This window comes from Peribacillus sp. B65 (assembly GCF_058513295.1).
Genome location: NZ_CP195840.1, coordinates 4,436,469 through 4,494,139, shown reverse-complemented (window position 1 = coordinate 4,494,139; position 57,671 = coordinate 4,436,469). Strand labels below are relative to the sequence as shown.

58 protein-coding genes (2 of these 58 cut by a window edge) are annotated in these 57,671 nt (G+C 37.8%); 43 read left to right on the top strand and 15 right to left on the bottom strand.

Annotated elements, in window-relative coordinates; genetic code table 11:
- The 8 genes from ACSR9O_RS21895 to ACSR9O_RS21860 form a co-directional block, all read left to right on the top strand.
- A protein-coding gene (locus ACSR9O_RS21895) for a RidA family protein (RefSeq protein ID WP_230178290.1) crosses the window boundary here: on the top strand, positions 1–150 show its end. It extends 282 nt beyond the left edge of the window; the window shows 150 of its 432 coding nt (coding positions 283–432); its start codon lies beyond the left edge, outside the window; its stop codon occupies positions 148–150.
- A gap of 91 nt (positions 151–241) precedes the next feature.
- Positions 242–931, top strand: coding sequence for a DUF1028 domain-containing protein (locus ACSR9O_RS21890; protein WP_230178293.1), 690 nt, complete (start codon positions 242–244; stop codon positions 929–931).
- Positions 932–967: 36 nt separating this feature from the next.
- Positions 968–2,209 (top strand): M20 family metallo-hydrolase, encoded by a 1,242-nt coding sequence (locus ACSR9O_RS21885; RefSeq protein ID WP_491725095.1) that lies wholly within the window; start codon positions 968–970, stop codon positions 2,207–2,209.
- A gap of 206 nt (positions 2,210–2,415) precedes the next feature.
- Positions 2,416–3,840 (top strand): aspartate ammonia-lyase, encoded by a 1,425-nt coding sequence (aspA, locus tag ACSR9O_RS21880; protein ID WP_491725094.1) that lies wholly within the window; start codon positions 2,416–2,418, stop codon positions 3,838–3,840.
- Between the two features lie 404 nt (positions 3,841–4,244).
- The gene (nhaC, locus tag ACSR9O_RS21875; protein WP_491725093.1) at positions 4,245–5,705 is read left to right on the top strand and encodes a Na+/H+ antiporter NhaC; all 1,461 of its coding nucleotides are present in this window, start codon (positions 4,245–4,247) and stop codon (positions 5,703–5,705) included.
- Positions 5,706–5,876: 171 nt separating this feature from the next.
- Positions 5,877–7,256, top strand: coding sequence for an aminotransferase family protein (locus ACSR9O_RS21870; RefSeq protein ID WP_491725092.1), 1,380 nt, complete (start codon positions 5,877–5,879; stop codon positions 7,254–7,256).
- A gap of 84 nt (positions 7,257–7,340) precedes the next feature.
- Positions 7,341–8,822 (top strand): aldehyde dehydrogenase family protein, encoded by a 1,482-nt coding sequence (locus ACSR9O_RS21865; protein ID WP_491725091.1) that lies wholly within the window; start codon positions 7,341–7,343, stop codon positions 8,820–8,822.
- A gap of 9 nt (positions 8,823–8,831) precedes the next feature.
- On the top strand, positions 8,832–9,137 hold the full coding sequence (locus tag ACSR9O_RS21860) for a hypothetical protein (RefSeq protein WP_230178299.1): 306 nt from the start codon (positions 8,832–8,834) through the stop codon (positions 9,135–9,137).
- A 3-nt stretch (positions 9,138–9,140) separates the two neighbouring features.
- On the opposite strand, the gene ACSR9O_RS21855 is transcribed toward ACSR9O_RS21860, so the two are convergent.
- From ACSR9O_RS21855 to hppD, 4 genes are all read right to left on the bottom strand, one after another.
- Positions 9,141–10,298: a homogentisate 1,2-dioxygenase gene (locus tag ACSR9O_RS21855; protein WP_230178300.1), complete on the bottom strand. Its 1,158-nt coding sequence runs from the start codon at positions 10,296–10,298 to the stop codon at positions 9,141–9,143.
- Positions 10,299–10,348: 50 nt separating this feature from the next.
- The gene (gene fahA / locus ACSR9O_RS21850) at positions 10,349–11,644 is read right to left on the bottom strand and encodes a fumarylacetoacetase (protein WP_491725090.1); all 1,296 of its coding nucleotides are present in this window, start codon (positions 11,642–11,644) and stop codon (positions 10,349–10,351) included.
- Positions 11,641–12,585 carry a hypothetical protein gene (locus ACSR9O_RS21845; RefSeq protein ID WP_101221513.1) on the bottom strand — a complete coding sequence of 315 codons (945 nt, stop codon included), beginning with the start codon at positions 12,583–12,585 and terminating at the stop codon, positions 11,641–11,643. Before ACSR9O_RS21845 ends, fahA begins: the two co-directional genes overlap by 4 nt.
- 61 nt (positions 12,586–12,646) lie before the next feature.
- The gene (gene hppD / locus ACSR9O_RS21840; RefSeq protein WP_427573127.1) at positions 12,647–13,768 is read right to left on the bottom strand and encodes a 4-hydroxyphenylpyruvate dioxygenase; all 1,122 of its coding nucleotides are present in this window, start codon (positions 13,766–13,768) and stop codon (positions 12,647–12,649) included.
- Between the two features lie 240 nt (positions 13,769–14,008).
- Here hppD and ACSR9O_RS21835 point away from each other — a divergent pair, with 240 nt between their 5' ends.
- The 11 genes from ACSR9O_RS21835 (at position 14,009) to ACSR9O_RS21785 (ending at position 23,883) form a co-directional block, all read left to right on the top strand.
- Entirely contained in the window at positions 14,009–14,254 is a 246-nt protein-coding gene (locus ACSR9O_RS21835) for a DUF1450 domain-containing protein (RefSeq protein WP_157830942.1), read from the top strand.
- A gap of 176 nt (positions 14,255–14,430) precedes the next feature.
- Entirely contained in the window at positions 14,431–15,072 is a 642-nt protein-coding gene (locus ACSR9O_RS21830; RefSeq protein ID WP_157830943.1) for an Ntn hydrolase family protein, read from the top strand.
- Positions 15,073–15,430: 358 nt separating this feature from the next.
- The gene (locus tag ACSR9O_RS21825; RefSeq protein ID WP_101221517.1) at positions 15,431–16,105 is read left to right on the top strand and encodes a GntR family transcriptional regulator; all 675 of its coding nucleotides are present in this window, start codon (positions 15,431–15,433) and stop codon (positions 16,103–16,105) included.
- Between the two features lie 19 nt (positions 16,106–16,124).
- Entirely contained in the window at positions 16,125–17,009 is an 885-nt protein-coding gene (locus ACSR9O_RS21820; protein ID WP_491725089.1) for a hydroxymethylglutaryl-CoA lyase, read from the top strand.
- A 123-nt stretch (positions 17,010–17,132) separates the two neighbouring features.
- On the top strand, positions 17,133–18,296 hold the full coding sequence (locus ACSR9O_RS21815) for a CaiB/BaiF CoA transferase family protein (RefSeq protein WP_491725088.1): 1,164 nt from the start codon (positions 17,133–17,135) through the stop codon (positions 18,294–18,296).
- Between the two features lie 206 nt (positions 18,297–18,502).
- Positions 18,503–19,834, top strand: a complete 1,332-nt coding sequence (locus tag ACSR9O_RS21810) for a CitMHS family transporter (protein WP_101221519.1) — start codon at positions 18,503–18,505, stop codon at positions 19,832–19,834.
- Positions 19,835–20,053: 219 nt separating this feature from the next.
- Entirely contained in the window at positions 20,054–20,200 is a 147-nt protein-coding gene (locus ACSR9O_RS21805; RefSeq protein WP_491725087.1) for a hypothetical protein, read from the top strand.
- A gap of 44 nt (positions 20,201–20,244) precedes the next feature.
- Positions 20,245–20,589 carry a gamma carbonic anhydrase family protein gene (locus tag ACSR9O_RS21800; protein ID WP_491725086.1) on the top strand — a complete coding sequence of 115 codons (345 nt, stop codon included), beginning with the start codon at positions 20,245–20,247 and terminating at the stop codon, positions 20,587–20,589.
- 283 nt (positions 20,590–20,872) lie between these two features.
- A complete protein-coding gene (locus tag ACSR9O_RS21795; RefSeq protein ID WP_491725085.1) occupies positions 20,873–21,178 on the top strand; it encodes a YerC/YecD family TrpR-related protein in 306 nt (101 codons plus the stop codon).
- Positions 21,179–21,836: 658 nt separating this feature from the next.
- Positions 21,837–23,246, top strand: a complete 1,410-nt coding sequence (locus ACSR9O_RS21790) for a processed acidic surface protein (RefSeq protein ID WP_491725084.1) — start codon at positions 21,837–21,839, stop codon at positions 23,244–23,246.
- A gap of 1 nt (position 23,247) precedes the next feature.
- A complete protein-coding gene (locus ACSR9O_RS21785; RefSeq protein WP_230178309.1) occupies positions 23,248–23,883 on the top strand; it encodes a class D sortase, LPxTATN-specific in 636 nt (211 codons plus the stop codon).
- A 145-nt stretch (positions 23,884–24,028) separates the two neighbouring features.
- On the opposite strand, the gene ACSR9O_RS21780 is transcribed toward ACSR9O_RS21785, so the two are convergent.
- The 3 genes from ACSR9O_RS21780 to ACSR9O_RS21770 form a co-directional block, all read right to left on the bottom strand.
- Entirely contained in the window at positions 24,029–24,427 is a 399-nt protein-coding gene (locus ACSR9O_RS21780; protein WP_101221524.1) for a DoxX family protein, read from the bottom strand.
- A 571-nt stretch (positions 24,428–24,998) separates the two neighbouring features.
- The gene (locus tag ACSR9O_RS21775) at positions 24,999–25,580 is read right to left on the bottom strand and encodes a YitT family protein (RefSeq protein WP_230178310.1); all 582 of its coding nucleotides are present in this window, start codon (positions 25,578–25,580) and stop codon (positions 24,999–25,001) included.
- Between the two features lie 318 nt (positions 25,581–25,898).
- Entirely contained in the window at positions 25,899–27,389 is a 1,491-nt protein-coding gene (locus tag ACSR9O_RS21770) for a DHA2 family efflux MFS transporter permease subunit (protein WP_230178311.1), read from the bottom strand.
- Positions 27,390–27,911: 522 nt separating this feature from the next.
- Here ACSR9O_RS21770 and ACSR9O_RS21765 point away from each other — a divergent pair.
- From ACSR9O_RS21765 to ACSR9O_RS21745, 5 genes are all read left to right on the top strand, one after another.
- Positions 27,912–28,730, top strand: a complete 819-nt coding sequence (locus ACSR9O_RS21765) for a TIM barrel protein (RefSeq protein WP_491725083.1) — start codon at positions 27,912–27,914, stop codon at positions 28,728–28,730.
- Positions 28,731–28,754: 24 nt separating this feature from the next.
- Positions 28,755–30,098: an amino acid permease gene (locus tag ACSR9O_RS21760; protein ID WP_260357176.1), complete on the top strand. Its 1,344-nt coding sequence runs from the start codon at positions 28,755–28,757 to the stop codon at positions 30,096–30,098.
- Between the two features lie 134 nt (positions 30,099–30,232).
- Complete coding sequence (locus tag ACSR9O_RS21755) at positions 30,233–31,246, top strand: SIS domain-containing protein (RefSeq protein WP_491725082.1); 1,014 nt, start codon at positions 30,233–30,235, stop codon at positions 31,244–31,246.
- A gap of 57 nt (positions 31,247–31,303) precedes the next feature.
- The gene (frlD, locus tag ACSR9O_RS21750; protein WP_260357177.1) at positions 31,304–32,086 is read left to right on the top strand and encodes a fructoselysine 6-kinase; all 783 of its coding nucleotides are present in this window, start codon (positions 31,304–31,306) and stop codon (positions 32,084–32,086) included.
- A 67-nt stretch (positions 32,087–32,153) separates the two neighbouring features.
- The gene (locus tag ACSR9O_RS21745) at positions 32,154–32,882 is read left to right on the top strand and encodes a GntR family transcriptional regulator (RefSeq protein WP_434169179.1); all 729 of its coding nucleotides are present in this window, start codon (positions 32,154–32,156) and stop codon (positions 32,880–32,882) included.
- Between the two features lie 36 nt (positions 32,883–32,918).
- Here the strand turns inward: ACSR9O_RS21745 and ACSR9O_RS21740 are convergent, their stop codons facing one another.
- The gene (locus ACSR9O_RS21740; RefSeq protein WP_434169180.1) at positions 32,919–33,089 is read right to left on the bottom strand and encodes a hypothetical protein; all 171 of its coding nucleotides are present in this window, start codon (positions 33,087–33,089) and stop codon (positions 32,919–32,921) included.
- A gap of 42 nt (positions 33,090–33,131) precedes the next feature.
- Positions 33,132–33,632: a DinB family protein gene (locus ACSR9O_RS21735; protein ID WP_491725081.1), complete on the bottom strand. Its 501-nt coding sequence runs from the start codon at positions 33,630–33,632 to the stop codon at positions 33,132–33,134.
- A 308-nt stretch (positions 33,633–33,940) separates the two neighbouring features.
- On the opposite strand from ACSR9O_RS21735, the gene ACSR9O_RS21730 reads away from it, so the two are divergent.
- The 11 genes from ACSR9O_RS21730 (at position 33,941) to ACSR9O_RS21680 (ending at position 43,703) form a co-directional block, all read left to right on the top strand.
- Positions 33,941–34,147 carry a hypothetical protein gene (locus tag ACSR9O_RS21730; RefSeq protein ID WP_101221533.1) on the top strand — a complete coding sequence of 69 codons (207 nt, stop codon included), beginning with the start codon at positions 33,941–33,943 and terminating at the stop codon, positions 34,145–34,147.
- 1,020 nt (positions 34,148–35,167) lie between these two features.
- Positions 35,168–36,280 (top strand): ABC transporter substrate-binding protein, encoded by a 1,113-nt coding sequence (locus ACSR9O_RS21725; RefSeq protein WP_491725080.1) that lies wholly within the window; start codon positions 35,168–35,170, stop codon positions 36,278–36,280.
- On the top strand, positions 36,270–37,103 hold the full coding sequence (locus ACSR9O_RS21720; RefSeq protein WP_491725079.1) for an alkaline phosphatase family protein: 834 nt from the start codon (positions 36,270–36,272) through the stop codon (positions 37,101–37,103). Before ACSR9O_RS21725 ends, ACSR9O_RS21720 begins: the two co-directional genes overlap by 11 nt.
- 38 nt (positions 37,104–37,141) lie before the next feature.
- Positions 37,142–37,996, top strand: a complete 855-nt coding sequence (locus tag ACSR9O_RS21715) for an ABC transporter permease (protein ID WP_098936008.1) — start codon at positions 37,142–37,144, stop codon at positions 37,994–37,996.
- Positions 37,993–38,796: an ABC transporter permease gene (locus ACSR9O_RS21710; RefSeq protein WP_034313149.1), complete on the top strand. Its 804-nt coding sequence runs from the start codon at positions 37,993–37,995 to the stop codon at positions 38,794–38,796. The genes ACSR9O_RS21715 and ACSR9O_RS21710 overlap by 4 nt, the downstream gene beginning before the upstream one ends.
- A 68-nt stretch (positions 38,797–38,864) precedes the next feature.
- Positions 38,865–39,878: an ABC transporter ATP-binding protein gene (locus ACSR9O_RS21705; protein WP_491725078.1), complete on the top strand. Its 1,014-nt coding sequence runs from the start codon at positions 38,865–38,867 to the stop codon at positions 39,876–39,878.
- A gap of 26 nt (positions 39,879–39,904) precedes the next feature.
- Positions 39,905–40,687 carry a DeoR/GlpR family DNA-binding transcription regulator gene (locus ACSR9O_RS21700; RefSeq protein WP_230178321.1) on the top strand — a complete coding sequence of 261 codons (783 nt, stop codon included), beginning with the start codon at positions 39,905–39,907 and terminating at the stop codon, positions 40,685–40,687.
- Between the two features lie 124 nt (positions 40,688–40,811).
- Complete coding sequence (locus ACSR9O_RS21695; protein ID WP_230178322.1) at positions 40,812–41,684, top strand: Cof-type HAD-IIB family hydrolase; 873 nt, start codon at positions 40,812–40,814, stop codon at positions 41,682–41,684.
- Positions 41,685–41,713: 29 nt separating this feature from the next.
- Positions 41,714–42,043, top strand: coding sequence for a DMT family transporter (locus tag ACSR9O_RS21690; RefSeq protein WP_101221540.1), 330 nt, complete (start codon positions 41,714–41,716; stop codon positions 42,041–42,043).
- A 30-nt stretch (positions 42,044–42,073) separates the two neighbouring features.
- On the top strand, positions 42,074–42,388 hold the full coding sequence (locus ACSR9O_RS21685) for a DMT family transporter (protein ID WP_101221541.1): 315 nt from the start codon (positions 42,074–42,076) through the stop codon (positions 42,386–42,388).
- Between the two features lie 364 nt (positions 42,389–42,752).
- Positions 42,753–43,703, top strand: coding sequence for a sugar phosphate isomerase/epimerase family protein (locus ACSR9O_RS21680; protein WP_230178323.1), 951 nt, complete (start codon positions 42,753–42,755; stop codon positions 43,701–43,703).
- 303 nt (positions 43,704–44,006) lie between these two features.
- Here ACSR9O_RS21680 and mscL read toward each other — a convergent pair whose 3' ends face one another.
- Positions 44,007–44,405, bottom strand: coding sequence for a large conductance mechanosensitive channel protein MscL (mscL, locus tag ACSR9O_RS21675; RefSeq protein WP_491725077.1), 399 nt, complete (start codon positions 44,403–44,405; stop codon positions 44,007–44,009).
- Positions 44,406–44,909: 504 nt separating this feature from the next.
- Positions 44,910–45,302, bottom strand: coding sequence for a DUF2306 domain-containing protein (locus tag ACSR9O_RS21670; RefSeq protein ID WP_491725076.1), 393 nt, complete (start codon positions 45,300–45,302; stop codon positions 44,910–44,912).
- Between the two features lie 417 nt (positions 45,303–45,719).
- On the opposite strand from ACSR9O_RS21670, the gene ACSR9O_RS21665 reads away from it, so the two are divergent.
- On the top strand, positions 45,720–46,064 hold the full coding sequence (locus tag ACSR9O_RS21665; RefSeq protein WP_260357187.1) for a hypothetical protein: 345 nt from the start codon (positions 45,720–45,722) through the stop codon (positions 46,062–46,064).
- A 102-nt stretch (positions 46,065–46,166) separates the two neighbouring features.
- Here the strand turns inward: ACSR9O_RS21665 and ACSR9O_RS21660 are convergent, their stop codons facing one another.
- Together ACSR9O_RS21660 and abc-f are read right to left on the bottom strand one after the other, a co-directional pair.
- A complete protein-coding gene (locus ACSR9O_RS21660) occupies positions 46,167–46,988 on the bottom strand; it encodes a DUF2935 domain-containing protein (protein WP_101221560.1) in 822 nt (273 codons plus the stop codon).
- A 268-nt stretch (positions 46,989–47,256) separates the two neighbouring features.
- Positions 47,257–48,897 carry a ribosomal protection-like ABC-F family protein gene (abc-f, locus tag ACSR9O_RS21655; RefSeq protein WP_491725075.1) on the bottom strand — a complete coding sequence of 547 codons (1,641 nt, stop codon included), beginning with the start codon at positions 48,895–48,897 and terminating at the stop codon, positions 47,257–47,259.
- A 414-nt stretch (positions 48,898–49,311) separates the two neighbouring features.
- Here abc-f and ACSR9O_RS21650 point away from each other — a divergent pair, with 414 nt between their 5' ends.
- Positions 49,312–50,082 (top strand): GH25 family lysozyme, encoded by a 771-nt coding sequence (locus ACSR9O_RS21650; protein ID WP_230178345.1) that lies wholly within the window; start codon positions 49,312–49,314, stop codon positions 50,080–50,082.
- A 47-nt stretch (positions 50,083–50,129) separates the two neighbouring features.
- On the opposite strand, the gene ACSR9O_RS21645 is transcribed toward ACSR9O_RS21650, so the two are convergent.
- Positions 50,130–50,309, bottom strand: coding sequence for an H-type small acid-soluble spore protein (locus ACSR9O_RS21645; RefSeq protein ID WP_034313120.1), 180 nt, complete (start codon positions 50,307–50,309; stop codon positions 50,130–50,132).
- A 227-nt stretch (positions 50,310–50,536) separates the two neighbouring features.
- Here ACSR9O_RS21645 and blaOXA point away from each other — a divergent pair, with 227 nt between their 5' ends.
- The 6 genes from blaOXA to ACSR9O_RS21615 all read left to right on the top strand — a co-directional run bounded on the left by blaOXA (position 50,537) and on the right by ACSR9O_RS21615 (position 56,936).
- Positions 50,537–51,349 (top strand): class D beta-lactamase, encoded by an 813-nt coding sequence (blaOXA, locus tag ACSR9O_RS21640; RefSeq protein WP_397314557.1) that lies wholly within the window; start codon positions 50,537–50,539, stop codon positions 51,347–51,349.
- A 247-nt stretch (positions 51,350–51,596) separates the two neighbouring features.
- Complete coding sequence (locus tag ACSR9O_RS21635; protein ID WP_101221564.1) at positions 51,597–52,346, top strand: TerC family protein; 750 nt, start codon at positions 51,597–51,599, stop codon at positions 52,344–52,346.
- A 141-nt stretch (positions 52,347–52,487) separates the two neighbouring features.
- A complete protein-coding gene (locus ACSR9O_RS21630; protein ID WP_491725498.1) occupies positions 52,488–52,916 on the top strand; it encodes a BCCT family transporter in 429 nt (142 codons plus the stop codon).
- Positions 52,917–53,210: 294 nt separating this feature from the next.
- Positions 53,211–54,314: an endospore germination permease gene (locus tag ACSR9O_RS21625; RefSeq protein ID WP_491725074.1), complete on the top strand. Its 1,104-nt coding sequence runs from the start codon at positions 53,211–53,213 to the stop codon at positions 54,312–54,314.
- The gene (locus ACSR9O_RS21620; RefSeq protein WP_491725073.1) at positions 54,286–55,797 is read left to right on the top strand and encodes a spore germination protein; all 1,512 of its coding nucleotides are present in this window, start codon (positions 54,286–54,288) and stop codon (positions 55,795–55,797) included. Before ACSR9O_RS21625 ends, ACSR9O_RS21620 begins: the two co-directional genes overlap by 29 nt.
- Complete coding sequence (locus ACSR9O_RS21615) at positions 55,797–56,936, top strand: Ger(x)C family spore germination protein (RefSeq protein WP_491725072.1); 1,140 nt, start codon at positions 55,797–55,799, stop codon at positions 56,934–56,936. The genes ACSR9O_RS21620 and ACSR9O_RS21615 overlap by 1 nt, the downstream gene beginning before the upstream one ends.
- A gap of 158 nt (positions 56,937–57,094) precedes the next feature.
- On the opposite strand, the gene ACSR9O_RS21610 is transcribed toward ACSR9O_RS21615, so the two are convergent.
- Positions 57,095–57,671, bottom strand: the 3' portion of a protein-coding gene (locus tag ACSR9O_RS21610; protein WP_260357194.1) for a LuxR C-terminal-related transcriptional regulator. 563 nt of this gene lie beyond the right edge of the window; 577 of the gene's 1,140 nt are visible here — the last part of the coding sequence; its start codon lies off the right edge, out of view; it ends in the stop codon at positions 57,095–57,097.

Genomic DNA, 57,671 nt, shown 5'->3' with positions numbered 1-57,671 from the left:
CGTTCTTTTCGAAAAGAAGCCTACGCTGTTATTGCTAAGCATTTTAAAGGCGTATACCCAGTTAGTACAGGACTTGTCGTCAATGGGCTGGCACTTCCTGAAATGCTCGTGGAAATAGACGTCGAAGCAATAATTAGCGGTAAGGAATAAAGGGATTCAATAAATATCATTTAAATGTATGGAGCAGCAACGATTGGAAAAATCATGTTGGTTGCTCCTTATTTTCAAGGGAGGAATAAAAATGAACATAACAAGTACGTTTTCTGTGGCAGGACGCTGCTCTTCAACAGGAGCCTTAGGAGCTATTGTCACTTCCAGCAGCCCCGCTGTTGGCGCAAGATGTCCCTGGGTCAAATCGAATATAGGTGTCATCCTGACACAAAATGTCACAGATCCTAGACTAGCAGACATAGGACTTTCAGCTTTGGAAACAGGTTACGGTGCCGAGGCATCGATTCGGACAATGGTGGCTGCCTCGGACTTCCCTGATTTTAGACAGCTGGCTGTTGTCGATGCTAACGGGGGATCAGGCGTGTTTACAGGTGAAAAAGCGCTTGGAGTATACGGGGACTATTATGCCACTGATGTTGCCAGCATCGGTAACCTATTAAGCAATCCAGAAATCCCAAAAGCGATGGGCCAACATTTTCTTGAACAGAAGGAACTCTCTTTACCCGAGCGGTTAATTTCAGCTCTTGAACTCGGTTTTAACATGGGAGGGGAGCTTGATCAAGAACATTCGATTGCACTTTTGGTCTATCATCCGGATACGCCGTTCGCTTATGTAGATCTGCGTGTTGATTATAGCGATGATCCACTAAATGATTTGAAAAAACTATGGGAGATTTATAGTCCGCAAGCAGAAAATTATAAATCCAGGGCAATTGAGCCGGAACTCGCACCTTCCTATGGGGTAAAAGGTGACGAATAAAGAAGTTGCTAGGAGAAAGTGAGGGAGTGAGCAGCTATGAAAATCAATATTAACCGATTACTGTCGGACATCAAGGAGTATGCTGAATACGGAAAAGATGATCAAGGAGGAGTGACAAGACCCAGTTTTTCACAAGCTGATCATGAAGTGCGAGCACGGTTTATTAAGGAATTAGAGAATATGGATTTAAAGGTCACTATTGACGGGGCCGCTAATATTTGGGGAAGGCACAAGGGGAATGGAAACAAACAAGGCAGTATCGTTATTGGTTCTCACCTTGATTCAGTTCCGAATGGAGGCAAATATGATGGCCCGTTAGGTGTACTTATGGCGAAAGAAATTATAAAAACACTAATTGAAAATAACGTGATTCTTGACCATGACTTGGAAATCGTTTCATTTACGGCTGAAGAATCGAATGATTTTAACTTATCGACGTTTGGAAGCCGTTCTTTCGTCGGCAAATTAAAAATCGAAATGCTGCAAGATGTCTTTGATTCAACTGGTGCCCGTCTTAGTGATGAACTCATTAAAGCCGGGGGAGGCCTTGATAAATTCCCGATGATGACGGAAATGGGAAAGAACAAAAAGGTTTTTATTGAACTGCACATTGAGCAGGGACAGCGATTGGAAAGTGAAAATATAGCTATGGCTTTCATCAACAGAGTTGTCGGAACTTATCGAAGTAAAGTAAGGGTTATCGGGCAGTCCAATCACTCCGGTACGACATTGATGGAACATAGAAAGGATGCATTGACTGCTGTAGCTGAAATGATTCTTGAAGTGGAACGTCATTGCCAAGGAAGTGGCAGCAGTGTAGTTGGAACGGTCGGCAAATTGACTGTCTTTCCGAATGCGGCAAATATTATTCCAGGACAAATTGATTTTATCTATGAAGTCAGAGGAGAAACAGAAGAGAAGATTCAACATAAGGTTAACGTTATACAGAGTGCTTGGGAAGAAATCGTGAGAAAAAGAAAGGTGGACGTTCAGCAACAGATTTTTCTTGATCAAAAACCAGTTGTTTTAGATGAGGATATTGTTCAAATATTACAAAGCACAGCTAAGGAGATGGAAGAGCCTTTTATGACGTTCCCCAGTATGGCAATACATGATGCCGCTCATATGGCAATGATTACAAAATCAGCTATGGTCTTCGTGAAAAGCATTGATGGGAAAAGTCATTGTCCTGAAGAATACAGTCTGCCTAAGGATATTGAAAAAGCCGGAAACTTAATTCTGCAGGGAATTATGAACATTGATCGGGAATTGACGTAGAAATCCACCGTTTATTAGTTCAAGTTTTCATATAGTAAAGCAGCTTTACATGATGGCACCGACTATTTTTATGAGGGATCTTTGCATTTTTAAGCAAATAAGCTCCTTGCTATTGTGGCCCCTAAAAGAAATATTGCTCCGTTCCTTTACGGAAAATGATAGAGTTATGACCTCTATTATTTAATAAGAGACAAGGTGGAATCAGCATGCTTAAGGATAATGGACGTATTGAAAAAGACTTTCTAGGTGAAAGAGAGGTGCCGATGCAGGCGTATTACGGGATTCAAACAATACGTGCAATTCAGAACTTCCCTATTTCTGGCTATCGCATTCATGAGGAATTAATAAAAGCGTTTGCCATGGTAAAGAAAGCGGCAGCTATGTCCAATATGAAGACTAAGCGATTATTCGATGGTCTTGGTAAAGTGATCGTTCAGGTAACAGATGAAATAATGGAAGGTAAATGGAACGACCAGTTTATCGTTGACCCCATTCAAGGGGGAGCAGGGACATCCATGAATATGAATGTAAATGAAGTGATCACCAACCGTGCACTTGAATTACTCGGTCATGAAAAGGGATCCTACAGCCATTTAAGTCCCAATAGCCATGTGAATATGTCGCAATCAACTAATGATGTATTTCCAACAGCGATTCATATTGCAACGCTTAGTCTATTAGAAAAGTTACTAGAAACATTGCAGTACATGTATCTGGAATTCAAGAAAAAGGCGCAACAGTTTGATCATGTCATTAAAATGGGACGTACACACCTTCAAGATGCCGTTCCGATTCGCCTTGGGCAAGAGTTTGAGGCCTATAGCCGGGTACTGGAGCGGGATATTTACCGTATAAAGAAATCACGTCTTCATTTATATGAAGTGAATATAGGAGCAACGGCAGTGGGGACGGGCTTAAATGCAGATTCGCGTTATATTGAGTATGTGGTAAAGTACCTGACGGAAATTAGCGGGTTTCCATTAGTCCATGCAGAGCATCTTGTAGACGCTACTCAGAATACAGATGCTTATACAGAAGTATCCGCTGCATTGAAAGTATGTATGATCAACATGTCAAAAATTGCGAATGACTTACGTTTGATGGCATCTGGGCCACGTGCAGGCTTTTCTGAGATTTCACTTCCAACCCGTCAGCCAGGTTCATCCATTATGCCGGGTAAGGTGAATCCAGTCATGCCAGAACTCATCAATCAAATAGCCTTCCAGGTCATTGGAAATGACCATACCATTTGTCTTGCTTCAGAAGCTGGCCAATTTGAATTAAATGTAATGGAGCCTGTGCTTGTTTTTAATTTACTTCAATCAATCAGTTTAATGAATAATGGGTTCCGTGTATTTACCGGATATTGTCTTTCAGGTATCGAGGCAAATGAAGATCGTCTAAAAGGATATGTAGAAAAAAGCGTAGGCATTATTACCGCAGTTAATCCTCATATCGGATATGAGGTTGCCGCACGCATCGCAAAAGAAGCAATCGAAAATGGAAAATCCGTTCGTGAATTATGCCTGAAATATGATGTCCTAACAGAAGAAGAACTAGATTTGATTTTAAACCCTTACGAAATGACCGAACCGGGTATTGCTGGTGCAGTACTGTTAGATTTAGAGTAAATCTGGATTGACATCCAAGATTTATTACCGAGCAATTGTTAACTCTCAGTTGAAACTATAAATAAATAGATAGTGGCATCAGGATAATATTAAGGTAGCTTTTGAAATGAATATACTTGTAGGTTCATCTTCATAATTCATCGAATTGCAAAAACAATCTGGAGATTTCATAATCGGATAAAAATGTATGGCTTTAGAGAATAATTAGAGTTAAATTCTATTATGGTAGCTTTTTAATTAAATGAAGCTAAATTTTAAAAAAGTCAGGGGGATTGATTAATGGCATTTTTAACTGACAAACGCTCATTTTAACCGTTTAAGATTGTAAGCGCTATCAACTTTTAAGAAAATTCTTAGATAGTAATCGAAACTTGGAGTTAAAAAGTAAACGGGGAGTGAAATGAGTGAAACAGGAAAACAATGTGAATGTGGTAAAAACCCCTTCTATATGGCTTGCTTTAATACCAATCGTGTTTATGGCGTGTGCCCTGGCAATCGGAATTGGTGTTTATGGTGCTGATCCACATGTACCCCTTTTAATAAGTACGGTCGTTGCTGTAATCGTCGCTTTGAAACTAGGTCATAATTGGAATTCAATTGAAGAACACTTAGTAAAAACAATTAGTGTATCAATCAAAGCCTTATTGATTCTGGTGATAATCGGGGCGTTCATTGGAGCGTGGATGGCATCTGGAATTGTGCCCTCGATGGTTTATTATGGATTAGGCGTCGTATCTCCAACGTATTTTCTTGTTACAGCCTGCATCATTTCAGTTCTAGTCAGCATTGCTGGAAATGCCTGGTTCGCTGCCGGTACGATTGGAGTAGCGTTAATGGGGATTGGGCACGGCTTGGGTGTTCCATTACCGATGGTTGCTGGTGCAGTCGTCTCAGGTGTTTATTTTGGTGATAAGATGAGTCCTTTATCGGATGTGACGAATTTCACCTCGGCGGTTGTAGGTGTCGACCTTTTTGAACACATTAGGAACCTAATGAACACTACTGTCCCCACACTCATTATTTCGCTAATGTTGTATACGTTACTCGGGTTCGAATTCCGTGGAGAAGGTGCAGATTTATCACAGGCTGAAAAGATTCAAGGAATTCTTTCAGATCAATTTGTTATCTCACCGTTTTTATTAATTCCGTTACTTTTTATTGCGTTAATTTTCATTTTGAAGATACCGGCAATTCCTGGGTTGACAGTCGGGGTCCTTATTGGTGGGGCTTGTTCCCTAGTTATCCAAAAAACTTCGTTAGGTAATATGATTAACATCATGAATAATGGTTATTCTGCCGAAACCGGTTACAAAGTTACGGATGAATTGTTAAACCAAGGTGGAATTCAAGATATGATGTATACGGTATCTTTAATCCTTATTGCTTTATCATTTGGCGCTATTCTCGAAAAGGCGAAAATATTGGAAACTCTTCTTGGGTCGCTGCTTAGGAAAGTAAAACGGACAGGCAGCTTGATCACAGCGACTGCTGGTACGTGTATCGCTTCAAACGTCGTTGGGTGTGACCAATTCATGTCCGTTATTATCCCTGGACGCATGTATTTGAATGAATATAAAAAACGGGGGCTTCATCCGAAATTGCTTGGACGTACATTGGAAGATTGCGGGACAGTGACAGCAAGTCTTATCCCATGGACCACTTGTGGTATTTTTATGTTTTCCGTTCTGGGTGTTTCTCCGGTTGAATATGCTCCGTATGCATTCTTTTGCTATATCAGTACTTTTGTCGCTATCGCTTATGGATATTTAAATATAAAAATTAACCGTTTAGAAGTTGAAGAACTAGCTGGAAAAAGGAGTGACAAAAAAGGTCAAGATCTCGAATCTTCTTTTCCAATGGAATAAAAACATAAAAAAACCACTAGAATGATTATTCAGATTATTGACAATAATCTAATTATACTATATATTTTTATTTAAGGAATAATTCCTTAATTATTCTCAATATAAACTTTACTAGGTTAATAGTTGAAAGTGTTTGAATTTAAATAGTTATTACATTGGGAGGTATGGAACATGGTTGTTTCTAAAACCGAGTCGAAAATCGAAAAGTTAATTGAATCAGACAAAAAGCATTATCTTCATCCAACGACTGTACCTAAATTGTTTATTGAAAATGGCCCGAAAATAATTTTTCACGAAGGGAATGGGATCCGGGTAACGGACATTAAAGGTGATACATATATTGATGGCGCTTCCATGCTTTGGAATGTAAATTTAGGGCATGGAAACAAGGAACTTGCGCAGGCTTCATATGACCAGATGGCCACTCTTGCTTACAGCTCTTCATTCTATGGCTACTCCAATGAAAAAGCTGTTCGCCTGGCGGAAAAAGTAGTTTCCATTGCACCTGGAGATTTAAGTGCCATATTTTTCACATCCGGTGGGTCGGAATCAAACGATACAGCTTTTAAACTAGCACGTTTTTATTGGAATTTAAAAGGTCGTCCAACTAAGAAAAAAATCTTATCGATAAGCCGTAGCTACCATGGTGCAACGGTTTCTGCTGGAACAGCGACTGGCATAGATGCTTTCCATAGTTTTGCAGGTTCAAGGGATGCCGATATGGTGATGGCAAAATCACATTTGACTAATTGTGAGCTTGGCGATAAAAATGATCCGAATTATGAAGGATGCATTCGTGATGTCATTGAAAAAGAAGGAGCGGAAACCATCGCTGCCCTTATCCTTGAACCAATTCAAGGTGCAGGAGGTGTTCACGTTTCACCTGATGGTTATTTAAAAGCAGTTAAAGCCCTATGTGAAGAAAATGATATCCTGATGATTTCTGATGAAGTCATTTGTGGATTTGGCCGTACCGGTAAAATGTTCGGTGTCGATAACTGGGACGTTGTACCTGATATCATGAGTGTAGCAAAAGGGATTACGAGCGGTTATGCACAGCTTGGCGGCGTGTTGGTTAATAAAGAAATCAGAGATACTATCGTTCAATATGATCAAATATTAGGTCATGGCTTTACTTATAGCGGACATCCAACAGCTTGTGCCGTTGGATTGAAAACGATTGAAATTCTTGAGCGCGACAACATTCTTGATAACGTTAACAACATGGAGAAGGAGCTGAAGAAAGGGTTTGACTACTTAACGGATAAACACCGGTATTTCACGAAATCAAGGGCGGTCGGCTTGCTTGCCGGATTTGAGCTTCAGCAGGACCGTGATTTAGATGCACCATTTGCAGAATCAGTCAAACCAGCTTCGTTTGTCGTTGATCAGTGCTTCAAACGCAAATTGATTTTAAGAGCTGCAGACTTTGAAAAGGGCAAGGATATTGTTGCCATTGCTCCGCCGCTTATCATAAATAAACAAGAAATTTCGGAAATGATCAATATCATCGATACAGCAGTAACTGAATTTAATAAAACTATTAAATAAATCATTCATACAACATGCTAGAGAGCTTGAAGGCTTAGCGGCTCGGTCTCTGGCATGTTTATTTTTAGACTGGAGGAACCAAGAATGGCGAACCAAACACTTGAAATAAGCAATAAGGTGAGTGAGTTTTTAAAAGATACGAAAAAGTTGTACATCGATGGAAAATTTGTGGAATCGTGTTCTTCAAAAACATTTGAAACAATTAATCCAGTTACTGAAGAAATATTGGGAACAGTCTATGAAGCGGAAGAAAAAGATATAGATTTGGCAGTTAAGGCAGCAAGGAAAGCATTTGATGAAGGACCATGGTCAAAAATGGGTGCCGCTGAAAGAACAAAGCTCATCTTAAAATTAGCTGACCTTATTGAAAAACATCAAGAAGAGCTGGCACAGTTAGATACTTTGGACAATGGAAAACCAATAAATGAAACACGGGCCGTCGATGTACCAGGTACGATTGAAACGTTCCGGTATTTTGCTGGTTGGGCGACAAAGAATATGGGGCAAACAATTCCTGTTTCCGGTCCATTCTTAAACTATACTCGTCACGAACCAGTCGGAGTTGTCGGACAAATTATCCCATGGAACTACCCTATTAATATGGTTTCTTGGAAAGTGGCCCCGGCCTTAGCTGCAGGTTGTACGGTTGTTTTGAAGCCCGCTGAACAGACTCCGTTATCGGCTCTTTATTTTGCTGAACTTGTTGAAAAGGCAGGTTTTCCTGCAGGTGTTGTTAACATTGTTCCTGGATTCGGTGCGAAAGCCGGTCATGCAATAGTGAATCACCCAGATGTAAATAAAGTTTCGTTTACAGGCTCGACGCCTATCGGGAAGCAAATAATGAAACACGCTGCAGATTCAATGAAACGGTTGACGCTGGAGCTTGGAGGAAAGTCGCCTAATATCTTACTCCCGGATGCGGACCTTTCAAAAGCGATTCCCGGCGTGTTCAACGGCATTATGTTCAATCAAGGGGAAGTTTGCAGTGCTGGATCGAGAGTATACGTTCATAAGGATCAATTTGATGAAGTCGTTTCCGGTATGGTTTCCCTAGCTGAAAACGTTAAGCTTGGAAATGGATTGGATTCAGATACAACGATGGGGCCACTTGTTTCTAAGAAACAACAAGACCGCGTCTTTGAATTTATTAACATTGGTAAAGAAGAAGGAGCAAAGGCAGTGACAGGCGGGAGAAAATCGGATAAAGGTTTCTTTGTTGAGCCGACTATTTTTATTGATGTAGAAGAGAATATGACGATTGCAAAAGAGGAAATCTTCGGACCAGTCGTCGTTGTCATGCCTTACAATACTGTGAATGAAGTAATTGAACGTGCGAATAACTCTCCATACGGTTTAGGTGCAGGTATCTGGACAGAGAACGTGAAAATGGCACACAAAGTTGCTAATCAATTAAAATCAGGAAATGTATGGATTAATTGCTATGATGTAATAGATCCAGCTTCTCCTTTTGGAGGATATAAACAGTCTGGTTTTGGTAGGGATTTAAGTGCCTATGCTTTGGAAAGTTATACCGAGGTGAAGAGTGTTTGGGTGAATTTGGAGTGAAAATAGTAAATGGTGAAATCTCGTATCAAGCCGAATATCGCTATTGAAAAGAACAAAGATATAAAAGAAAAGCAGTTTACAGATTGGCTTAATGCTTTGGAATCTATATCAGTCTTCGGTTTTTTAGAAAATAAAGAACTAGAGGAAAAAGTCGCAGACTTGCTGAAGAACTATTATGACAACAAAAGCGCCGGAGCTAGGATTCTTGCTCCGGCTTTATTTCATGATGGATATTGTGATGAACTGATCTGCCTAGGGGGAGTAGATCGTTCATGGTTTGTTATCAAAGGTACAAAAATGGTAAAGAAACCTTAGCTATTATTTTGGCAGCCAGCTGCTCATATACGCATCATCTTCTATAGCGTGTGCTTCTTTTACGATATACAGCGGTCGGAATGTATCGACCATGACTGCCAATTCACGCGTTTCTTTTTTACCGATACTCGCTTCAATTTTGCCAGGATGTGGCCCATGTGGTAAACCGCTTGGATGAAGGGTAATCGATCCTGTTTCAATGCCGCGGCGGCTCATAAAGTCACCATCCACATAATATAGGACTTCATCACTTTCCACATTGCTGTGGACATATGGAGCAGGGATGGCTTCTGGATGATAGTCATACATACGTGGTACAAATGAACATACGACATAATTATGTGCTTCAAACGTCTGATGTACTGGCGGTGGCTGATGAACGCGTCCGGTTATTGGTTCAAAATCATGAATGCTGAACGCATAAGGGAAGAGATAACCATCCCATCCAACCGCATCAAGCGGATGAAAATCATACGTATAGGATGTGATCATGCCTTGTGCCCGCACTCTGATTTCATATTCTCCTTTTTCATCTTTAGGCTCCAGTTTTTCTGGTGTCCGGAAATCACGTTCGCAATAAGGTGAGTGCTCAAGAAGTTGTCCAAACTCATTGCGATAGCGCTTTGGCGGTACGATTGATGAATTAGATTCAAGGATGAAAAAGCGAGCTTCTTCTGTTTCCAAGACGACGCGGTACGTTGTGCCAATCGGAATGATGAGGTAGTCACCTGGCCCAAAGCTTAATTCACCGAAAATACTTTCGATTTTGCCTTTTCCTTCATGGACAAACAACATTTCATCACCTTCACCGTTTCGATAAAAGTAATTCATTTGCTGGTTAGGGCGTGCAACGCCAAGTGCTACATCATCGTTTGCCATGAAAATTTTGCGAGATTCAAGAAAATCGCCGCCAACTTCCGTATTCCATGTCCGGAAATGACGATGTTTTAATGCATCTTTTTCTTCATATTCATAACGGACATCGCGGATTTTTTGAGCTTTTTTTACTTGTGTTGGCTGATTGATATGATAAATGAGTGACTGAATACTAGAGAAACCTTTCGTACCCATCAATTGTTCATAATACAGGCTTCCGTCCTCCTGACGAAACTGAGTATGACGTTTATGAGGAATGCGACCCATTTTAACATAATGTGTCATTGCCAAAACTCCTTCCATGTAACTATCTTTTATATTTAGTAGATTAGTTGCTACATCTTCACTTTATGGGTACCTAAAATCTTTGCCTCCGAAAGGGCTGGCAAAACTTGACCGCTTACTTCACCAAATCCAATTCGATACCCATCTCCTTGACACCAGCCACTGATGGTCAACTTGTCCCCATCCTCAATCCAGCTTCGTTCGCCCCCGCCTTTAAGTTGAAGCGGTTCTGTGCCGCGCCATGAAAGTTCAAGGAGGCTGCCTCGTTCTTCACGGCTTGGACCGCTGATAGTTCCAGATCCATGCATGTCACCGGGACGCATATTACAGCCTGTAATGGTGTGGTGAGCCACTTGCTGAGCGATTGACCAATACATATAGCTAAAGTTGGTATTCGTAATCCTAGTTGCTTGTTCTGTATTTTCTGGTGTCAAATGAACTTCAAGGTTAATATTAAATGCCCCATCTTTTTTTTGCTGCAGGTAGGGAAACGGCTCTGGATCCTGTTGCGGTCCAGCAGTACGAAAAGGTTCCAGTGCTTCTAGCGGCACGACCCAAGGCGAAATGGATGTAGCAAAGTTTTTAGAAAGAAATGGACCAAGAGGCTGGTACTCCCATGCTTGTATATCACGTGCACTCCAGTCATTTACTAGAACGAGCCCGAAAACATGATCTTCAGCCTGATTAACTGGAATTGGTTCCCCAAGAGTATTGCTGGGTCCAATAAACCAGCCCATCTCTAGTTCGAAATCAAGCTGTATCGAAGGTCCAAATACTGGATAATCTGCATCCTTTGGTTTGCGCTGTCCCGAAGGACGCCGCACCTGGGTACCACTTGGAACGATGGAACTGGCCCGTCCATGGTAACCAATCGGCAAGTGTGTCCAGTTTGACATGAGGGCATTGTCTTTCCCTCTGAAAATTGTACCCACATTGGTCGCATGCTCTCTTGAGGCATAAAAATCTGTATAGTCTCCAATATTTGCAGGAAGAAGCATCTCTATATCTGCCAATGGGTGAAACGCTTTAAAACGAAGCTCTTCATTATCACGTAGTACAGACGTTTTCGAATCCAAAAGGTATTGAAGTTTGTTACGTACAGCAGTCCAAACCGGACGGCCAAGTGACATAAATTGATTAAGTGAGGAAGAGGAAAAGACATTTTTTCCTTCTGCACCTGTCCCACTTAGCAAGCCAACCTCATCGATTACAGATAAATCAAGAACATAATCACCGATGGCTGTACCGGCACGGGGGCTTTGCCCGTTTTTTTGGAAAATGCCGTATGGTAAGTTTTGAATTGGAAAATGTGATTCTGGTGTTGTCTCAATAAAGGAATGTTTCATCTTACTGCCTCCCCATGAAAAATAGTAAGCTCCCCTAGTTCCTCCCGAGGCTCATTAAAGCTGCAGCTTCCATAGGAAGCTGCAAAGAAACTGCGTGCTTTGATGATTTCGGCCGAACTGACTGTCAAATCGCGCCAGGAAAGCGAGTCTGTTGTAAATGAAAAATTAGTTGGGTCTTCATCATGCAAAATGGCTTGAATGGTTGCTGTATTAACCGAACGGCTATATGCCATAATAGAAGCGGTAAATACGTTAACAAAACCATGCATGCGTGTTTTAACTTCCGTTCGGTACTGGCGTATCGGATGGTGCAGACCAGCTGTGAATTTAAGTGGCAGTTCTCGTTTCTGGCATTCGTGAATAACGAATGCTGCTTGATTGACTGTAGGAAACAAATTAGCCGTGATTCCACCCATGCGCATTTTGATACCTATACGTTTTAGGGATTTTTGGTTAATCGAATGTATAGTATCCAATGTGTTTAGAAATTGATCATTCGTTCCTTTCATTTCGCAATAAATGGGATAACTCCCAGTTTGTTTTTCAAGATTCTCCAAGAATGAATAATTAACCTGTGTTGGAAGCGGAAATTCTATTGCTTGTATGGTTCCAGCTGTTTTATATGTTTCTAAAAAATGACGAATAGCTTCCATTTCGGTTTCGATTTCTTCGAATTTCGTAAAAATAACAGATAACCGAAGTGGATATTTGTCATTAAATAGAGCTTTATATGGTTTAAGTTCACTCAATCTTGAAGCAGGAATAACAAACGGGCCGAGCATCCAGCTGTCCGAATCATGGATGTATGCATGAAAATTTGAAATAGCTTCTGGAAGCGGAAGTGCAGCCGGTGGAAATAGACCTGCATAATCAATGAGTTCGGTCATAAAATGACTGACCGCTTCTTCTCTCCACTTTACATTTACTTTTGTTAACAACAACCTCAACACCTCCTATTAAAGGAGGCCATACCGCGAGAGACAACGGTATGACCGTTCCAAATCAAATATTTCCGCGAAGTTCTTGTTCGCGTTCAATCGATTCAAACAATGCTTTAAAGTTTCCGTCGCCGAATCCAAGTGCACCTTTACGCTGTATGATTTCGATAAACAGTGTTGGACGATCAACAAGTGGTTTAGTAAAGATTTGAAGCAAGTATCCTTCATCATCACGATCGACCAGAATATTAAGTTCTTGAAGTCGTTTCACATCTTCATCAATATCTCCTACACGATTGGCAAGTTCTTTATAATAAGTCTCAGGGGTGTTTAAAAATTCCACACCATTTTCTTTGAGGGCAGCCACCGTGCCGATGATATCGTTTGTCAAAAGGGCTAGATGCTGAACGCCCGGTCCATTATAGTAATCTAGGTATTCTTGAATTTGAGACTTTCGCTTTCCTTCCGCAGGCTCATTAATTGGGAACTTAATGCGTCCTGTTCCATTCATCATGACTTTTGACATTAGAGCAGAGTATTCTGTCGAAATGTCTTCATCATCAAAATGCTTCAGAACAGTAAAACCGAATGCACTTTCATAATAGTTTGTCCATTCTTCCATAACTTCCACATTACCAACGAGGTGGTCAACACCAATTAATCCGGTTGGTTGAGATTCAAGGGTGTTCTCGCGAGCTTCAAACCCTGGCATAAATACGCCTTTATAATCGACTGATTCTACAAGCGTATGAATTGTATCCCCATATGTACCTAATATCGCTTTTTTTACCTTGCCGTTTTCATCTTCTTCCACCCATGGTTCCCGAAGAGCGATGCCACCTCGTTCGATCGCACCCGCATATGTTTTTTCTAGATCCTTTACTAGGAGGGCGATATCTTTTACACCCTCGCCATGAAGTTTTATAAACTCGGCAACGTCTGTATTGTCTGATAGGGTACCTGTTAAAATCAATCGGATAGCGCCCTGTTCCATTACGTAAGATACACGGTCACGGGAACCTGTTTCTAATCCTTTATATGCTACAAGTTTGAAACCGAAAGATTTCGCATAGTAATAAGCAGCCTGCTTTGCGTTTCCTGTATAGATTTCTACGTAATGAACACTCTTTACCGGGAACAATTCTTCTTTCTTAGTTTTAGGTGATGCTACCATTTTTTCAGCCATTTTAACCTCTCCCTTATCATTTTTAACTTTAAGTAACAGAATTTTCGAAATTTAGATTCTGTAATGTTTCACATCTTAATCTATAAAAATTCATCGCGCAAATATGTGTTTTAACGCGTTTAGTATTTATGGCATAAGTCTTTTAAACCGTTAAAGCGAATATGCGTTTGAGTGTACTCTTGCAAACTTTTGGTTAATCCAATTAAAATGTTGGCAACAAAAACCGAAGGGGAGTTAGCCATGAAAATTAACGTAAAGTTCTGTCCATGTAATTTCGAAGACGAGTTGGAAACTATGAAGGGAAAATTAATTGAGCGAACCGATTTGGAGGTTATTGAAGAAAGGTGCTTGTTATACTGCGGCCAATGTTTGATGGAGCCATTCGCACTTATAAATGGTGAAAACATTGTCGCAGACGATCCGGATGAACTTTATAAAAAAATAGATCAATATGTGGCTAACATTAAACTAGGGGAAATCGTGTAAAACCGAAAGAAAATATATTTGATAGATGTTTTGATCGAGAATTATATATTTAGAGTTGTTACTGTCCGGAAACTTGAGACCTTCAGAAGGAATCTATATATGATAAAATATAAGTAAGCCCTACTCCAAAATGCATGATAGTAGGGCCTTATTTTTATTCTGAAGGGAATTTCATTATGACTGCATTAATTGGTAAAAAGTTTGAAAATGGTGTATTTATTATGGCTGATAAAAGAATAACCTATAGAGGAACCGAAAACTTCAGTGATGATGAAAAAAAAGTAATAGCATTAAATCAAAATGTGATTTTTGCATTTGCGGGTGTTAAAAATATCATCGATATATGCATGGAGGAACTAAAAATGTTTTCTCTTGGAACAAATTCAATTGAAGAAATCGAGGCACAATCTCAAAAATTATTTAGAAATTCATTGGAGATGTTCCAAAAATTATATCCTGAACAGGATTATGCAACTGTTTATTTATTGGCGGGGTTCACAGCTGATGGTATACCTCGTGTCACTTACTTCTCATCAGATGATGCTTTTCAAAAAAGCCATCCTCTCGATTTTTTTTATAAAACATTTCCGAATACAGAAATGATGTATCTTCGGAATTATTTAATAAATGAAGTGGATGCCACCAGAACAGATCTAAATTATTTTATCATTCAATTTTCTTCTGCCATCCGACAGATAAACAATGAAAAGGTTAGTAAGACTGCGTATTCTATATTCTTAACCAAAAATGGCTTATTTGAGATAGACATTGATGAAGATGGAATCATTAAGATTGTACAAATGAATCTTGATAGTTAAAACAAAGGTGATAATGCTGACAGCAGATTCATTTATTTTTGATTAAAGAAAGCTATTTAACTTTAACGCGGTGAAAGCTAGCCGTTTTACAGAATGTATGCTTTAATGTATAAGCTTGCAGTGGTGGGAAACTTATAATAACATTTAGAAAAATTGTGGAAATTAGTGACTAAATGATTTTAATTCACTAATTGCACAGTGAAGGGAAGGTGCAACTTAAAAAAATCGAGTCTTCAGTTATGAAGCTGCAGAAAAAAATATCCACTATAGTCAAAAACAACAAATTGATTTATGATGAGGTAGACATATATTTTTTTGTATACATTATCTGAAAATTATGACTATGGGTGTGATAAAAATGAAGTTAAAAACAATACAGTCGCAAACTCTTCAAAATCAAGTATATGAATATTTACATGAACAAATTGTAAGCGGCAACATACCACCTGGACAACGAATCGTGGAAGGAAAGGTTTCTCAGGAAACAGGTGTCAGTAGAAGTCCAATCCGAGAAGCGATCCGCAGGTTAAACAGTGAAGGATTAGTATCCGTCAGTCCAAGAGGCGGAGTAAGAGTATACCGCGCAACCTTTTCAGATTTTAAATATCTTTATGAATGCAGGTTAAGCCTGGAACCTACAGCTGCTTTTTATGCCGCTTCACGTATGAATGAAAAACAGCGTAAACAATTGTCAGATTCAGTTGATAAAATGAATCTCATGGTTGATAAGAATGAGCTTGAAAAATTAAAGGTCCTAAGCAGCCAATTTCACTACCTGATTGTGGAGGCTAGTGGTAATCCTTATTTGATGAAAATGATGAATCAGTTAAATTCCTTAATTTCTTTTTATCGAAATGCCGTATTGAATATCCCAAAGAGAATAGAAGAGGGTGCCGATGAACATAAAGCGATATGGAATGCTATTAAAAATGAGGATGGGAAAGCTGCAGAGGAGTTAATGAAGGCACATATTCAACGTGATTATCAATTTTATGTTTCCATGTACTCGGGTGTTAAGGATGACGAATATTAATAAAAGGAGAGTGAAAAAAATGATTTTTCCAGAAAAACTTAAAATTCGTGATGTTACATTGAGAGATGGCCTGCAAAATGAACCTGTTTTTGTCGAAACCGATCAAAAGATATATAAAATTAAAAATTTAATTGAAGCAGGATTTGACCGCTTGGAAGTCACTTCCTTTGTTCATCCAAAGTGGGTTCCTGCTATGAAAGATGCGGATGAATTAGGACAGAATCTGCCAATGGCTCGTGGAGTAGAATATGAAGCTTTGGTCCCAAATAAAAGAGGATTAGACAGGTTCCTAAATTCAAAGATTCACAATGCGCTTTTTTTCCTCTCTGCGAGCACACAGCATAACCAGGCAAATTTAAATAAGAGTTCTAATGAATCTTTAATTGAAATAAAAGATTTAATTGAAGAAACGACTAAGGAGGGTAGAAAAACAATTGGTGCAATTTCAACGGCATTTGTTTGTCCGTTTGCCGGGATCGTACCATACTCAGAGGTGGAAAGGATTGCAGAGTACCTCGTTAATAATGGGGTTTGCGAATTAGGCCTGGGTGATACAATCGGCAAAGCAACGCCGAGACAGGTATATGAATACTGTAGCCGTTTGGTAGAGAAGTTTCCGGATATTCCTATTGGGCTTCATCTGCATGATACCTATGGATACGGATTGGCAAATGTTATGGCTGGGATACAGGCTGGTGTTCAATTAATTGATGTAGCCCAAGCTGGACTAGGAGGATGTCCATATGCTCCTGGATCTCCTGGGAACATTCAGGCAAGTCGTGTAGTAAAATTTTTAGAAAAACAGAATATCAAAACAGGTTTGGATTTGGAACATTTAACGACATTAGATACCGAATTTCCCCAACTGTTAGGAGACAGTAAAGGATTAACAAAAACAGTATAAAGTTAATTCAAAATTAGGAAAAACCACACAGTTGATTGTATACGTTATTGTAATATTCAGAAAATTAAAAAAGGTAATTCAGAAACAGGTAGGATATGTTAATAATTGAAGGGCGGGAATACAATGAGAAAACCTTTAGAGGGTATTAAAGTTTTAGAATTAGGTAACTTTGTAGCAGCTCCGTTTGCCGGGAAGATTTTTGGTGAATTTGGTGCTGAAGTGATCAAGGTTGAGGATCCCAATAAAGGGGATTCTTTACGAAATTGGCGAGTGATGCATAACGGAACGTCCCTGTGGTGGTACGTGCATGCAAGAAATAAAAAATCCATAACTCTTAACCTTCGTGAAGAAGAGGGACAGGAGATGGTTCGGGAGTTAGCAAAAGATGCGGATGTAATTATTGAAAATTTCCGGCCAGGAACGTTGGAGAAATGGGGAATTGGCTATGAAGACATTAATAAAATTAATCCAAGTATCATTATGACAAGGATTTCTGGTTATGGCCAAACAGGCCCTTACCGAAACAAAGTAGGATTTGGCAGCGTGGCGGAATCGATGGGTGGCCTTCGGTACCTGACAGGATTTCCTGATCGTCCCCCAGTTCGAGTTGGTTTAGCAGTTGGTGATTCTATAGCAGGTTTATATGCAGTGAATGGTACGTTAATGGCATTAAGAGCGAGAGATAACGATCCATTAAAAAGAGGACAATATGTGGATGTCGCTCTAACTGAAGCGGTATTTTCTTTGCTGGAAGGCGTGCTGCCAGAATACGATTTAAAAGGAATAATAAAAGAAAGAACAGGTGCTACCTTGGAAGGAATTGCTCCTTCAAATACCTATATATGTGCAGATGGTAAATATATCGTCATTGCGGCAAATAGCGATAGTATTTTCAAAAGATTTGCGCATGCGATAGGACGGCCAGAATTTGCGGAAAATCCGACTTATTTAACCAATAATGGCAGAGCTGAAAATGCAGAATATCTAGATCAAGTCATTGAAGAGTGGACTAGGAAACACTCACAAAAAGAAGTGCAAAAAATATTAGATGAGGCTGGTGTGCCGGTTGGGCCTATTTATAATATTGAAGATATTGTAAGGGATGAACATTATCAAGCACGTGATATGCTTCAGACGGTCACTTTGCCGGATGGGGAGCAGGTACTAGTTCCAGGAATTGTACCAAAACTATCTGAAACTCCAGGCAGCATTGAATGGATTGGTCCTGAACTAGGACAACATAACGAAGAAGTCCTTGGGGGAAAAAAAATGAATCAGCAAAAATAGTTTACTTTATTCTTGCTAGCTAAACCTTAAAACATGTCATGCCTGGCTGTCGGCATACACAGGTAAACAGGGAATGAAAATATTTAAGATAAAAGGGGGTTATAATGCTTCTTTTCTGACCTGAGAAAAAAAGAGAGGGTTACAGTAAATTTCCAGGCATATTTGAAAGCGGTACCAATAACGAACCTTGGGGAGGAACTAAGTTTATGTTATCTATTTTAGGATTTGCTATGATTTGTACCTTCTTATTTTTGATTATGTCAAAACGTATATCTCCGTTTATTGGCCTAACGATTGTACCTATCATATTTGGTTTAATCGGAGGATTTGGACCAGAATTAGGGACATTGATAATGGAAGGTATTCAAAATGTAGCGCCTACCGCAATTCTTTTGTTATTTGCCATTTTGTATTTTGGTGTCATGGTAGATACAGGGTTATTCGATCCATTAACCTCAAAGATTATAAAGTTAGCTAACGGAGATCCACTAAAGATTATCGTAGGAACTGCTGTGTTAGCGGGAATAATAGGATTTGATGGTGATGGATCCACGACGATGATGATTGTTGTAACGGCTTTTCTTCCTCTATATAAAAAAATGGGGATCAGTCCTATCATATTGGCCTCCATTACAATCATGCAAATTGGTATCACAACACTTGTTCCGTGGGGGGGACCTGCTGGCCGCGTAGCGAGTGTGTTAAACCTTAATCCAACGGAATTATATCTTCAAATGTTGCCTGGAATGCTTGTAAGTTTGCTATATGTTATTACCGTTGCTTATTTTATCGGTTTGAAAGAAAGAGCTAGATATAAAAAGGAAAATACCGAATCTTATTCTATACCTGAAGCTAGAATAATAGATGCTGCAATTGAAAGCGCTACAATAGAAAATATCTCACCAAAAAACACAAACATTAAGCGTCCCAAATTAATTTGGATCAATTTCCTTGTATCAATAGTTATCATGGTTGCCATTGTACTTGAATGGTTACCTGCTGCCGTACTCTTTATCATTGGTACAGCACTAGGACTACTCATTAATTATCCAGTCTTAAATGATCAACGAGATCGGGTCGCCGCTCATGCACCTAATGCAATAGCAGTGGTTGCGATGGTTTTTGCTGCTGGGATTTTCTCGGGAATTTTCAAAGGTACTCCAATTTCTGAATCTATGGCACATTCGATTGTTTCAATTATCCCTACAGACCTTGGTCCATATCTGGCTTTAATAACAGCGGTTGTTAGTGCACCTGCCATCTTTTTAATTGGTCCTGATGGATTCTACTTTGGGATTTTGCCAGTCCTGGCTGAAACTGCTTCTACTTACGGCATTGATACTTTATCAATGGGAACAGCTGCATTGTACGGCACTCCTTTTGGTATCATGGGTCCGCTCGTAGCATCTGTTTATTTATTGATTCACATAACGGGTATCAGCCTAGGTGATCTTCATAAATATGCAGCAAAATGGTCTTTAGGGATATTGCTTATTTATATCATCGTAGGAGTGATTTCAGGGACGATCTCTTTCTAAAAAATGAATTCTAAACAAAATCATTGGAGAGAAGGAGGACAATCCAAAGGTAGCTGTAAATGTGGAGACATAATAAGGGAAGGAACCGTGGCAGTTGTATGCAGGGTCCAGATTTAAGATTCTTATACTATATTGATGGTGTTAAAGAAAGGCTCCGAATAGAGGTACCTCTGGTTTTATTATGGAATAATGAACATAACGCAAAAGGAGGAATGAAGAATGATTCATAAATTTAAAGGACACTTCCCCAATGTACATTCAAGCTCATATATAGCCCCAGGAGCACAGTTAATTGGAAACATAGAACTTAAGGAAGATACGTCCGTTTGGTTCAATGCCGTTTTAAGAGGGGATAATGAGAAATAACGATAGGAAAAGGATCAAATATTCAAGACGGTGCAATAGTTCACGTGGATCCAGGTTTTCCAATTAAAGTCGGTGAAAATGTTACTGTCGGACATAACGTGGTTCTACATGGCTGTACTGTAGAAGATGGCGCGTTAATTGGTATGGGCGCAACAATTCTAAATGGAGCAGTAATCGGAGAAGGCTCTCTAATCGCTGCTGGGGCTCTAGTTCCAGAAGGAAAGATAATTGAACCGGGTGTTTTAGTAGCCGGTGTTCCCGCTAAGGTCATCAGAAAACTTACACCAGAAAACATAGAACAGGCAAAAGAGGGAGCATCACAGTATATCAAAAATGGCGCTCTATATAAGAAAGAGAACATAAGCGTAATAGAGAAAGCATTCAAATAATTAGAATGCACTTGTACGTTAAAAGTGAGAAGGCAGGCTGTCCGCAAGATTGGACGAGTCTGCTAAATTATTAATAAAACGGTAGAAGCAAAAGAACCTTTTTTTATGTAAGGCCATTTGCATGGGAGTTGCAAGGTATATATTGCATTTCATACCTCCTTCCGAGTGTGATTAAAGTGTCAGTCTGTTGAAATTGGTTCCCGTTTTAGCATGGGTAGGCAATAGGAGCGCATCCTCAATGTGAAGATAAATATTATTTTGAAAACTTTATTGGAGGTCAATTATGTACAAAAGTAAATTGTCTGAAAAAAACGTACAACAATTATTTAAGGCTATCCTTTCTTTACGGACACAAGAAGAGTGTATGGCTTTTTTTGATGATTTGTGCACAATGAATGAAATAAAAGCTTTTACCCAAAGACTAGAAGTTGCCAGAATGCTTCGGGATGGCTTTACATATGAAGGAATCGAGGCAGAAACCGGTGCCGCTTCAGCTACAATTTCAAGAGTTAATAAACTTTTGAATTATGGGAGTAATGGTGGGTATCAGATGTCGTTAGATCGCATGGATACTACTAAAAAATTTTAAGAGTTTCGGCAGAGGGGTTTGACTTTTGGGGCTAGGTTCATCTTTGGGTTTTTGGTAAAAAATATCAATATATATAGAAGAAACACGTCAATAAATAGCTTTTCATTTTCTTTTAAACATACATCACTTGAGATTGTCATTTACAGTCTCTTTTTTTGTTTGAAAAAGTGTAATCGTAGATAACTTTTATAAGTTAGAAGGATACACTTACAGGAAATGGGGAGTTGCATCATGTTGTAGAAGGGGGAGCATGAAGATGGATTATCTCTTTTTTTCGCTATGTCTAAGTGCATATTTATAAGATATGAATTCCGATACTTTTAGACTGATTACTTTACTTGATTTGGCAAAATTGATGGCTGAATAGATGGATAGTCCGGCGGTCAATTTGTTGTTAATTTTTCGCTTTAGTTAAATTTAGTAGGAATACAATATTTATAATTTTTTATCCGGAGACACAAGGGGAGGGGTTGTTGTAATCGATATATTAATAGGAAGAAATACGTCTTAATATGAAATAAATGCTGCATTAGCTAGTTTACAAAGTAAGTAAAATAGCAATTTTCCGTTCGTGGAAAAAATAACTTCATTGTTAAATTATTGTTATTACCTTATAATTTTCTAGAAACATATGAAATGTTATGAATAGGAGAAAAGTATGAAAAAACTGTGGACGATTTTAGTTTCATTTACGTTGTTAATTAGCTTATTCCCGCAATTAGCATCGGCAGCACCAAGCAAAAATTTTGAGCAGGACCTTACAAAGTATTTAAAAGAGGTAAGCCTTGTCAGGGGTTTTCAAGTGACAAAGGATGATATTGAAACATCTCTTTCTTTTTACGACGAAAGTATTAAAAACTTTGAATCTATTGGTGATCTTAAAGAAGCCTTGGGCGAAGTCATTAAGGCAGATTTAAGTAATCTAGATGCCATCTATGATGATTATAATCTAACCAATGAGAGCCTGATTAATCTATTACACGAAAATGGTGAAGAACTAGACGATTATATCTTTATCTGGGACCTCGATGAAGCTGTTTATTTCTATACCGAAGAGGGCGATTTTGAACGCGATCCGAACTTTGACAAAGAATTAGTCAATTATTTAGCCAAGGTTAGCAAGGAAAGAGGCTTCCAAGTAACAAAGGAAGATATCGAAGCGTCATTGGAACTCTATGATTTTAGCCTGGAAGAATTTGAATCTGTCGAAGAGCTTAGCGAATTCCTAGGTGACGTCATAAAGGCAGATCTAAGCAACTTAGACTATTTTAATGAGAATTATGGATTGGATAAACAAGCCTTGCTTCAAATGTTAGAAGAAAATGGTGAAAATATTAACGATTATATATACATAGATAATCTTGAAGAAACTGTTTGGAACCTTACTGGTGGCGGGATTGATGGCGAAGTTGCCGAAGATCTTCTTCCTATTTTCGAGCAGGAACTCGGTCTAACGGAAGAGGAATTACAGAGGCTTGAAGACCACCTGATGTCTTTGGAAGACCATCTTTCCAACCCGGAAACAGTCAAGCAACTTGAAGAATTGGGCAACCGCATGATGGCTTTCGAGGAATTTGATGTAGCAACCGAGCTTACAGCTGAACAGATAGCTGAAATGGCCTCAATCTATGAAGAGTTACTTTCCATCTTTAAGCTTAATGTTTCCTATTCCCTTGTGAAAAGTGGCTCGGAATCGCCTGTATCCCTTTTAGATTTAATGAAATTGGAAGAATTGAAGGGTGCTAACCTGAAAATAATGATATATAATACTGACGGGAAGTTCTTGGCTGATCTTTTAATAACAGGTGAAATGGTCGATTCTGATACTCTTACCAATGCAGGCGGGCAAATAAAGGAATCTGCAAAAGAGGTGCAAAAAACCATTGAAAAGGCACCAATTGCTAAACCAGTAAAACAAAAGATCAGTACCAATACTACTTCAGAACAACAAACCGTAAAAGGGGCTAAACTGCCAAATACCGCTTCCGATTATTTACCTAGCGCCCTTTTAGGATTATTTCTTGTCTTGATCGGAAGCTTGATGTATCGAAAAATTAGGAAAGCTTAATATGAAACAATTAAAGAAAAAGCGGCTCCTGCTGCTTTCTTGTACAATTGCCATCATTTTATTTGGGATTTGGTTTTCCACATCCAATATGTATAAGTTTGCAAAAGGCTACTTTCTTTACAAGACTCATGCTCCAAGTAGTCAAGTAAATGAAACAGTACAGAAAACACCAAGTGATAAACCAGCAAGTAATAAAACAACAAAGAAAGAGCTATATCCTGTCCGCCCTGAAACGGGTGAAGAAATCGGGGAATTGTATATACCCAAACTAAAAACAAAACTCCCTATTTTCCATGGCACAAACGAGGATGAATTGGAAAAAGGCGTTGGTCACTTTGCAGGAAGTGTGCTACCTGGTGAAAATGACAATTCCGTTCTTTCCGGTCATAGAGATACGGTATTCCGTAAACTCGGGCAAGTTGGCGAAGGAGATTTGTTGATAGTAACAACATCGGCAGGGGAGTTCACATACAAAATCAAAAAAGTTCGAATTGTGGATGAGGATGATCGAACCGTAATCGTACCAAAGCCACGGGCAACGCTAACCGTCAGTACCTGTTACCCCTTTGATTATATCGGGTCAGCACCTGAACGCTATATACTTGTTGCTTATTTGACTTCAAAAACAGTAAGTTAATCATCTAATTTCTAAAAACAAGAGTCCCAATAAGGAAACCTATTGGGACTCTTTTAATTTCTATTTTGAAAAGAAAACGAAGGTGAAAGTCACTATAACCAAATGAAAAAACACCGATATCGATGTTTTTTCATTGCTAATTTATTTATATTGTTAGGTTATCCTTATTACTCACTGAAGCGGATTTTAATATTTTATGATGATAAATATAAGAGCCGGCTATCAAAATATATCCGATAATGAAAAGCAGCCATCCACTGGCAGGGTCGCCCACTGATATGCTTGAATACATAGCACCGGTCAAATCAAATACAAAACCTGCATAAGCCCATTCCTTAATTCTCGGAAAGCCAGGAATAAGTATTGCCACGACACCTAATAATTTGGCAATTCCAATAAAGGGTAGGAGGTAGGTAGGATAACCTAAATGATTAAATAAGTCGACTGCATCGGGAACAGACATTATATCCGGAATAGAACCCAAAACCATTAGTGCCACTAAAAGCCCTGTGAAAATCCAATATATAATTTTTGTTTTTTTCATCTATTCTCATTCCCTCCCTTAGATTGACATTCTAATCATATTCCACATTCCTTTTATTAATGCTTTCTGTAACAAATTATTAACATTAACGGTAATATCACGAGTAAACATGCTGAAATTACGAGTAAAACAGCAAAATTCACGAGTAAACGGCGCGAAATCACCAGTGTAGCACGAAATCCGAGTAAACGTGCGACTGTCTGCCAAGCCGCATCAAAGCAAGCGTCTACGGTACTCGGCTAGCCAGTTTTACGGCAGGAGTGCAGCAAATTTCTTAATTTTAGAGAGGATTTCCTCCGTTTGATCTTTACATCCTTAAGAAAGAGTTGATCACAAAATCATGAATTAAGATTATCGTTTGCCCAATTGTTCTATTCCAAAAGTCTACTGCTTGAAGGTGATTTTGGAGTTTTCTTTAATGTAAAAGGCAGTGGCTTCTTTAACCACTGCATTTTGATAAAAAATTTCTAGAATATTCCATGATTAGCTTTGCTGCTTTTATTCCTGAGGTGTTGGTGGATATGTATAGTGAACATTGCCAACACTGTATTTGACACATGCAGGTATGGCTTTATCTTATAAAAAAGTTTATTGATTTAAAAGAATTGATTAAAATGACGCATAACCCGACACAGGAAATCGTGATGAGGGAATACATTAACTTTAAGTCTTTCAATATAATAATTCCGGCAATTACTATGAGAGAATCAATGATAAAAATAATAATTCCAGGATTAGTTGCTGTAGCTTTAGAGATTAATAGTGCTAGTAAATCCACTCCACCGGGGCTAATATGTTGTCTCAGCATAAAACCGACACCAATCCCAATCGTCATTCCACCGATAATGGCACTTGTTATGATCGGTAGATGAACCAAACCGTTTAGTGGTGTTAACCAATCGATAATGGTTGATGTAAAAGCTAACCCAAGGATGGCATTAAAGAAATAAGATTTATCGTATAGAAGAGATAGAAGGTATATGGGAATATTGATCATAATCATGGTATGTCCAACCTGGATTCCCCACACATATTTGATTAACAAACTTATTCCAAATATCCCGCCATTTATTAGATGAATGGGAACGATAAACAGGTTAATACCAATTCCAATGCAAAAACTTGAAAAAAGCAGAGTAACTAACTTTTTCATTAATACATTCCCCTTGTCCAAATCATTATCTTAAAATATATGAGAGGAATGTAAATATATACTCAGCATATTTAAAGTACCGGTGCAATTTGTGAATTGTTGGCTTTGTTCTTCAGAAGATATTCTGAAGAGACATGGGATTACACTGGGTCATAATAAAGGCCGTCTCCTGGAGGCCAGGAAGTAATTTGGGCAAAAAAAGAGACACTCTTAAAAAGTGTCTCTTTTTTTTGCATTTATATGTCTTCATGGGGCAAGTCAGTTTAATAATATAAGAATTTTTTTACCTTGGAAAATAGGTTGATTTAGCCTTGATTATTAAAAGCTTTTTTTTGATAGGCGATTTGTAATGGTATCTTCTTGTGGTGATGTTTGCCGAATATAAAAGGCAAGTATGAATGCAACTATGGTCAAACCTGTTGCGATCATGAATGCATCATCCACTCCCATTACGCTGCCTTGTTTAATGGCCATCGCCATTTGTGATGTATTATCTGGTGATATATTCCTTTGAGATAAGATTTCCTGTACATGTTTCGTTCCCTGGTTTGTCATGATGGACACAAAGAATGCCATGCCAACAGCGCCTGCTACCATTCTCAATGTATTGACCATTGCTGTTCCATATTTGTTTAGGCTAAGTGCCAATTCATTTAATCCAGCTGTGAAGATAGGCATCATCAGTATCGACATTCCGAACATTCTAATCGTATATACCCATACCACATAAGAATAGGACGTATCTGTTTCAAGCCGCGTTAAAAGGTACGTTGTAATGATAGTGATGGCAAGTCCGCTCACCGCAAGCCATCTTGCACCAAATCGGTCAAACAGCTTTCCGGTGATAGGAGACATGATCCCCATTAAAATCCCGCCAGGCAATAGCATGAGACCGGATTCCATCGGAGTAAACCCACGGATATTCTGCATATAGATTGGCATGATGATCATTCCGGAGAACATACCCATAGTTGCGATGATGTTGATGATTGTCGTTAAAGTGAACATCCGATACCGGAAAATTCTAAACTCCAAAATGGGATGAGATACAGTGAATTGCCTCCAGACAAATAAAGCTAAACTGATTCCTCCAACAAGGAACATCATCAGTACCTCAGGGCTGCCCCAGCCCTTGGTGCCGCCTGTAGCAAATCCATATAGAACTCCGCCGAATCCGATAGTGGATAGAATTACACCCAGTTTATCGAGTTTAGGCCGGCTGGTTTTCCCTACTTTTTTAATGATGAAAATGGCAAAGATGAAGTCAAGCAGGGCGAATGGGAAAATGATAAAAAACAGAACCCGCCATGAATAGTTTTGGATAATCCATCCTGATAATGTCGGTCCTACAGCTGGGGCAAAATTCATCGCGATACCAAATATGCCCATTGCAAAACCGCGTCTGTTAGGTGGAAATAAAGTGAAAATTACATTTGTAATCAACGGGAACAAAATCCCCGCACCTGCAGCTTGAACCACACGTCCGATCAATAAGACGGAGAAGCTGGGGGCAATTCCACATAAAAATGTTCCTAATGCAAAGAGTCCCATCGAAGCAAGATATAATTGTCTTGTATTGAATCGTTCCATTAAGAAAGCGGTAATCGGGATGACAATCCCATTGACCAATAAGAAGATTGTAGTAAGCCAATTAGCTGTTGCAGCTGATATGTCAAAATGAGTCATTAATTGAGGCAATGCGATATTGATTAAGGTCTGATTTAAGAAAGCGACTAGAGCACCAGCCAGCATCACCGCAAACATGGGGCCTGTACGAATTTTAGTGATGGCTGTTTTTTCGTGATTCATTATTATGGCACGTCCTTTCCGCTAGGATAGTATAAATTGTACTGTCTGCTATTTTTAAAGAAACTAATTCGTCTCACGAAGTATTAGTGTAAACTAACCTATATTTTCCAATAAAATACACCATTTAAGGAGATTCATCTCAATTTACGCTTTTTTTGAGGTGTTTATTCTTTATTAACCACTAACTTGACAATATTTCAGGATACATTCTCATGGAAATCCCCCAGGCTAACATCCATTCTACAGGTATATCATATTTCAAACAATAATCACCAACATAATACTTACAATGTACCAGAGAAATTTTTGCACTAGGTATAAATACTTTAACATTCTATCATTCGTAGTCACTAAAAAATAGTTAATTTATAAAAAGGTGTGATGAACAATAAAATCACGACTTTTCCGCATTTTCCGAATGATTATTTTTTAAATATTCAAAATAATTATTGCAATCAATGTATTGGTTAATTATAATACAAAACATAACAAATAAAAAGTCGTTTTGAGGGGGTGAAAGAATTGAATATTGCAGGGATGAATATCACTTTTAGGCATTTCCCTTTTCATTATTTTTTGGAATGCATGGACAAACTTGAGATTAAAAGCATTGAATTATGGGGTGGGGAGCCGCATTTGTATGTTTATCGCAACATACTAGGAAATATAAGGAGTTTGAGAAGGGAACTTAAATCTAGAAATATGAAAATCATCTGCTATACGCCAGAACAATGTATCTATCCTTATAACATTGCATCCTCGGATGCTCATTGGCGAAAAAAAAGCATTGAATATTTTATGGAGAATCTTTACGCCGCGCTGGAGTTAGACACAAACATGATGCTTATCACTTCTGGAATAGGGGACTTTTCTGTTTCACAAGAGGAATCATGGAAGTATGCAAGTGACTCAATCTTTCAATTAACCAAAGTAGCTGAGAAGGAAGGTTTGATTCTTGCTTTAGAGCCATTGACAAAATATGAATCCAATCTGGTAATTGACTCTAAGGGGTTAAAGAAAATGTTAGAGGAAATCCAATCTCCTTTGCTAAAAGGAATGATAGATACAGTTTCCATGCAACTGGCAGGTGAAACACCTGATGAGTACTTTTCCTTCCTTCCCGAATTAAGCCATTTTCACCTAATCGATGGAGATGGTCAATCAGATACGCATTTGGCACTAGATGATGGTGTTTTAAATTGGAGAGAATATTTAACGAGTCTTAAAAGCCATGGTTACAAAGGAAGTTGTACTCTAGAGATTATGGGATCAAATTATTATCAAAATCCAAGCGATGCAATTATGAAATCTATTGAAAAAGTAAGGGAATTGGGAATTTAATCATCTAATTTGGAGGAACTCTTTATGAGTAATGGCACACTTACACGAAAACTGGGTTTTTGGTCTGCTCTAGCTATTGCTGTTGGAACTACTATAGGATCGGGTATTTTTGTCTCATCTGGTGATGTTGCAAGGGCTGCGGGTACTCCTTCCATTTCTATTCTAGCCTGGATAATAGGCGGGGTGATTGCCATACCTCAAGTAATGGTGCTGGCCGAGTTATCGACCGCATACCCCCAAAATGGAAGCGGTTACGTTTATTTAAATAAAGCTGGGTGGAGGCCTTTGGCATTTTTATATGGATGGGCCACTTTCTGGGCGTTGGATCCTCCATCCATATCGATAATGGCTTTAGCGCTTGTTTCTTATTTAGCAACCTTTTTCCCATTTTTCTCGGGAGTTGCCGGAAAATTATTGGGTATTGCGATCATCCTGCTAATCACATCGATTCATTATCGAAGTGTGAAAGAAGGAGGTCTTTTCCAGGTCATTATCACGGCTATCAAGATCATTCCTTTCCTGATCGTCATTGTGCTGGGAATAATGTATATGAACCCTGAAAACTTTGCTTATACCCCAGCTCCTGGTGCTCAAAAGTCAAGTTTAATAGGCGGTGTATCTGCAACCACATGGGCATATACGGGAATGGCTGCGATTTGTTTCATGGCTGGGGAGTTCAAAAATCCAGGGAAAATACTTCCCCGAGCTCTTATTAGTTCGGTATTCATCGTGTTGGCTTTATATACGCTGCTAGCCATTTGTGTCATCGGCTTGATGCCATTTGAAGAATTAATCAACTCCAATGCGGCTGTTTCAGAAGCTGTAAAATATATTCCGGGATTATCGGATATTGCATCATCATTTGTGGCCATTACAGCGATTATTGTTATCTTGGGTTCGTTGAGCTCTTGCATAATGTTTCAGCCCCGCCTTGAGTATGCAATGGCAAAGGACGGACTATTCTTTCAACGATTTGCGAAGGTCCATCCTAAATATGAAACTCCAAGCTTCTCCATCATCGTTCAGGTTACGTATGCATGTATTCTTGTGTGCTTCAGTAATTTAACAGTGTTACTTGGCTATTTCACACTGATTCAATTGGTTATTAACATTATGGACTTTGCCGCTGTTTATAAATGTCGTAAAAGGGATGATTATAACCCAATCTATCGTATGCCAATGTGGAGATTAACGACGGTGTTAGCTATTCTTGGAGCATCATGGCTGGCTTGGGGAACTTTTACTTGGGCGCCTATCCAAGGAGTGATTGCAGCATTGATCGTCATCGCAACAGGTCTGCCGGTTTACTATTATTGGGAAAGGAAATATGGATCCAAGAAAAATAACGACAGCGATATCGTTGCTTAGCAGAATGTTAAAGGAAGTTGGACCTTCTTTTGACAAACGCACTAAAATTTAAAATAAAACAATTGTACAAATTATTATGTTTAGATATAATACAAGACATAACAAATATACAGGGATATGGGAGGAAACTATTGATGCTAAAGTTTGATGAAGAGTTATTTCTAAATCTTGTAGAAAAAGAGGGCCTTGCTTTTAGAGGCCAGATTGAAGAAATCGTAGATGGAATCACCAAAAGGGGCTACAGCAATATTTTTCTGATCGGCGTTGGTGGCACCATAGCCATGATGTATCCATATGAATACATTTTAAAGTCAAATTCTACCATCGATGTCCATGCAGAAATTGCTGCTGAGTTCATGGTGATGAATCATAAGCATTTCAGCAAAGATTCAGTCTGTATTTTTACATCTGTATCCGGGACTACTCAAGAAACAGTTGCAGCGGCTGAATATTGTAAAGAAAAAGGCGCCACTACAATCGCTTTAGTTGCAGAGCCAAATACTCCGTTAACACAAATTGCGGATTACTGTATAACGACAGGTTCTGAAACGCACTCTTTTGATACTTTCTTTATGCTTTTGTACATGGTCGTCTTCCGTTTCATGCATAACAACAATGAATTCCCGCAATATGAACAATTCACGAAGGAGGTTTCTCTACTTCCGCGTGCAATTCTAGATGCCGTTAAATCTTTTGACAAAAAAGCAGAGGAATTTGCCATTGCACATAAAGACACGGATTACCACATGATGGTCGGTTCTGGTAACCTATGGGGAAACACTTATTCATATGCCATGTGCATTTTAGAGGAGATGCAATGGATCCAGGCGAAATCCATCCACGCGGCAGAGTTTTTCCATGGTACGCTTGAACTTGTTGTAGAAGATACAAGTGTTATTTTACTAAAAGGAGAAGATGAAACTAGACCGCTGATGGACCGTGTAGAGAGATTTGTAGAAAATATCTCTAAAAATTTAACGGTTATTGATACCAAAAGCTTTGAAATGGACGGTATCAGCGAAGAATTCAGAAAGCACTTTTCTGTTAGTATTAACTGGTCGGTATTAAGTCGAATCAGCGTTTACCTTGAGCGTGAAAGAAATCATCCATTAACACTTAGAAGATACTATCGCCAAATGGAATATTAAGATATGTGGAGCACTACTTAGTAGTGCTCTTAATTTTAAAGAAAGCGGGGGAAAATGATGAGAACGGTTACAGTCGGAGATAACTGTATGGATGTCTATCAAAAGAGCGGGGAGGTCTATCCTGGCGGTAATCCTTTAAATGTGGCTGTCTATTTAAAAGGGTTAGGTGCTGAATCTGCTTATATTGGCTGGGTGGGCTCCGATCAATACAGTGAAAAGATGGTTAAAGCGATTCAGGAAAAAGGTGTTGATATTTCCCATCTTTCGCGGAAAGAAGGAAAAACAGCTATTACTTTTGTTGAAATGGTAGGAAATGACCGCAGGTTTGGAGAATACGACGAAGGTGTCATGGAACATTTCTGTTTAACGACGGAAGAACTCCATTACATTCAAACATATCAGCTTATACATTCAGGGATTTGGGGACATGCGGATAAGTACTATTCCTTTTTTAAAGAAAAAGGAATGCTCACGTCTTTTGATTTCTCAGATCAGCTAGATCACGATTTAGTGAAGACTTTACCGCAGTTTATTGATTATCCTTTTTTCTCTTATACGAAGGACGATGCTTTTATCCGCAAATTTTTAAAGGATGTAAAAAATCAAGGACCTAAAATTGCGGTCGCCACTTTAGGTGAAAATGGTTCACTTGCCTATGACGGCATTCAATTTTATCAATGCGGTGTCGTTGAAGCGAATGTGGTGGATACGATGGGGGCGGGGGACTCCTTCATTTCCGGTTTTATTTATGGAATATTGAAAGGCCATTCCATCGGCAATTGTTTAGAATTGGGCACAGAGTCTGCTGCGAAAACAATTAGCTATTTCGGTGCGTGGTGACTGGGAATGGAAATAATGTATAATAGGTAATAAATAATAAAATTTGACGGATAAGGATGAATCTAATATGAATTTAAATCCTTCAACCCCCCAGCCACTATATATGCAAATAAGGCAAATGTTGAAGAATGATATTCAGAACGGTAAATACAAACCAGATGAACAGATCCCAACCGAAGCAGAGCTTTGTGAAACTTATAACGTTAGCCGCATTACCATACGAAAAGCAATAGAGGAATTGGTGAAGGATGGAACACTGACACGTATTCCGCGCAGGGGTACCTTTGTTGCATCTAATAAGTTTCATAATGAGTTGTTATCCATAAGTGGATTCTCAGAGTTTAGTCATCAGCTGGGGAAGATACCGAATTCCCGGATTTTACGAAGTGAGGTCATAGCCGCACCAAAAGAAGTTGCAGGTCATCTCCTCATTGAAGAAGGAAGCCCCGTTCTCGAACTTGAGCGACTCATGTATGTAGATGAGCGTCCGCTTTTCTACGATACCGCTCATTATTCGTTACTTCGTTTTCCGGATTTAGAAAAGAAGATTGCAAGGGATGAATCAACTTATAAGATCCTTTTGGAAGATTACCATACAGAAATAGTCAGTAACGATAAAATTATAGACGTGATTGGTGCTACAAAAATCTATGCTAAATATTTAGAATGCGATATTGGAGCAAATTTATTTAGAATAGTGAAGATTGCTTTCGATGCAAACGACGAACCTGTGCATCTCTCAACCTTCATGTGTGAAACCAACAAGGTCAATCTGACCGTTCATCGGGCAAAATAGGTCATGCCAATAATTTGGCATGACCTATTTAAATATCTAGTTTTGATTTTCCTCCTCCAATCTTTCTTCTTCGGTCATCGCATTTAAAATATCCTTACAATTAAAACATAAGATTTTCTTGTTATCTAACAGAATGCCGTTCAGGAAACCAGCCGTACAATATACATCACTTGCACAGCGAACACAAGAGCCAACTAGTTCATCCATCTATTAATCTCCTTAATCAGGAATCGGGTATAGTTTGGTGTTTTATTTTACATAAAGATAAAGGCCAAAATCTTGCATAACGGAAGTGTGCCCCATTTGCCGTAACATGGTAGCTATATTGCCACGATGATATGATCCGTGAGTGACAATGTGTAATACCGATTCGGAAATGGTAGTTTCAAGCAATCCGGCATAGGGGTTATCCACGACAATTACCTTTTCCATATCCTCTGTACTCAGAAGTACTTTGTTTCTTTCGTATAAGTCTATAAATATTTTTTTCATTTCCTCAATACTTTTCTTTTCCACCGCTTCTTTTAATTGATTAGAAGATGCCATTGCTTCATTCATACTTTTACCTGAGATAATGTCAAACCACGCAAAATCTGTGAGATAAATATGAGACAACACTTTTGATACCGACGAAAAACCAGTCTGAATTTCCTTATGGTAAATGTGCTGTGGAAGTTCATTTAACCGATCGATGATGACTCCATTTGCCCACGCGTGATAGTTATACATTTCTTGCTCGGGGTGATTCATTTAAAAAACCTCCATATACACTAGTTTTTTCGTTTTGAACAATTTATGCAGTGAGAACAAAAGTATACAGGTGAATTCAATCCAGTATATTCATTAATATGTTGTTCTCTAATATATATAACAATTCCTCCTGAAGATTCTCCCGATATATGTGCTCAACATAAATGTAAAATGTATAAAAATAAGAGATAGTACGAACTACGAACATTGATTATTAAATGAATAGCTAATGGAGCATCACATATAGGCATTTTTTCTTGCAGGAAAATAGCTCCCTATATCGAACTGATAGTAAAGGAGATGGTAATATGAATCTGAGGATTAAATATAGGCTTTATATCCATGTAGACGGAAAACTTATTCCAGAACAGTATGACCGATACGAGATACTAAACGTCAGAGAAGGTATTGATCCAAATGATACTAAGGATTACCAAGAGCTTATTAAAAAATTGAGTAAGTCGATTAATCGGCCCTTAAATGAATTTGAAATAAAAGACTATGAATCAATGTAATTGCATCCTTTTGAAGATTGATCGAATGTTACGTATTCTAAAATTTTCTCCTTCAATAGAATGAAATTCATAAAGTTTAAAAGTGAAAATAAATAAAGAAAACCTAAAATGAGCCTCCTCCTTATATTAATAAATGTAAATGTAAGGAGAGAGGAAAATTAAGATCTTGCTTCAGCAGTTGTAATGGTGATTGGAATAAAGAAAATGGTTATAATTAATCAAGCAAAAATCTTTGTCTTCAAAAAGCTATGAAAATTTGAAATACCGTGGTTTCAGCTCAATTTATCTAAGCTTTCTAATAGGTTTCTACGTATGGTTGGAAGGATTTTAAATATTTTGAAATAGACCACGATAGAATATGTAATGAATACAACATTCCATGTTATAGGAATTTCAGTCCCTTCCTCGGGTAGTGGCTAGGGGGACGCAATGATTAAAGTGCTTGGGTAGATAAACGCTAATAAAGCGCTCCATTTTTGGAGCGCTTTATTGGCGTTTATTCATTTGAATTTTTTTTGAACAGTCGTTGAATCTACTTCACCCTTATGGAGATTTTGCAAAAAAATTCAAAAATTAAGGTTTATCAGAGAGTCGTCTCAGGTGAAGAGTTAGGGAGGAAGCGGGATACCAATTATTATTTATAGACAAACATTGATAATTCTATCTGTTTAATAAGATCTATGTAAAACTCTCTTGTATCAAGAGAGTTTTTTTGCATGAAAAGGTATTTAGCTAATATGGAGTTTTGTTAACGGCGAGCTAAAAAGAAGGGGAAAAGGATGATATGTTTTTAATGAAAATTTTTCACATTCTCTTTTATAGACTTGTCTTTACTTGGTCCTGTTTGCGGACTGTTGTTAATGCTAATGAAAATAAAAGCTGATGAGTTGGAGAAATAAAGAGCAGGTTTACAAAATCTTAACATTTGGTTTATGTGGGATTAATGTTTTCTGATTATGATTAAACCGTAATAAACAGTAATAAACATTAAAGATTCCACACTAAATGGAGGCACTTTTTATGAATCGCACATTCAAGAAGAATTGTTACAAGTCTATTCAAGCTTTGATATTAGGGGTGAGTGTACTGGGATTAGCTGCTTGTGGAGCTACTAATGAGGAGGCTGCTTCAGTGGTTAAGGATCCAAGTTCGTTAACCTTGAAAGAAATTGAAACAAAGGCAAAAGAAGAGGGGACTATTAATAGTGTCGGTATGCCTGATTCATGGGCTAACTGGGGAGAAACTTGGAATGAAGTGATGAATAAATATTCATTGGAACACAATGATACAGATTTGTCCAGTGCCGAAGAGATTGCCAAAATGGAATCTGAAGGAGAGAATGCAACAGCCGATATCGGCGATGTAGGGATTTCCTTTGGGCCAATCGCGGAACAAAAAGAATTAACGATGCCATATAAAACTTCCTATTGGGACCAGGTACCTGAGTGGGCAAAAGATGACAATGGAGATTGGGTTGTTGGCTACCAAGGAACGATTGCATTCTTTACTAATAAAGAATTAGTAGAAAACCCGCCTAAATCTTGGGATGACATATTAAAAGGGGATTATAAAGTAACAGTTGGAGATGTCCAGCGTGGTACACAGAATCAAATGGCCGTACTTGCTGCCGCTATTGCTTACGGCGGTGATGAAACAAATCTCCAACCGGGAATTGACTATTTTGCGAAGCTTGCCAAGCAAGGCCGCCTTAGCTTGACTGATGCCAAGCCGGCTAACATCGAAAAAGGGGAAGTGGAAGTTGCCCTTGTTTGGGATTTCAATGCTCTTGGTTACGCTGACCAAATTAACCGCGATCAATTTGAAGTGATCATTCCAAGTGAAGGTTCAGTCGTAAGCGGCTACGCAACCATTATTAACAAATTTGCCAAGCATCCGCATGCGGCGATGGCAACTAGAGAATATATCTTAAGCGATGAAGGACAAATTAATTTAGCTAAAGGATTTGCCCGTCCAATTCGCGATGTAGAACTTCCGAAAGAAGTAGCTGAAAAAATGGTTCCAGAAGAACAGTACAAAAATGCAAAACCAATTGAAGATTACAAAGCTTGGGAAGAAACGGCTAAAAATTTACCTCAGATTTGGCAAGAAGAGGTGTTAGTCCATGTCAAATAAAGTAATAGCAATCGTTGTTGATGGTATGAGATACGATAAAGCATGCGAAGCGCTGGGATTTATTCAGCATTTAGTCGAAACGAATCAAGCGTCACTTTACAAAGTTAAGTCGGAGCTTCCAAGTCTTTCCCGTCCATTATATGAAGTGTTGTTAACAGGTACGCCGGCTTCAATAAATGGGATTACGTCCAATCAAGCCGTTCGTTTATCTACTGAGAAAAGTCTCTTTCATCTTACGAAAGAAAACGGGTTAAGAAACGGAACAGTGTCCTATTACTGGGTAAGCGAACTTTATAATCGTGCGCCATTCCATTTTATTGAAGACCGTGAGCAAGAAGATGAATCCAATCCAATTCAATACGGAAAATTTTATTGGGACGATGACTATCCAGATAGCCATGTGTTAATGGATGCAGAAGCTTTACGTAGAAAGTATGACCCTCACTTTTTATATATTCATCCGCTCGGTGTAGATGTAAAAGGAGAAATTTTTGGCTCGGAATCAAAAGAATATCGTGAGCAAACCCTAAAAATGGGAAGCTTGTTGGCACAACTATTGCCAATTTGGATCAAAGAAGGTTACCACATATTAATTACATCGGATCATGGCATGAGTGAATATGGCAACCATGGCGGCATAACTGATGGTGAACGTGATGTACCGCTCTTTATCATTAGTCCAAAAGTTGAGCCTGGCATTTATGGTGAAGTGGTTTCGCAATTAGCTTTTGCACCGCTCGTTTGTGAACTATTAAATATTGAGCCGTCCGATAAAATGATTTCATATCAATTTCCAGGTCTGAAAGGAAAAGTCACCCTGTAAAAACATTATTGTTAGAGAACATAGAGGAGCGAGAAGTCTTGCGAAAAATAAAAAAACAAAAAATTTACTTATTAGCTCTTTTACTGCCATTTATTATGTTTGTGATTGGATTTGAGATAGGACCATTAGTGGCAATGATTAAAAATAGTTTTTATGCAGATGATGGAATTCAAGTTACGATTGATCAATACTTAACCATATTCAAAAGTGAATTTTACTTACAAGCCATTAAAAATAGCCTGGTCATTTCCTTGTTTTCTGCTATAACTTCTGTGATTGTAGCAGTCATTGCAGCCTATTCGTTTACAAAGTTCTCTCAAAAAATACAAAACCGACTACTGATGGTTACCAATATGACGTCGAACTTTGAAGGGATTCCCCTTTCATTTTCATATATTATCTTACTTGGAAACAATGGGTTGTTTACGTTGCTATTTGCCAAGATTGGTTGGGACCTGTTTGCAGATTTTAATTTATATTCCTGGACAGGCCTCATTCTTGTTTATATTTATTTTCAAATTCCGCTTGCCGTTATGCTCATTTACCCGTCTTATCAAGGAATTAGGCAACAATGGAAAGAAGCATCTTCATTATTAGGAGGGTCAACATTTTCATTTTGGCTTCGGATAGGGGTTCCAGTTCTTTTACCTAGTATTGTAGGTACATTCAGTATTTTGTTTGCTAATGCGATGGGAGCCTACGCAACAGCCTATGCATTGGTCGGCAGCAACTATAACATATTGTCATTGCAAATTGCTTCTCTAGTTGCTAGTGATGTTGCATTAAAGCCGCAGCTAGGTAGTGCATTGGGAGTCCTTCTAGCAACGACCATGATAGGGGCGATGTGGTTCAATGAACGAATGATGCGTAGAGTTAGGAGGGATTTACGATGAAGTCTTCATTGACATTTCATAAATTGTTTGTTGGATTACTAGTTATATATTTATTAATTCCGCTTGTAGGAACACTTTTATTCTCGATTGCTGGTAAATGGGATCATACGATTTTACCTGAGAGTTATACGCTGAAATGGTATATTGAATTGTTTCAAGATGAACGGTTTTATGATGCTTTCCGACGAACACTGTTTTTAATTGTCATGTCTGTAGGTCTTAGTGTTGTTATTATGCTTCCGACAATTTTTATTATCACGGTATATTTCAGTAAATGGGAAGGATTACTCCAAGCCGCAGCCATGCTTCCTTATGGAGTTCCTCCGATTGTTGGAGCCGTTGGATTAATCAAGCTGTATTCTGCTGGACCGATTCAAATTGCCGGAACACCTTGGATTTTAATTGGTGCTTATTTCATAACCATTCTACCATTTATGTATCAAGGAATTCGTAACAGTCTTCGTACGCTTAATGCTGTACAACTTGTTGATGCAGCTGAATTACTCGGTGCCACAAAATTCCAAGCCTTTCGTACGGTGGTGTTTCCAAATATTATATCTGGAATTTTAGTGTCTACCTTATTATCTGTCTCTCTTTTATTTAGTGAGTTTGCTTTTGCCAATTTGCTTGTCGGGGGCCGATTCGAAACCCTTCAAATTTATCTATCCGACAAACTAAACAGCAGTGGTCACTTAACAAGTGCAATTGTTATAACCTATTATTCAATGATTTTACTTTTAACGGGGACTGTATTAAAGCTTACGTTTAGAAACAAAAGAAATCCTGTCGGGTCAAAATAAGAAGCGAATTCCTTCATTTTTTTTAGAAAAATACCGTCATAAAATACTACTTTAGAAGGTGAAAACTAATGAGCTTTGTAACCATCGAACAAGTGACTAAGGGATATGACAATCAATTAGTTTTAAATAATATTTCTTTAACATTAAAAAAAGGTGAATTTGCTACACTTCTTGGGCAAAGCGGGTGTGGAAAAAGTACATTATTACGTTCCATTGCGGGACTTGAAGACGTTGATGTAGGAAGAATCTTAATTGATGGAAAAGATATTACTGATTTATCACCGCGTCAGCGTGAAGTCGGTATGGTGTTTCAGTCTTATGCGCTTTTCCCGAATATGAATGTTTTTGATAATATCGCTTACGGCCTTAAAATGAAAAAGGTGAAAAATCTTAAGTCAAAAGTGAAAAATATGATTGATATGGTTGATTTAATAGGAAAAGAAGAGTCTTATCCTCATCAGTTATCTGGTGGACAACAGCAGAGGGTTGCTCTTGCCCGCGCGCTTGTCATGGAGCCAAAAGTACTGCTTCTGGATGAGCCGTTAAGCGCATTAGATGCTAAAATTAGAAAAAGTTTGCAAAAAGAATTAAAGAGAATACAGAAAGAATTAGATATCACAACTATTTTTGTTACACATGATCAGGAAGAGGCAATGACGATGTCTGATCGAATTTTTGTCATGAATAAAGGACAAGTTGTACAATCCGGTTCTCCTTCAGAAATTTATACTTCTCCAGTCAATACATTTGTTGCAAAATTTATCGGGAATTATAATGTCTGTAATATGGAAGTTTTCCGAAAACTTGTTCGCACCAAAGAATTAAAAGGGAATGAAGTTGCCATTCGTCCAGAAGTTTTACAATTAGTTTCTGTTGGTGAGGACAGTTTGGACTTACAAGAGAATTGGGGGATTAAAGGATTTATTAAAGATGTTTCCATGGCAGGTAATGTTTTAAGGTATGAAGTAGAAACAGAGGAGTGCGCTTTTCATGTAGACTATCTTCACCACCGTGGGGAAATGTTTGAGCAAGGAGCACGCGTTCAAATTCTTGTACCGAAGAAAGAATGCATTATTTTATAAAGTATTGATGATTTAGGGGGAGAAATATGTCTGTTTTGCCTGAAGAAAGAAAGAATGAAATTTTAAAAGAACTTAACAAAATGGGAAAAGTAAAAGTTATAGAATTAGTAGATCTATTTAATGTTTCAGAGGAAACGATTCGACGCGATTTGATGATATTAGAGGAAAAAGGACTGTTAAAGAGGGTTTACGGTGGAGCGATTAAAACAGTCTTTGAATTTGAGGAGCCTCCATTTACACAGCGTACAACGGTGAATCAAGAAGCGAAAATCAAGGTTGGGAAAAAAGCGGTGGAACTCATTTCCAATGGAGATGTGATTGCCATTGATGTAGGTACAACCATGCTTGAATTTGCCCAGTGTATTGAAAATAAAAAAGACATTACGATTTTAACCAATTCTCTTCCTGTGTCGTCTGTGTTGACTGAATTGCTCAATCAAAATAAATTTACAGGACAAATTCTATTACTTGGAGGACAAATTGATCCAAAGCATCAATCCATATGCGGGGGTCTCACTGAACAAATGTTAAATCAATTTAATATTGATAAAGCGTTCATTTCAGCTGGTGGCGTTTCCATTCAAAGTGGCGTTAGTAATTATCATTTACGTGAAACATTAGTTTCACGCAAAATGGTCGAGGTATCAAAGCACGTCATATTGCTAACGGATTACTCTAAAATTGGTGTCGACACCTTTTGTAAAGTTTGTCCTCTAGAAAAAGTAGATGTGATTGTCTGCGAGCAACCATTTCCAGAGGAATGGAGAAATGATTCTAAATTAGAGGAAGTCAATTGGATTCAAGCATAGCCCATAAAAGGATATATCGAGATGGAAGAGGGAGTACTCTCTTTTTGAATAGATTTTTGTTGATAGCAGAAAAAAAGCTAGAAAGAAAATTTAATAGATAGAATGAGAAAAGGAGCTATATAGCATGAGTTTCATTGCGATAGATTTAGACGGAACATTATTAAACGACAAGAATGAAATTAGTGAAGAAAATATAAAGGCGATTCAATATGCCCAAAATAGAGGCTTTGAAGTAGTTATTTCAACAGGACGGGCTTATTTTGACGTTCAAACAATTTGTGAAAAAGCCGGGATATCCCCATTTGTAATCGGGACAAATGGCGCAACCATTCATTCAAAAAGCGCAAAGTGCATTTCTTCTATTACGATAACTAAAGATCGTGTTGAATCTATTCTCCAATGGTTAGATGAACGGAATTATTATTACGAAGTGTTCACTGATAAAGCCATCTATACTCTTAAAAAAGGAAGAGAACAGTTCCATAATGAGATTAAAAGTTTGAAAAGCGCAGATTTGAATCCAGATATGAAAGAATTAGTTGAAATAGCGGAAAGGCAATTTGACCAGTTTGGATATGTTTTAGTTGAAAACTATAATGATATCTTAAAACAGGAGGAAGAATTCTATAACATTTTAGCATGTTCTTTTGATGAAAATAAATTAGAGGAAGCCTGGAACCAATTCGAAAATTTTGGTGAGTTGATGGTCGTTTCATCTGCTGATCATAACATTGAAATTACCAGTAAAAGAGCTTCAAAAGGAATTGCCCTTGAAAAATTGGCTTTCTTGATGAATGGCTCATTAGATAAGGCTATGGCAATCGGGGACAGCAACAATGATTTATCCATGTTTCAGAAAGTTGGATACAGCGTAGCGATGGGAAATGCAAAAGATGTCATAAAAAATGCTTGTACAACGACAACCCTTAAAAATGATGAAAATGGGGTAGCTTATGCGATTCATCGATATATGGAGAACTTCGTGGTTCAAAAATAAGTGTCAATGCCAAAGGGGAGAGCGATAAAATGGCATGGATATATATCATAATGGCAGGACTTTTGGAAATTGTCTGGGTGATCGGTCTTAAATATTCACACGGATTCACCAAAATTATACCTAGTATTGTTACGGTAGTTATTATAATCTTTAGTTTCTTTTTACTTTCAAAAGCTTTACATTCAATACCCTTAGGAACTGGTTACGCCATTTTCACTGGATTGGGAACGGTGGGAACTGTAGTAACTGGGATGCTTTTTTTGGGTGAGACCATTAATCCACTGAAAGTATTTTTTATGGCTTTAATGATATTGGGGATGATTGGAATAAAAGTCAATCCAGCAGAGCCTAAACATTAAAGGAAATGAACTGATATAGGGGATGATTCAATGGCTTGGTTTTTTCTTATTATTGCCGGATTTGCCGAAATCGGTAGTGTTATAAGCCTGAAACGTGCAGACGGCTTTAAAAAATTGCTCCCCTCTGTAGCGTGTCTTTTTTTGGGGAGTTTAAGCTTTTATTTTCTATCCTTGTCATTAACTTCTCTTCAAGTCGGGACTGCCTATGCAATATGGACAAGTATCGGCTCTGTTGGAAGTGTTTTAGCAGGAATGATTTTCTTTAATGAACCTAGAAGTTTAAGATTAAACCTATTCATTATGTGTATCATTGCAGGGGCTATAGGAATCAAAATCACTTCTTGACATTAAACTTAAAAAAAAAACGACCTTAATTTTTAGACAAATAGTTGACTCCCGTAAGGTGTGGGAGTCATTCTATTTAGGGTCCATAGGTAAAGAAGTGTTTTCTTCTATAAATTCTCAAATTGATTAGCAAATTAACCAAAATGTTATGTAAGCGGTGCAACAGTTTCTATAGCAGACTGCTTAGTTGGATATGCCCCTTCCATGTTTGCATTTATTCTATATGGAAGCATTTTGAATCAATCACCAGGAATAGAAGGTGTCAAAAGTTTTATTATAAGCAGCTTAGTTAAAATCGTAAACAAAAAAAATCAACCAAATTCACAAAAAAAAAACTAAATGCTTAATTAAAGGTGGGGAAAAAATGAAAATTGGATTAGAAACAGAAAGCTATCACTTGCAATTTATTACGGGTCGAATGGATATTTTCGGTTTTATCAGAAAAACAGCTGAATTGGGATTAGACGGAGTCATGATCAATATTGTTCCATGGCCAGGGTTGTCAGGATGGGGTACATTAGAATCATTTGAGCCGGAATATTTAGAGAGAGTAAGAAAAGAAATTCAAAAGTATGGATTTTTCGCTGAAATAGACACAAATGGAAGCGATCCGGAACATCTAAAAGAAGTCATTAAGGCAGCACATAGAATCGGAGCGGATGTGATTCGTACGTATACATGCTTAGGAGAGTATGATCCGGAAAGATTGAAAAAAGCACCAGGAGATATCAAACAAATTGTACCATTATTAGAGAAATATAGGATAAAACTAGCTGTGGAAAATCATGAGGAAGAGTTAACAGATGAGGTTATTCAAATAATAAATGAAGTCAACAACCCTTGGGTTAGCGCTCATTGTGATGTGGGCAACGGAATGATGGCATGGGAGGATCCAGTTGAAGCTGTAAGAAAATTAGCGCCATATGCATTCACAACCCATTTTAAAGATCATATTATCATTCATGATGGCGAGGATTATAGGGTATGTGGAGTACCAGTAGGGACAGGCAATATTGATACAGAAGAGTGTTTTAAAATACTTGTTGAGAAATCTACCCTAACTAGAATCAACGTTGAAATGTGTTTTCCATATGCCATCAATTTTAAGAGAGAGCTTGGTGCTGGCGGAGTGTTTGCGGTTGGAGAAGGAGCTTTCAAAGTCGAACAACCTCCATATGATTTAAGTGTCATTAAACCATTAGATTACTATTATCCTCCAAAAGAACTTTTAGAACAAATGATTGAAGATCAAGAAAAAGGTACAGTACAATCGGTTAAGTATACCCTTGCCTTACGGGATAAATATTGCCGATAAATAATATGTAGAAGCAGGGGTGTTGTATAATTCTGTTCATATAATAAAAATTATTACAGCGGTTCCAGCTAATACTTGCTATTGGGTTGATAGAGAGCCTCTTATGATTGCCAACATTACTGTCACTTTGCTTTTCGAATTCCGACACACGGTTATTTAATAAGTGTCGCCTATCTTGTTATAGTAACGGATACGTAGTTCATTATGACATTAAAAAGCCCCTCTCAATTAAGAGAGGGGCTTTATCTAATTCTTTAGTGAATTTTTGGCTATTTCTACACTTTTACTGATTCAGTATTATACTTATGATGTTTCATCCTGCCGTGAATTTTTTTGTAAAAGATCACGGATTTCCTTTAAATATTGCTCGGATGCCGGTACCGCTTCCAATACCTCTTCCTCGTTCGCTTGTTTTTTTCTAATAAGAGAATTCGCTATCTTCATAAACATGAAAATCGCAAATGAAATGATCAAGAAATCAATCACAGATTGGACAAATTTACCGTATTGAACAACTGCTTTTCCAACTGTGATAGATAACGAAGAAAAATTGACCCCACCTAATAAAATTCCAATTAGCGGTGTGATAATATTATCTACTAGTGATGAAACGATCTTTCCAAAAGCAGCACCCATTACTACAGCTATCGCAAGATCGAGAACGTTTCCTTTGGTAATAAATTCCCTGAATTCCTTTAACATTGTAACTACACCTTTCTTATTTCAATTGATAAAAGCATATCAGAAACATGGTGAAAATTAAATAGTGTAAGAGGCATCCATAATTCAAAAGATAGGACCATCCATCCGTTTAATCATTTGAATCCGTTTATATATTGCCAATCACGACACTCCGATCAAAGGAGATAAAACGCTATTTTCCATTCGAAACCATTAAAGAGCCGCTATAATAAAACGTCTTATTGAAGAAGGATTTAAGAAAGGTCATGGAACAAAGCAAAAAAGTAATGGAAGGGCAGAGTGGGAACGACTAAGGCGTCAATTTTCAATGTCACGTAAGGCCGTTTTCACCAACTTGAGGAAGGGGGTGAATATAAATGTATTCGTTTGGCGATAATTATATTATTGTACTACCCCCTAAGTGGTACTCCTCCATTGTTAAAAGCCCTTCTCTTAATTGAGAGGGGTTTTTTGTTTTGGGATTTGTTAAATGGTTTTTGTTAATATGAGGTATTTGGACTGAACTTAGATCGAATTGGATTTTTTATACTTCTTTCCAACCAACAATATCAGAGGGGAACCTATAATGCTTGGAAGAAACCAAAAAATTAATGGGTTCCATTCATTGAAGATAGTTATATTGGATAAATTTACTACAAGAATTGCTGTACAAATAGCGATATAGGAACCGAGCATCCCGCTAATATGAGATACAGTCCAGTTTTTCCATTTCTTCTTACCAGCTACATAGCCTATAAATGCGAAAGAATATGAAAATATTCCAATGAAAAATAAATATGCGCTGCTTTCCCAATTCAATATTGCCATAGTCAGGGATGTGACAAAGACTACAACATATGCACTGTGATAAATTTCACCACAAATTGTATGCATACCTCTTTTTTTCTTTGAAGACATAGCACCTATTCCACTAATAAGACATATTGCTCCAGCGCAAATGTGAATGAACAGAATGGTCTTAAAGATAAGCAATCTTCCCTTCGTTAAATAATCTTTATCAAAATGTAACAGATTATATATTTATTTTATTATAATACAAATATTTACCAAAAATATGAATGTTAATTTTCAAAGAAAAAATCAATTCAGTTATGGCAGATGAGTTTCTATACAATGCATCCTTTGCAAAACGGTCAGGCGCTGTATTTGTTGCGGAAAATCGTCAGTGAATCTGGTTTTTATGTGTTAATTTCTATATTTGGAATAAAGGGTCAGTGCGGTACACAAAAGGGAATTGTGTATCGTCCTTTTTAGGGAAAAAGGAGGATTTTACGTTTCATTTGGAGAATGTTTTGACAAATGGGGGTGGATTATTTGAGACAACATTTTGAACAGGATTTATCTAGAGAGGATATTTTTAGAATGATTGTTAAGCACCTTGATGTATTTCCGTTGACTAGTCTAGAGGCTATCAGAGAAGTGATCAGGAGTTCATTAAATCAAAGAGGCTTGATAGGGGGGATGACCACACAAACAGGAGCCGCTACATATAACCGGAAAATATCAGACCAGGATATCCAATTAATAAATGATTGTATTTGTGACCTCTTAAATAGCCGCGTTATCCAACCTGGTATTAATGAAGTCAATCAGGATTTACCATGGATTTCTGTTTTTGATAAAGAGAAACTTGAAACATTGGTGAATTCCCTGTCTTAACTTTTTACATATAAAAGCCCTTCTCTAAATCGAGAGGGGCCTATTTTCTTTATCCGATAATTGCAATTTTCCATATCCTTCATACTCAATTAATTGTATTTTTTAACCTGTAAGATGGGATTCAAACATATCGATGATTTCAAGGAAACGTTCGGCCTCACGGAAAACGTGATCAGCCAATAGTGGATGAATGATGCTCTTGATTTTGCATTCTTCGATTAAATCCCTGGCGGTTTTCTTAAAGTCTCGAAGTGATACGACGGACACGCGGTTCTGATCTAGAAATTGATCCAGAAGAGGGGCCGTTTGAGATTGCGGTTTCATGGACTCTAAGTCTACGGCTTGAAAGACTAATTGATCAAAATCATTACTAAAGTTTCGCGCCATATCCACCAGCTTTCTTTCCGATGGATCAAGGAGATGTCCAATGAATTTTGCATGATCCGCCATTATTCTTAAAAAGAAAACATTTTCCTTGATGATGGCATCTGCAAGTGGTTTCAATTTACCTTCATTTAATTCTATTAATCGTTTTCTAAAATAATTGGCTTCTCTGCTTGTATGGTCGACTAGAAGTGGGAAGTTGTTTGCACCAGGCAGTTTACAGGTGAGTATTAATCCTAATACCTTCCTTTTAAACAAAAATATGCCTGTGGCAGCTTGTTGCACCTCCGCGTTAAATCTTCTGATTTGTTCTGGATCAGCTTGATTTGTAAATGAATGGGATTGCTGTTCTATCCGTTCAAATAAAAGATAAAACTGATTAGCTTCCTCAATTAACTGTGTATCTTCACATCTAAAACCTAGTCTTAGAAATAACGAGTGTTCCTTCATTATTCTTGACCAAAAACGAATCTCATCTAAGGAGCGTTCAACAAACATTCCAGAGTTATTCCTCATAGCTTCCTGTGCGTTCTCACTCATAACTAAGGCCCCCTCTTAAAACATAACCATCATTCAATCTTATTAACAAGGGGACAATAGTATTCTGCTTAATTTGCAAATTGTATCATTACGGATATCCTTTTAGCACCTCAAATCAATTGGTTCTTGATGTTCAAGGTGTGTAAAAAATTCCTGAACGATCCGAGACTGTAATTTGTTCGGCAGGACTTCAGGGTAATATCTAAAAAACCCTTAGAACTAATTCATTCTAAGGGTTATCATCCAGTACATTAAGTTACAGTGATAGTCATTTGTCACCAAGTTCATTTATTTTTTTCGTAAGCTCATTAAACCTCTTATCGAGTTCCGTGTACGCTTTATCATTTGGCGTCATAAAGCTAAGCTTTCCCAAAACTTCCTGTCTTTCTGTTTCAAGTGTTAATCGCAGTTCTTCCAAATCATCTCTTTTGGAGGATGATGATTCATACAATTGCTTTTGTATGCGATTATTCGAAATGACAAGTTTGCTGCCTGTCGTTTTTTCGAGAAAATATCTATCATGCGAAACGACGATAAGCGTTCCAGTATAATGTGCTAAGGTTTCTTCAAGTTGTTCCCGTGAAGCTAAGTCCAGATGATTTGTCGGCTCATCCAAAATAAGCACATCTTTTTCTTCCAATATATATTCCATTAACTTACATTTCACGCGTTCACCCATACTCATATTCTTAATGGGTTCTGTCCAATGAGACGCCGTGAAGCCTAAATGCTTCATTAAAGTTTGAACGTTCCCTCTTGACTCGAAAGTATCTTTATGAAAAAGCTGGGCGGGTGTAAGTTCAAGTGGTAAATCAAACACTTCTTGCGTCAAATAGCCTATTTTTGCAGATGGTGAAATCCATACATCGCCCGCAAAAGTTTCATGTCCAAGAATTATTTTTAATAATGTCGTCTTTCCGCTGCCGTTTGGGCCTATAATGGAAATCTGCTCACCATGCTGAATCGTGAAATTGACGTTTTTAAACAGTGTTCGCCCGCTAAAAGTCTTAGTTAAATTCTTAACTTCCAAAAAACGTTTTCCCGTCTTGTTTTTTGTTTTAATTGAAAAGCGTACAGTATATTCTGATTCAACAGGTTCAGCTTTTGCTTTTTCAAGCTCTTTTTCAAGACGCTTTTGTTTAGATTTTACCTGTGCATCCATTCGCTTCGCTTTCACACGATAGTATTCCTTAACTCCTTCCTTTTTCGTCGATTGTGAATGGGCTTTTTTTGACCAGGAAGTGATTTCGTTCATTTGTCCCTCGATCCGTTCAACCATTTTTTGCTGTTTTTCATATTCACGTTGTTGTGTAAGTCTTTTCTGTTTGCGAACTTCCATATAACTAGAATAATTCCCTCTGTGCTCAATTAGCTTTTTATCTTCAATCGACCAAATTTTCGTTGCAACAGCATCCAAAAAATAACGATCGTGCGAAACAAAAATAATGGTACCTCTATAATTCTTAATTTGTTCATTGAGGAATCCTAAACTGGCCTCATCAAGATGGTTCGTAGGTTCATCTAATAGTAAAAGGTCTGCACCTTTAGAAAGCCCTTTTGCTAGCCGGGCCTTGATTTTTTCTCCTCCGCTTAATTGTAGGAAGCCATGGCTTGGTACATGCATTTTATCCAGTAATTTAACTTCGGTAGGCGTTTTATCTTCTGAAGAATGCGACTCGACTTCTTGTTCAACCATAAAAACTTTCAAGTCTTGCTGCAGCCATTGGATTTGTCCATGTGCTGGCTCTAAATCATTGTTAATTAATTGCAGCAACGTAGATTTACCGGCACCATTTTTGCCAATGATACCGATGACTTCCCCTTGTTGAACACTAGCATTAACATTTTCAAAAATGTTATGGTCCAATACTTCAAAGCTGATATTGGTTAACTTTAATAGTTCTTTCATATAATTATCCCTCTCCTTAAAGGGAGAATAAAAAAAATCCTCCCAGTTCTATGGAAGGATTAGCCGTACCTGTGCATTATCAAATAAGAGCTATTTTCATGATAGCTCTACAATTTATAGAAAATGGGCAGACTAATCCTATTTCGTATGATTTGAAATATGTGATTTCAAATTTTGAAAATAAGATTAGTTAATCATCGGCCACCCATCATCCCTTCTGATATTAATAAAATCAGTATAGCATAAAATAATCTTTGAAACCAAAAGGAAGCAGCATAATACTTTTACATCATTTATATTTGTTTTAACTCAATCAAATATTTTATTATAAGGTGGGCAGTAGGACTGAATATTTCCTATAAAACTCATAAATATTTACCACCATAGGATTGTTTCCTTGAGGAGGTCATTAATATGGAATATATAAAGGGAATCGATGTTTCACATTGGCAAGGTGCTATTGATTGGGAGGAAGTTGCAAAGGCAGGCGTGAAGTTCGTGTTCATTAAAGCAACAGAGGGAACGAGTTATTCCAAGCTATCCTATTTCAAAGAAAATGCACCACAAGCATTGTCAGCGGGATTGAAAGTCGGGGCCTATCACTATGCGAAGTTTGCAACTATTGCAGAAGCAAAGGCTGAGGCTGCTTATTTTTTAGATTCTATCAGCTCTTTTGCTTTAAATTATCCTGTTGTTCTTGATCTTGAAGAAAATAAAAAAAAGGCAAAGAAAAAAACGCTGACAGATGCAGCAATCGCGTTTTTGGAGGCTATTGAAGAAGCTGGATACACGGCTATGCTGTATACTGGTAAATACTTTCTCGAAAATACTTTAGATGAATCAAGGTTGACGAAATACGCTTTGTGGATTGCCAGATACAACAGCACGTTGGGACGAAGCACAGATATATGGCAGCATTCTGATTCAGGTAAGGTAAGTGGGATCAGCACAAAGGTGGATTTGAATATAGCCTATAGGGATTTTACAAATACAATAAATACTTTTAGGACGCACAACTCCCGTGCATTGAAAACTGAGACAACCACAACTTATACTGTAACAAAAGGCGACACACTTAGCTTCATTGCAAAAAAATATAAAACAACAGTAAAATCTCTTGTTAGTCTTAACGGAATTAAAGACCCCGACAAAATTTATATCGGTCAAAAATTAAGGTTGAAATAAGTAAAGGCTCTTCTCATTACGAGAGGAGCTCAGTTTTTAAATGAATATTATATTTCTTTAAGTTCGTCAATTGCTACGTCTGATCTTTCCTCTAATGGGCCTCTTAGATGTACTGTAGCCGTTCTTCCATCTTCATTTAAATTATCAATCCATACTGAAGTGCCATTATATCTCACCTCAATGTCAGATGAAGAAGAAAGAATCTGTTTTACACGTTTAGCATCCATATAAATCCCTCCCTTAATTAGTCTACCTATTATTTGGGAAAAGCCTTAATTTTATTCATTTGATTAATATTGCAACTAAATCATAAAAAGCGCAATGATGTTTAACTTTCCATTTATCTGCCGTGACTTTTTTTAAAATTAAGCATGTAAAAATGAGAATTCTTAATCTTAAAAATATTGAGTTTATCTGATAGAATGGATAGGATTGTAAATAATTTTTTGAGGTGATGAATTTGAAAAAACGCAGGCTTCTGGCAGCCTTTTTAATACTTATTGGCGCCTCCGTTATATTTACATGCGTTCAGCAGCCAAGTGGAGCCAATGCCGCCAAAGATAAACTCAATATTAAGAAGCTCGACGTCGATGAATTTTTTGCTGAACGTGAAGGTACTTTTATATTACGTGAAGTGAAAAAAGGTAAGACTTTTATCTATAATAATGAACGGGCCGAACAAAGATTTGCGCCGCAATCGACTTTTAAGGTGCCCAATGCACTTATCGGATTGCAGGTCGGTGCCGTCGAGGATGAATATGACATTAAATATTGGGATGGCGTGAAAAGGGAAATTGAGATATGGAACAAGGATCATACGCTTGGGTCTGGTTTAAGGAACTCCGTTGTTTGGTATTATCAAGCAATGGCCCGTGACATTGGAGAGAGTCGAATGGAGGAATGGATTCATAAGATTTCTTATGGCAACCAAGATATTAGTGGAGGGATAGATCAGTTTTGGCTAAGCAGCTCACTCAAAATTTCTCCTATTGAACAAGTGGATTTCATGGCAAATTTATATGGAGAGAATCTTCCTTTTGATAAGGATGTCATGAAAACCGTTAAAAGGATGATGATCCAGACTGAAGGGGACAGCTATACACTTTACGGAAAAACAGGGCAGGGGACAAACATTGGCTGGTATGTGGGTTTTATTGAAACAAAGGGAAGTGACTATGTTTTTGTAACGAATATCTCCGGTACATCGGCAGAAGCTAGGGAAATCACAAGGGACATTTTACAGAAATATCATTTAATGGCTGAATAGGTTTTGATTTGGTGATTGCCGAAGTGAGAAGGTAAAAATGCCAATGTGACTTTGGCTAAGCAAAAAAGAATATAATATAGAGCTAATGGATGCTACTATCAATAGGTGAGTTGCTTCGTTCAAACAGGGCTAACGGGACGGAAGGTTTGAATAAGGAAGTAGATAAGATGGGACAATATTGGAGGAGAAAGTGTTGTTGGGTTTGAAGTCATATACGCATTCTTATACATGCTTTTAGGGGGGTATCATGGAACTATCGTTATTATTGGAATATGGCTGGGTATTAATCATTCTAATTTTTTTAGAAGGTTTATTATCTGCTGATAATGCATTGGTTTTAGCCATCATGTCAAAGCATTTACCACAAGAACAGCAAAAAAAAGCGATTAATATTGGGTTGCTTTTGGCTTTTATATTTAGGATTGGTGCAATCTTCATCATTTCGTACCTTTTCCATGTTTGGCAAGTTCAAGCAATTGGGGCTGCATATTTAATTTTCATTTCATTAAAGCATTTACTAAAAAGGGACCACGGTGACAAAGAAAAAAAAGGGAAAAGCTACCGTATGACCGTTGCGCAAATTGCATTAGCTGATATTGCTTTTGCTATTGATTCCATTTTAGCTGCAGTCGCTCTTGTCATTGCCTTGCCAGATACACCGATGGGTGATATAGGAGGTATGGATGGGGCTAAATTCATTGTTATTTTATTAGGAGCAATTGCAGGTTTAATCGTCATAAGGTTTGCTGCAGGATACTTCGTTAAGATACTGACGGAGCGGCCTAGCCTCGAAACGGCAGCCATGTTGATCGTTGGTTGGGTAGGGGTAAAGTTATTGATGCACACCCTTGCGCATCCAGCCGTGCACATTATTTCTCATGATTTTGTTGAAGGACCGATTTGGAATATAATCTTTTGGTCAGTCATGCTTCTTATTGCAATAGGCGGATGGTTTTTATCTGGAAAAACAGTGAAAAACGATAAGCAAAATGACTAATGTTATTAGAATCAAAAAGAGTTGAAATAGTTCATTAATTCCCTTATTTTAATAAATGAGCTCCTTGGGGTTATTTTTTGTTAACGCTATGTTTGCCAAATAAGAATTTTAGACCGACTTCAAATTTGAACTGCACCTCCAATTGTTAGACAACATTCTAACAATTGGAGGTGCTTTTTTGCCATTGCCGCCATTTACCAGGGCCTTCCCGGCGGCAGTATTGCCTTGTTTGCCATAATCATTATCACCCTTATTTTTCTTTCAGCTACACTAGACTCTTCGTCATTCACAATAGCAAGCGAAGCATCAAAAAAGTTGTCATTAGATCAAGAGCCAGCTGGATGGCACAAAATATTTTGGGCTTTGGTCATAGAACTTGTAGCGTTTTCCATGATGTTTGGTGGAGGACTGCATGTTCTTCAATCAGTAGTAGTCATTACCTCCGTTCCACTCATCTTAATTATGGCGATGGCATCGATATCTCTCATTAAATGGATTAAAGAGGATCAAGCAGAAAGCAGCAGTATAGAAAAAACTATCAATGAAGAACCTACAAAGCTAACATCTTAAAGTATCATTCATACTCGGAGGATACAGTATAAGGGATAAACGCCAACAGGCACCAGCTAAAAAACAGCTGGTGCCTGTTGGGCGTTCGATGAAACCGTACAAAACTTTTCTGATTTGTAAACAAAAAATGTCTCTCTAAATTATTTATCGCAAAGCCATAAATGGCAGTTGATTCAGCGGAGCTTATTGACGGGAGGGGATGTTCAAATACCTATCTGTCCATTAAAGAATTGATGCACCGTATGAATAAAAACAAAAATGCCTCCTCATATTAAAAGAGAGGGGATGTGTCACATGATAAAAAGTATATCTACTTTTCAAGCAACAATGGTACTGATTCTATCTATTGGGTTGATGAACCATGTTATCGTTTTGCCTTCACTGCTTGGTGCATCCGGAAGAGATTCATGGATCAGTAATTTAGTCACCGGGATGCTTTTTCTATTATGGCTTCCCATGGTTTATTGGATAATAAGTAAAACAAAGCAACAGCATATCATTGGTTGGCTTCATACTCACAGTCACCCGCTCGCCGCCTGGTCCATAAAAATCCTTCTTTTCTTATATATTTCATTAAACTTGTTTGTCACTTTATATAGCACATTTTCCTGGGTAAACAGTACTTATATGATTCAAACGCCAGAATATATATTATTTATACCTTTCATCATCCTATGTTTTATTGCTGCAGAGGCTGGAATAAAAACAATAGCCATTGCCGGAGGATTGGTTTTACCCCTTGTTGTGGCACTTGGATTTATGATAATGACGGCAAATATACAGTATAAGGATTACTCCTTGCTTTTCCCTATTTTTGAAAATGGAATTACACCTGTTTGGGACGGGGTCGTAATACTAGGAGGAGGTTTTACAGAGATATTTCTTCTCGTTTTGATTCAACAGTTTGTAAAGACAGAAATAAAGTTCAGGAGTTTATTTTTTTTAGGTTTATTTCTTTTGTTTATCAGTATGGGACCCATAATAGGCTCCATTACAGAGTTTGGTCCGGTACAGGCTGCAAAAATCAGCAATCCTGCATACGCTCAATGGCGGTTACTAACCATGGGTAAGTATTTGAACCGGCTGGATTTTTTATCAATATACCAATGGCTTTCAGGTGCATTTATCCGTGTATCGTTATCGATATTCCTAATGGGGGAACTGTTTCAAATTAAATCAAAGAAAATAAAAAATATTGTATTGCTTGCTATATCAGTCTCCTTAATCATTGCGCTTTGTATACCAATCGACATTCCAGCATACAGGAATTTTACGGAACGATATTATTTTAAATTGAGTGTGATTAGCATTTTGGTTATAACCTTTTTTATTAACATGGTCATTTTTTTGAAAGAAAGGGTGAAAAAGAATGGAGCCTCTATTGAACAAGTCAAATAAGGGGAGTTCTTCGGAGATCCAACTAAAGACGGAGTATTTCAATGAATTATTCGGAATGAGCTCGGATGTAAAATTCAAAAAGCATACCATTACATCTGAAGGGAAAACCGATCCGCCCCTTATTTGCACTTTGATTTATTCAGAGGTGTTGGTCGATGTCAAAAAGTTGTGGGAATCAGTAGCACGGCTTGAAGGTAGTGTATTCATAAATTCTAAACTGAAGGAAGAAGGGGTTATAGAGGATCCTCAAGACGAATTTAAAATCAGTAGGGTTTTCCCTTCCTCCACTATAAAAGAAGATGTGGAGGAAAACGTATTTTCCGGGATGGTCCTGATGCTATTTGAAGAATTGGAATTATTATTTATGTTTTCCCTACCAAGCATCCCGAATCGAAGTCCCGAAGAAACAAGTAGTGAAATTTCCATCCGAGGTCCACGTGATGGATTTATCGAAGATATCTCTGTTAATTTAGGGTTGATCAGAAAAAGATATAAAACTGCATCACTCGAAAATCAAGCATTTACTATTGGCAAAAGGAGCAAGACAAAAATCAATTTATTATATGTGAAGGATGTTGTAAATCCAGAAACCATTGAAAAAGTAAAAAGGAAAATCTCCTCAATAAACACAGATATCTTGTTGGGAACTACTGAACTTGAAGAATTTTTATCAGACAGTAAGTTCAACCTGATACCGTTATTTGATTATACAGGGAGGCCGGATTATGCTGTAGCCAGTTTAAATAATGGGCGCTTTGCCATTTTAGTGGATGGGTCACCAACTGCCTTAATTGGACCAGGCAATATTACATTATTGTTAAAAGCCGCGGAAGATCGTCATACTCCATCTTACTATACAAATTTCGAATATTTCTTTCGCATTTTCGGACTGGTGATATCAATATTCCTGCCAGGTTTTTATATAGCACTAATATCATTTCAATTAGACCAGCTCCCCTTCCCATTTTTGGCGACGATAACCGTATCTAGATTTGGGTTGCCTATATCACCTCAACAAGAGGCCTTCTTGATTTTGGGTTTATTTGAGTTGTTTCGAGAGGCAGGGATCACACTCCCCAAAGCAATCGGTCAATCACTGGCCGTTGTGGGTGGATTAATTATAGGGGATGCGGCAATTAGAGGCGGGATTACATCCCCGACGATGCTGGTGGTGGCAGGTACCACTGCGGTAGCTACCTATACATTAATCAATCAATCTTTAGGTGGAATTGTAAGCATGGCCAGGTTTTTTGTATTATTTCTCTCTTCTGTTTTAGGATTATTCGGATTCTTTCTCGGTGTATTCTCTATTGTCCTTTATTTATCAAGGCTGCAGATTTATGGTTTACCTTACTTAGCGCCTATATCACCACTATCCTTGAAAGATCTTCTAGGGGGCGGTGTCTTTGTGAAGCCATATCTCTTTAGAAAGAAACGAGCCGAAATGCTGAAAACTAAGGACAGAACAAAAGGAAATCGCTAATGAAAATGATCCTTAGATTTATACTATTCGTAATGAGCCTTGCTCTTTTAAGTGGCTGCTGGGATACCAAGGATATTCAGGATATTCAATATATAAGTGCAATGGGAATAGATTATCAGAATGGGCAGTATGTCATTTATGTGCAGGTGACGTCTTTTGCAGGTGTGGCTAAACAAGAAGGCTTGGAACCAAAACCAACACCTGTTTGGGTCGCCAAAGGGCAAGGGAAAACGATGAACGAGGCCATGAATGATATTTATAAAAGGTCAAACCAGTATATTTATTGGGCTCATGTTAAATTGATCATTTTCTCTGAAAGATTACTAAAACATGGATTGGACAACGTAAACGATCCCATTTTAAGATTTCAGCAAATTAGGGAAACAACTTGGTTATATGGTACCGATGATTCCTTAGAAAAGATTCTCTTTGTCAATAGTTTATTCGGCTCTTCAGTGCAAACAAGCATTTTCAATCCGAAGGATATTTATAAATTAAGATCCTTTGTCGAACCCATCCGGATCCAAAGATTTTATACACAAAATTATGAAACAGGAATGACAATAAAACTACCGAAGATTTCGTTAAAAACTGAGGTGTGGAGAGCAAAAGAAAAATCACAGAACACCGTAAAACTATCAGGGTCCTATTTTATTAAAAATAATCAGCTAAAGGGGGAGATAGCAAATAAACATCTTGGGGGGATGAGATGGTTAACAAAATCAACGGTAAGATCCCCAATTGGAATAAAAATCAACAAAAACAACATTGTTCAATTATCTTTAATCAGGCCAAAATTCAAAATAAAGCCAATCTATGCAAATGATAAAGTCGAATTCGATATTTCAATAGAAGTAGAAGGTGCCGTAACGGATATGGAAGAAAACATTTCATTAACCCACCTTAAAGAAAAAATACAGGGAGCATTAGAGAAAGAAATCAGGGATACCTACAAATACGCTCTTGATAAAAATATAGACATCTATAATTTAGAAGCAGTTATCTACAGAAAGAATATAAAAAAATATAAAGAAGTTTCTAAAGAGGATTTTAGCCTTAATGAAGAATCCATTCGTAATATTCAGGTGGAAGTTGCTATTAAAAATACAGGCGATTATAAATATGAGTACATGAATTGATCCTTCAAAAGTGGATTGCAGGCTGCCATGACAGAATCTTTCTTCAAACCCGTTTCCAATGATTATGATATGGCAGCTAATGTAAATGATATATTCAACAACAACTAACTATGTAAGGATTTATTTTGACTTACATAACGATTAAAGGTAACTCGATTTTACTTTAATAGACCTAATCGAAATCCATAGACTACGACTTGTGTACGGTTCTTGGCTTTAAACTTTGTCATTAAACTGCTTACATAATCCCTTATAGTATGCTCGCTTAATTGCAATAATTCGGCCATCTTTTTATTGTTATACCCCTCCGCCAGCAAATTTAAAATCACGGATTCCCGTTCCGTCAATTGTTGATCGGTATAAATGGATACCTCATCATCCTTTCTTGATAAATATAAGCCTAACCGTTTTCCGACCTGTTCAAGTAATGTCAGTTCATCTTTTGAATAATCGAATTCCTCGCCTAATTGATCAAAGGTCAACCAGCCGAAAACTTGCTGATCATGAACAATCGGTACAAATATGACAGTTGAAAGATTAAACAACGTTATATGTTCCTTTTTAATATAATGATTGGGATTCTTTAAAAATACAGGCTTTTTTGAATTGAAAACAAAGGATTGCTTCAAGCTGAGTTGTCCTCTCATGCTTTGAACCTTAGGTAGCTCCAATCCAATGGTGCCATAAAATTGATTGGACCAAGGAATATAAGCATAAAAAACACATCTTTTATAG

What these genes read in the sequence shown, in the direction of transcription:
- ACSR9O_RS21890 (WP_230178293.1), top strand. Translation starts at nt 242, where the DNA reads ATGAACATAACAAGTACGTTTTCTGTGGCAGGACGCTGCTCTTCAACA.
- ACSR9O_RS21885 (WP_491725095.1), top strand. Translation starts at nt 968, where the DNA reads ATGAAAATCAATATTAACCGATTACTGTCGGACATCAAGGAGTATGCT.
- aspA (WP_491725094.1), top strand. Translation starts at nt 2,416, where the DNA reads ATGCTTAAGGATAATGGACGTATTGAAAAAGACTTTCTAGGTGAAAGA.
- ACSR9O_RS21870 (WP_491725092.1), top strand. Translation starts at nt 5,877, where the DNA reads ATGGTTGTTTCTAAAACCGAGTCGAAAATCGAAAAGTTAATTGAATCA.
- ACSR9O_RS21865 (WP_491725091.1), top strand. Translation starts at nt 7,341, where the DNA reads ATGGCGAACCAAACACTTGAAATAAGCAATAAGGTGAGTGAGTTTTTA.
- ACSR9O_RS21860 (WP_230178299.1), top strand. Translation starts at nt 8,832, where the DNA reads ATGGTGAAATCTCGTATCAAGCCGAATATCGCTATTGAAAAGAACAAA.
- ACSR9O_RS21855 (WP_230178300.1), bottom strand. Translation starts at nt 10,298, where the DNA reads ATGACACATTATGTTAAAATGGGTCGCATTCCTCATAAACGTCATACT.
- fahA (WP_491725090.1), bottom strand. Translation starts at nt 11,644, where the DNA reads ATGAAACATTCCTTTATTGAGACAACACCAGAATCACATTTTCCAATT.
- hppD (WP_427573127.1), bottom strand. Translation starts at nt 13,768, where the DNA reads ATGGCTGAAAAAATGGTAGCATCACCTAAAACTAAGAAAGAAGAATTG.
- ACSR9O_RS21835 (WP_157830942.1), top strand. Translation starts at nt 14,009, where the DNA reads ATGAAAATTAACGTAAAGTTCTGTCCATGTAATTTCGAAGACGAGTTG.
- ACSR9O_RS21830 (WP_157830943.1), top strand. Translation starts at nt 14,431, where the DNA reads ATGACTGCATTAATTGGTAAAAAGTTTGAAAATGGTGTATTTATTATG.
- ACSR9O_RS21825 (WP_101221517.1), top strand. Translation starts at nt 15,431, where the DNA reads ATGAAGTTAAAAACAATACAGTCGCAAACTCTTCAAAATCAAGTATAT.
- ACSR9O_RS21820 (WP_491725089.1), top strand. Translation starts at nt 16,125, where the DNA reads ATGATTTTTCCAGAAAAACTTAAAATTCGTGATGTTACATTGAGAGAT.
- ACSR9O_RS21815 (WP_491725088.1), top strand. Translation starts at nt 17,133, where the DNA reads ATGAGAAAACCTTTAGAGGGTATTAAAGTTTTAGAATTAGGTAACTTT.
- ACSR9O_RS21810 (WP_101221519.1), top strand. Translation starts at nt 18,503, where the DNA reads ATGTTATCTATTTTAGGATTTGCTATGATTTGTACCTTCTTATTTTTG.
- ACSR9O_RS21805 (WP_491725087.1), top strand. Translation starts at nt 20,054, where the DNA reads ATGATTCATAAATTTAAAGGACACTTCCCCAATGTACATTCAAGCTCA.
- ACSR9O_RS21795 (WP_491725085.1), top strand. Translation starts at nt 20,873, where the DNA reads ATGTACAAAAGTAAATTGTCTGAAAAAAACGTACAACAATTATTTAAG.
- ACSR9O_RS21790 (WP_491725084.1), top strand. Translation starts at nt 21,837, where the DNA reads ATGAAAAAACTGTGGACGATTTTAGTTTCATTTACGTTGTTAATTAGC.
- ACSR9O_RS21785 (WP_230178309.1), top strand. Translation starts at nt 23,248, where the DNA reads ATGAAACAATTAAAGAAAAAGCGGCTCCTGCTGCTTTCTTGTACAATT.
- ACSR9O_RS21780 (WP_101221524.1), bottom strand. Translation starts at nt 24,427, where the DNA reads ATGAAAAAAACAAAAATTATATATTGGATTTTCACAGGGCTTTTAGTG.
- ACSR9O_RS21775 (WP_230178310.1), bottom strand. Translation starts at nt 25,580, where the DNA reads ATGAAAAAGTTAGTTACTCTGCTTTTTTCAAGTTTTTGCATTGGAATT.
- ACSR9O_RS21770 (WP_230178311.1), bottom strand. Translation starts at nt 27,389, where the DNA reads ATGAATCACGAAAAAACAGCCATCACTAAAATTCGTACAGGCCCCATG.
- ACSR9O_RS21760 (WP_260357176.1), top strand. Translation starts at nt 28,755, where the DNA reads ATGAGTAATGGCACACTTACACGAAAACTGGGTTTTTGGTCTGCTCTA.
- ACSR9O_RS21755 (WP_491725082.1), top strand. Translation starts at nt 30,233, where the DNA reads ATGCTAAAGTTTGATGAAGAGTTATTTCTAAATCTTGTAGAAAAAGAG.
- frlD (WP_260357177.1), top strand. Translation starts at nt 31,304, where the DNA reads ATGAGAACGGTTACAGTCGGAGATAACTGTATGGATGTCTATCAAAAG.
- ACSR9O_RS21745 (WP_434169179.1), top strand. Translation starts at nt 32,154, where the DNA reads ATGAATTTAAATCCTTCAACCCCCCAGCCACTATATATGCAAATAAGG.
- ACSR9O_RS21740 (WP_434169180.1), bottom strand. Translation starts at nt 33,089, where the DNA reads ATGGATGAACTAGTTGGCTCTTGTGTTCGCTGTGCAAGTGATGTATAT.
- ACSR9O_RS21735 (WP_491725081.1), bottom strand. Translation starts at nt 33,632, where the DNA reads ATGAATCACCCCGAGCAAGAAATGTATAACTATCACGCGTGGGCAAAT.
- ACSR9O_RS21730 (WP_101221533.1), top strand. Translation starts at nt 33,941, where the DNA reads ATGAATCTGAGGATTAAATATAGGCTTTATATCCATGTAGACGGAAAA.
- ACSR9O_RS21725 (WP_491725080.1), top strand. Translation starts at nt 35,168, where the DNA reads ATGAATCGCACATTCAAGAAGAATTGTTACAAGTCTATTCAAGCTTTG.
- ACSR9O_RS21720 (WP_491725079.1), top strand. Translation starts at nt 36,270, where the DNA reads ATGTCAAATAAAGTAATAGCAATCGTTGTTGATGGTATGAGATACGAT.
- ACSR9O_RS21710 (WP_034313149.1), top strand. Translation starts at nt 37,993, where the DNA reads ATGAAGTCTTCATTGACATTTCATAAATTGTTTGTTGGATTACTAGTT.
- ACSR9O_RS21705 (WP_491725078.1), top strand. Translation starts at nt 38,865, where the DNA reads ATGAGCTTTGTAACCATCGAACAAGTGACTAAGGGATATGACAATCAA.
- ACSR9O_RS21700 (WP_230178321.1), top strand. Translation starts at nt 39,905, where the DNA reads ATGTCTGTTTTGCCTGAAGAAAGAAAGAATGAAATTTTAAAAGAACTT.
- ACSR9O_RS21695 (WP_230178322.1), top strand. Translation starts at nt 40,812, where the DNA reads ATGAGTTTCATTGCGATAGATTTAGACGGAACATTATTAAACGACAAG.
- ACSR9O_RS21690 (WP_101221540.1), top strand. Translation starts at nt 41,714, where the DNA reads ATGGCATGGATATATATCATAATGGCAGGACTTTTGGAAATTGTCTGG.
- ACSR9O_RS21685 (WP_101221541.1), top strand. Translation starts at nt 42,074, where the DNA reads ATGGCTTGGTTTTTTCTTATTATTGCCGGATTTGCCGAAATCGGTAGT.
- ACSR9O_RS21680 (WP_230178323.1), top strand. Translation starts at nt 42,753, where the DNA reads ATGAAAATTGGATTAGAAACAGAAAGCTATCACTTGCAATTTATTACG.
- mscL (WP_491725077.1), bottom strand. Translation starts at nt 44,405, where the DNA reads ATGTTAAAGGAATTCAGGGAATTTATTACCAAAGGAAACGTTCTCGAT.
- ACSR9O_RS21670 (WP_491725076.1), bottom strand. Translation starts at nt 45,302, where the DNA reads ATGTCTTCAAAGAAAAAAAGAGGTATGCATACAATTTGTGGTGAAATT.
- ACSR9O_RS21660 (WP_101221560.1), bottom strand. Translation starts at nt 46,988, where the DNA reads ATGAGTGAGAACGCACAGGAAGCTATGAGGAATAACTCTGGAATGTTT.
- abc-f (WP_491725075.1), bottom strand. Translation starts at nt 48,897, where the DNA reads ATGAAAGAACTATTAAAGTTAACCAATATCAGCTTTGAAGTATTGGAC.
- ACSR9O_RS21650 (WP_230178345.1), top strand. Translation starts at nt 49,312, where the DNA reads ATGGAATATATAAAGGGAATCGATGTTTCACATTGGCAAGGTGCTATT.
- ACSR9O_RS21645 (WP_034313120.1), bottom strand. Translation starts at nt 50,309, where the DNA reads ATGGATGCTAAACGTGTAAAACAGATTCTTTCTTCTTCATCTGACATT.
- blaOXA (WP_397314557.1), top strand. Translation starts at nt 50,537, where the DNA reads ATGAATTTGAAAAAACGCAGGCTTCTGGCAGCCTTTTTAATACTTATT.
- ACSR9O_RS21635 (WP_101221564.1), top strand. Translation starts at nt 51,597, where the DNA reads ATGGAACTATCGTTATTATTGGAATATGGCTGGGTATTAATCATTCTA.
- ACSR9O_RS21625 (WP_491725074.1), top strand. Translation starts at nt 53,211, where the DNA reads ATGATAAAAAGTATATCTACTTTTCAAGCAACAATGGTACTGATTCTA.
- ACSR9O_RS21620 (WP_491725073.1), top strand. Translation starts at nt 54,286, where the DNA reads ATGGAGCCTCTATTGAACAAGTCAAATAAGGGGAGTTCTTCGGAGATC.
- ACSR9O_RS21615 (WP_491725072.1), top strand. Translation starts at nt 55,797, where the DNA reads ATGAAAATGATCCTTAGATTTATACTATTCGTAATGAGCCTTGCTCTT.